56 protein-coding genes (1 of these 56 cut by a window edge) are annotated in these 54,778 nt (G+C 66.9%); 33 read left to right on the top strand and 23 right to left on the bottom strand.

Annotated elements, in window-relative coordinates:
- The 3 genes from ACXAJT_RS10270 to ACXAJT_RS10260 form a co-directional block, all read left to right on the top strand.
- Positions 1–551 carry the 3' portion of a TRAP transporter substrate-binding protein gene (locus ACXAJT_RS10270; RefSeq protein WP_475234990.1) on the top strand. 433 nt of this gene lie to the left of the window's left edge, so 551 of the gene's 984 nt are visible here — the last part of the coding sequence; its start codon lies beyond the left edge, outside the window; the stop codon is at positions 549–551.
- Between the two features lie 93 nt (positions 552–644).
- Positions 645–1,202 (top strand): TRAP transporter small permease subunit, encoded by a 558-nt coding sequence (locus ACXAJT_RS10265; RefSeq protein ID WP_475234988.1) that lies wholly within the window; start codon positions 645–647, stop codon positions 1,200–1,202.
- 49 nt (positions 1,203–1,251) lie between these two features.
- Positions 1,252–2,550 carry a TRAP transporter large permease gene (locus ACXAJT_RS10260; protein WP_475234985.1) on the top strand — a complete coding sequence of 433 codons (1,299 nt, stop codon included), beginning with the start codon at positions 1,252–1,254 and terminating at the stop codon, positions 2,548–2,550.
- A 308-nt stretch (positions 2,551–2,858) separates the two neighbouring features.
- Here ACXAJT_RS10260 and ACXAJT_RS10255 read toward each other — a convergent pair whose 3' ends face one another.
- The 8 genes from ACXAJT_RS10255 to pxpB are packed head-to-tail and all read right to left on the bottom strand — an operon-like array spanning position 2,859 to position 9,830.
- A complete protein-coding gene (locus tag ACXAJT_RS10255; RefSeq protein WP_475234984.1) occupies positions 2,859–3,272 on the bottom strand; it encodes a VOC family protein in 414 nt (137 codons plus the stop codon).
- A 25-nt stretch (positions 3,273–3,297) separates the two neighbouring features.
- The gene (locus ACXAJT_RS10250) at positions 3,298–4,476 is read right to left on the bottom strand and encodes a M24 family metallopeptidase (RefSeq protein WP_475234979.1); all 1,179 of its coding nucleotides are present in this window, start codon (positions 4,474–4,476) and stop codon (positions 3,298–3,300) included.
- A 7-nt stretch (positions 4,477–4,483) separates the two neighbouring features.
- The gene (locus ACXAJT_RS10245) at positions 4,484–5,119 is read right to left on the bottom strand and encodes a GntR family transcriptional regulator (RefSeq protein ID WP_475234977.1); all 636 of its coding nucleotides are present in this window, start codon (positions 5,117–5,119) and stop codon (positions 4,484–4,486) included.
- Entirely contained in the window at positions 5,116–6,390 is a 1,275-nt protein-coding gene (locus tag ACXAJT_RS10240) for a hydantoinase/carbamoylase family amidase (RefSeq protein ID WP_475234974.1), read from the bottom strand. Before ACXAJT_RS10240 ends, ACXAJT_RS10245 begins: the two co-directional genes overlap by 4 nt.
- Positions 6,387–7,349, bottom strand: a complete 963-nt coding sequence (locus ACXAJT_RS10235) for an NAD(P)-dependent oxidoreductase (protein WP_475234972.1) — start codon at positions 7,347–7,349, stop codon at positions 6,387–6,389. Before ACXAJT_RS10235 ends, ACXAJT_RS10240 begins: the two co-directional genes overlap by 4 nt.
- On the bottom strand, positions 7,346–8,011 hold the full coding sequence (locus ACXAJT_RS10230) for a GntR family transcriptional regulator (protein ID WP_475234971.1): 666 nt from the start codon (positions 8,009–8,011) through the stop codon (positions 7,346–7,348). The genes ACXAJT_RS10235 and ACXAJT_RS10230 overlap by 4 nt, the downstream gene beginning before the upstream one ends.
- Positions 8,008–9,075: a 5-oxoprolinase subunit C family protein gene (locus ACXAJT_RS10225; protein WP_475234970.1), complete on the bottom strand. Its 1,068-nt coding sequence runs from the start codon at positions 9,073–9,075 to the stop codon at positions 8,008–8,010. The genes ACXAJT_RS10230 and ACXAJT_RS10225 overlap by 4 nt, the downstream gene beginning before the upstream one ends.
- Positions 9,072–9,830 (bottom strand): 5-oxoprolinase subunit PxpB, encoded by a 759-nt coding sequence (gene pxpB / locus ACXAJT_RS10220; RefSeq protein ID WP_475234967.1) that lies wholly within the window; start codon positions 9,828–9,830, stop codon positions 9,072–9,074. The genes ACXAJT_RS10225 and pxpB overlap by 4 nt, the downstream gene beginning before the upstream one ends.
- A gap of 140 nt (positions 9,831–9,970) precedes the next feature.
- Between pxpB and ACXAJT_RS10215 the strand changes: the two genes are divergently transcribed.
- The 5 genes from ACXAJT_RS10215 (at position 9,971) to ACXAJT_RS10195 (ending at position 14,658) form a co-directional block, all read left to right on the top strand.
- The gene (locus ACXAJT_RS10215; RefSeq protein ID WP_475234966.1) at positions 9,971–10,750 is read left to right on the top strand and encodes a LamB/YcsF family protein; all 780 of its coding nucleotides are present in this window, start codon (positions 9,971–9,973) and stop codon (positions 10,748–10,750) included.
- A 3-nt stretch (positions 10,751–10,753) separates the two neighbouring features.
- Positions 10,754–11,620 carry a D-amino-acid transaminase gene (locus ACXAJT_RS10210; protein WP_475234965.1) on the top strand — a complete coding sequence of 289 codons (867 nt, stop codon included), beginning with the start codon at positions 10,754–10,756 and terminating at the stop codon, positions 11,618–11,620.
- Positions 11,621–11,704: 84 nt separating this feature from the next.
- Positions 11,705–12,919 carry a pyridoxal phosphate-dependent aminotransferase gene (locus ACXAJT_RS10205; RefSeq protein WP_475234963.1) on the top strand — a complete coding sequence of 405 codons (1,215 nt, stop codon included), beginning with the start codon at positions 11,705–11,707 and terminating at the stop codon, positions 12,917–12,919.
- Between the two features lie 63 nt (positions 12,920–12,982).
- Entirely contained in the window at positions 12,983–13,909 is a 927-nt protein-coding gene (locus tag ACXAJT_RS10200; RefSeq protein WP_475234962.1) for a dihydrodipicolinate synthase family protein, read from the top strand.
- Positions 13,909–14,658, top strand: a complete 750-nt coding sequence (locus ACXAJT_RS10195) for an SDR family oxidoreductase (protein ID WP_475234960.1) — start codon at positions 13,909–13,911, stop codon at positions 14,656–14,658. The genes ACXAJT_RS10200 and ACXAJT_RS10195 overlap by 1 nt, the downstream gene beginning before the upstream one ends.
- Before the next feature lie 130 nt (positions 14,659–14,788).
- Here ACXAJT_RS10195 and ACXAJT_RS10190 read toward each other — a convergent pair whose 3' ends face one another.
- Positions 14,789–15,337, bottom strand: a complete 549-nt coding sequence (locus ACXAJT_RS10190) for a redoxin family protein (RefSeq protein ID WP_475234959.1) — start codon at positions 15,335–15,337, stop codon at positions 14,789–14,791.
- 283 nt (positions 15,338–15,620) lie between these two features.
- Between ACXAJT_RS10190 and zigA the strand changes: the two genes are divergently transcribed.
- A complete protein-coding gene (zigA, locus tag ACXAJT_RS10185; protein WP_475234958.1) occupies positions 15,621–16,841 on the top strand; it encodes a zinc metallochaperone GTPase ZigA in 1,221 nt (406 codons plus the stop codon).
- Complete coding sequence (locus ACXAJT_RS10180; protein WP_475234955.1) at positions 16,841–17,464, top strand: DUF1826 domain-containing protein; 624 nt, start codon at positions 16,841–16,843, stop codon at positions 17,462–17,464. Before zigA ends, ACXAJT_RS10180 begins: the two co-directional genes overlap by 1 nt.
- Before the next feature lie 89 nt (positions 17,465–17,553).
- Here the strand turns inward: ACXAJT_RS10180 and ACXAJT_RS10175 are convergent, their stop codons facing one another.
- From ACXAJT_RS10175 to ACXAJT_RS10160, 4 genes are all read right to left on the bottom strand, one after another.
- On the bottom strand, positions 17,554–18,591 hold the full coding sequence (locus tag ACXAJT_RS10175; RefSeq protein WP_475234954.1) for a LacI family DNA-binding transcriptional regulator: 1,038 nt from the start codon (positions 18,589–18,591) through the stop codon (positions 17,554–17,556).
- A 40-nt stretch (positions 18,592–18,631) separates the two neighbouring features.
- Positions 18,632–20,128, bottom strand: a complete 1,497-nt coding sequence (locus ACXAJT_RS10170) for a tripartite tricarboxylate transporter permease (RefSeq protein ID WP_475234953.1) — start codon at positions 20,126–20,128, stop codon at positions 18,632–18,634.
- A gap of 10 nt (positions 20,129–20,138) precedes the next feature.
- Positions 20,139–20,558, bottom strand: coding sequence for a tripartite tricarboxylate transporter TctB family protein (locus ACXAJT_RS10165; RefSeq protein ID WP_475234952.1), 420 nt, complete (start codon positions 20,556–20,558; stop codon positions 20,139–20,141).
- A gap of 79 nt (positions 20,559–20,637) precedes the next feature.
- Positions 20,638–21,687 carry a hypothetical protein gene (locus tag ACXAJT_RS10160; RefSeq protein ID WP_475234951.1) on the bottom strand — a complete coding sequence of 350 codons (1,050 nt, stop codon included), beginning with the start codon at positions 21,685–21,687 and terminating at the stop codon, positions 20,638–20,640.
- 248 nt (positions 21,688–21,935) lie between these two features.
- On the opposite strand from ACXAJT_RS10160, the gene araD reads away from it, so the two are divergent.
- From araD to map, 5 genes are all read left to right on the top strand, one after another.
- The gene (araD, locus tag ACXAJT_RS10155; protein WP_475234950.1) at positions 21,936–23,678 is read left to right on the top strand and encodes an L-arabinonate dehydratase; all 1,743 of its coding nucleotides are present in this window, start codon (positions 21,936–21,938) and stop codon (positions 23,676–23,678) included.
- A gap of 27 nt (positions 23,679–23,705) precedes the next feature.
- A complete protein-coding gene (locus ACXAJT_RS10150; RefSeq protein WP_475234948.1) occupies positions 23,706–24,602 on the top strand; it encodes a dihydrodipicolinate synthase family protein in 897 nt (298 codons plus the stop codon).
- 70 nt (positions 24,603–24,672) lie between these two features.
- Entirely contained in the window at positions 24,673–26,202 is a 1,530-nt protein-coding gene (locus tag ACXAJT_RS10145; protein WP_475234946.1) for an aldehyde dehydrogenase (NADP(+)), read from the top strand.
- A 70-nt stretch (positions 26,203–26,272) separates the two neighbouring features.
- Positions 26,273–26,986, top strand: coding sequence for a ribonuclease activity regulator RraA (locus tag ACXAJT_RS10140; protein WP_475234944.1), 714 nt, complete (start codon positions 26,273–26,275; stop codon positions 26,984–26,986).
- 213 nt (positions 26,987–27,199) lie between these two features.
- Positions 27,200–27,949: a type I methionyl aminopeptidase gene (gene map, locus ACXAJT_RS10135; RefSeq protein ID WP_475234941.1), complete on the top strand. Its 750-nt coding sequence runs from the start codon at positions 27,200–27,202 to the stop codon at positions 27,947–27,949.
- Positions 27,950–28,035: 86 nt separating this feature from the next.
- Here the strand turns inward: map and ACXAJT_RS10130 are convergent, their stop codons facing one another.
- Genes ACXAJT_RS10130 through ACXAJT_RS10110 form a run of 5 tightly spaced genes read right to left on the bottom strand, consistent with a single transcriptional unit; the run spans position 28,036 to position 33,289 of the window.
- A complete protein-coding gene (locus ACXAJT_RS10130; RefSeq protein ID WP_475234939.1) occupies positions 28,036–28,824 on the bottom strand; it encodes an ABC transporter ATP-binding protein in 789 nt (262 codons plus the stop codon).
- A complete protein-coding gene (locus tag ACXAJT_RS10125) occupies positions 28,821–29,678 on the bottom strand; it encodes an ABC transporter ATP-binding protein (protein ID WP_475234937.1) in 858 nt (285 codons plus the stop codon). Before ACXAJT_RS10125 ends, ACXAJT_RS10130 begins: the two co-directional genes overlap by 4 nt.
- Positions 29,675–30,610: an ABC transporter permease gene (locus tag ACXAJT_RS10120; RefSeq protein ID WP_475234935.1), complete on the bottom strand. Its 936-nt coding sequence runs from the start codon at positions 30,608–30,610 to the stop codon at positions 29,675–29,677. The genes ACXAJT_RS10125 and ACXAJT_RS10120 overlap by 4 nt, the downstream gene beginning before the upstream one ends.
- Positions 30,607–31,668, bottom strand: a complete 1,062-nt coding sequence (locus ACXAJT_RS10115) for an ABC transporter permease (RefSeq protein ID WP_475234930.1) — start codon at positions 31,666–31,668, stop codon at positions 30,607–30,609. The genes ACXAJT_RS10120 and ACXAJT_RS10115 overlap by 4 nt, the downstream gene beginning before the upstream one ends.
- A gap of 4 nt (positions 31,669–31,672) precedes the next feature.
- Complete coding sequence (locus tag ACXAJT_RS10110; RefSeq protein WP_475234927.1) at positions 31,673–33,289, bottom strand: ABC transporter substrate-binding protein; 1,617 nt, start codon at positions 33,287–33,289, stop codon at positions 31,673–31,675.
- Between the two features lie 510 nt (positions 33,290–33,799).
- Here ACXAJT_RS10110 and ACXAJT_RS10105 point away from each other — a divergent pair.
- A complete protein-coding gene (locus tag ACXAJT_RS10105; protein WP_475234926.1) occupies positions 33,800–34,144 on the top strand; it encodes a RidA family protein in 345 nt (114 codons plus the stop codon).
- 43 nt (positions 34,145–34,187) lie between these two features.
- Here the strand turns inward: ACXAJT_RS10105 and ACXAJT_RS10100 are convergent, their stop codons facing one another.
- The 4 genes from ACXAJT_RS10100 to ACXAJT_RS10085 all read right to left on the bottom strand — a co-directional run bounded on the left by ACXAJT_RS10100 (position 34,188) and on the right by ACXAJT_RS10085 (position 36,894).
- Positions 34,188–34,985 carry an ABC transporter permease gene (locus ACXAJT_RS10100; RefSeq protein WP_475234924.1) on the bottom strand — a complete coding sequence of 266 codons (798 nt, stop codon included), beginning with the start codon at positions 34,983–34,985 and terminating at the stop codon, positions 34,188–34,190.
- On the bottom strand, positions 34,982–35,710 hold the full coding sequence (locus tag ACXAJT_RS10095) for an ABC transporter ATP-binding protein (RefSeq protein WP_475234922.1): 729 nt from the start codon (positions 35,708–35,710) through the stop codon (positions 34,982–34,984). The genes ACXAJT_RS10100 and ACXAJT_RS10095 overlap by 4 nt, the downstream gene beginning before the upstream one ends.
- A gap of 29 nt (positions 35,711–35,739) precedes the next feature.
- Entirely contained in the window at positions 35,740–36,555 is an 816-nt protein-coding gene (locus tag ACXAJT_RS10090; RefSeq protein ID WP_475234921.1) for an ABC transporter permease, read from the bottom strand.
- Positions 36,556–36,690: 135 nt separating this feature from the next.
- Positions 36,691–36,894 (bottom strand): hypothetical protein, encoded by a 204-nt coding sequence (locus ACXAJT_RS10085; protein ID WP_475234919.1) that lies wholly within the window; start codon positions 36,892–36,894, stop codon positions 36,691–36,693.
- Positions 36,895–37,082: 188 nt separating this feature from the next.
- Here ACXAJT_RS10085 and ACXAJT_RS10080 point away from each other — a divergent pair, with 188 nt between their 5' ends.
- The 17 genes from ACXAJT_RS10080 (at position 37,083) to ACXAJT_RS10000 (ending at position 53,677) form a co-directional block, all read left to right on the top strand.
- Positions 37,083–38,678, top strand: coding sequence for a sensor histidine kinase (locus ACXAJT_RS10080; RefSeq protein ID WP_475234917.1), 1,596 nt, complete (start codon positions 37,083–37,085; stop codon positions 38,676–38,678).
- Positions 38,679–38,683: 5 nt separating this feature from the next.
- A complete protein-coding gene (locus tag ACXAJT_RS10075) occupies positions 38,684–39,403 on the top strand; it encodes a response regulator transcription factor (RefSeq protein ID WP_475234915.1) in 720 nt (239 codons plus the stop codon).
- Positions 39,404–39,478: 75 nt separating this feature from the next.
- The gene (gene pqqA, locus ACXAJT_RS10070; RefSeq protein WP_066111709.1) at positions 39,479–39,571 is read left to right on the top strand and encodes a pyrroloquinoline quinone precursor peptide PqqA; all 93 of its coding nucleotides are present in this window, start codon (positions 39,479–39,481) and stop codon (positions 39,569–39,571) included.
- A 22-nt stretch (positions 39,572–39,593) separates the two neighbouring features.
- Positions 39,594–40,508: a pyrroloquinoline quinone biosynthesis protein PqqB gene (gene pqqB / locus ACXAJT_RS10065; RefSeq protein ID WP_475234913.1), complete on the top strand. Its 915-nt coding sequence runs from the start codon at positions 39,594–39,596 to the stop codon at positions 40,506–40,508.
- Entirely contained in the window at positions 40,505–41,269 is a 765-nt protein-coding gene (pqqC, locus tag ACXAJT_RS10060; RefSeq protein ID WP_475234912.1) for a pyrroloquinoline-quinone synthase PqqC, read from the top strand. The genes pqqB and pqqC overlap by 4 nt, the downstream gene beginning before the upstream one ends.
- Positions 41,269–41,544: a pyrroloquinoline quinone biosynthesis peptide chaperone PqqD gene (gene pqqD / locus ACXAJT_RS10055; RefSeq protein WP_475235346.1), complete on the top strand. Its 276-nt coding sequence runs from the start codon at positions 41,269–41,271 to the stop codon at positions 41,542–41,544. Before pqqC ends, pqqD begins: the two co-directional genes overlap by 1 nt.
- Before the next feature lie 72 nt (positions 41,545–41,616).
- On the top strand, positions 41,617–42,750 hold the full coding sequence (gene pqqE / locus ACXAJT_RS10050) for a pyrroloquinoline quinone biosynthesis protein PqqE (protein WP_475234910.1): 1,134 nt from the start codon (positions 41,617–41,619) through the stop codon (positions 42,748–42,750).
- 324 nt (positions 42,751–43,074) lie between these two features.
- A complete protein-coding gene (gene repA / locus ACXAJT_RS10045; protein WP_475234909.1) occupies positions 43,075–44,262 on the top strand; it encodes a plasmid partitioning protein RepA in 1,188 nt (395 codons plus the stop codon).
- The gene (repB, locus tag ACXAJT_RS10040; RefSeq protein ID WP_475234907.1) at positions 44,262–45,233 is read left to right on the top strand and encodes a plasmid partitioning protein RepB; all 972 of its coding nucleotides are present in this window, start codon (positions 44,262–44,264) and stop codon (positions 45,231–45,233) included. The genes repA and repB overlap by 1 nt, the downstream gene beginning before the upstream one ends.
- Before the next feature lie 182 nt (positions 45,234–45,415).
- The gene (gene repC, locus ACXAJT_RS10035; protein ID WP_475234905.1) at positions 45,416–46,552 is read left to right on the top strand and encodes a plasmid replication protein RepC; all 1,137 of its coding nucleotides are present in this window, start codon (positions 45,416–45,418) and stop codon (positions 46,550–46,552) included.
- Positions 46,553–46,741: 189 nt separating this feature from the next.
- Entirely contained in the window at positions 46,742–47,407 is a 666-nt protein-coding gene (locus tag ACXAJT_RS10030; RefSeq protein WP_475234904.1) for a DUF58 domain-containing protein, read from the top strand.
- Between the two features lie 149 nt (positions 47,408–47,556).
- Positions 47,557–48,183 (top strand): S-(hydroxymethyl)glutathione synthase, encoded by a 627-nt coding sequence (gene gfa, locus ACXAJT_RS10025; RefSeq protein WP_475234903.1) that lies wholly within the window; start codon positions 47,557–47,559, stop codon positions 48,181–48,183.
- A gap of 190 nt (positions 48,184–48,373) precedes the next feature.
- Positions 48,374–49,102: a LuxR C-terminal-related transcriptional regulator gene (locus ACXAJT_RS10020; protein ID WP_475234902.1), complete on the top strand. Its 729-nt coding sequence runs from the start codon at positions 48,374–48,376 to the stop codon at positions 49,100–49,102.
- A 13-nt stretch (positions 49,103–49,115) separates the two neighbouring features.
- Positions 49,116–50,273: an FIST N-terminal domain-containing protein gene (locus tag ACXAJT_RS10015; protein WP_475234897.1), complete on the top strand. Its 1,158-nt coding sequence runs from the start codon at positions 49,116–49,118 to the stop codon at positions 50,271–50,273.
- The gene (locus tag ACXAJT_RS10010; protein ID WP_475234896.1) at positions 50,270–52,492 is read left to right on the top strand and encodes a sensor histidine kinase; all 2,223 of its coding nucleotides are present in this window, start codon (positions 50,270–50,272) and stop codon (positions 52,490–52,492) included. The genes ACXAJT_RS10015 and ACXAJT_RS10010 overlap by 4 nt, the downstream gene beginning before the upstream one ends.
- Positions 52,493–52,643: 151 nt before the next feature.
- A complete protein-coding gene (locus ACXAJT_RS10005) occupies positions 52,644–53,315 on the top strand; it encodes a hypothetical protein (protein ID WP_475234895.1) in 672 nt (223 codons plus the stop codon).
- Positions 53,312–53,677 (top strand): hypothetical protein, encoded by a 366-nt coding sequence (locus ACXAJT_RS10000; RefSeq protein WP_475234892.1) that lies wholly within the window; start codon positions 53,312–53,314, stop codon positions 53,675–53,677. The genes ACXAJT_RS10005 and ACXAJT_RS10000 overlap by 4 nt, the downstream gene beginning before the upstream one ends.
- An 87-nt stretch (positions 53,678–53,764) precedes the next feature.
- On the opposite strand, the gene ACXAJT_RS09995 is transcribed toward ACXAJT_RS10000, so the two are convergent.
- Positions 53,765–54,574 (bottom strand): quinoprotein dehydrogenase-associated SoxYZ-like carrier, encoded by an 810-nt coding sequence (locus tag ACXAJT_RS09995; RefSeq protein ID WP_475234889.1) that lies wholly within the window; start codon positions 54,572–54,574, stop codon positions 53,765–53,767.
- Between the last annotated feature and the right edge of the window lie 204 nt (positions 54,575–54,778).

The raw sequence follows: 54,778 nt of genomic DNA, 5'->3' as shown, positions 1-54,778 counted from the left end.
GTCAGGCGGTCTATTCGCCCGAGCCGATCGAAACGCTCGAAGATCTCGAAGGTCTGACCATCCGCGTCGTCGACGCGAACGGCGACAGCTTCTTCAACGCGCTCGGCGCCGCACCGCTGCAGATGCCCTGGGGCGAAGTCGTTCCCTCGCTGGCCGCTGGCACCATCAAGGGCGTGACCACCTCGTCCTCGTCGGGCGTCGACGGCGCGTTCTGGGAGTTCATGGACAACATGAGCACCTTCAACTGGCAGGCTTCGTCGAACATCGTGACCGTCAACCTCGACGCATGGAACGCGCTCGACGCCGAGGACCAAGTCGCGATCGAAACCATCGCGGCGGAACTCGAAGGCGATTTCTGGCTGAACTCGGCCAATGAAGACGCCGCCAAGATCGCCACGCTCGAAGAAAACGGCATGACCGTCTCGGCCCCCTCGGCAGAGCTGCAGGCCGACCTGATCGACGCCGCACGCCCGCTTTGGGAAGAGTTCAAAGAGCGCGTACCGGAAGCCGCTCCGGTGATCGACAACTACCTCGCCGTTCGCGGAGAGTAATCTTTTCGGACCGGGCCCCGCCAGGCGCGCCAGCGCTTGGGGCCCGGTTTCGGTTTTGAACCACTCAAGAACGCCGCAAGGATGGTGACGCCCATGGACAACAGCCAGGACCAGAGCCCCGCTTCGACGCCCTCAGGACGGTTTGGCGCGATCATCGCACCGATTGACGCCCTGTCGCGCGCCGGCAATCTGGTCGCCGGACTCGCGCTTCTGGCGATCCTCGTGATGATCACCGCCGAGATCGTCTCTCGCAACCTCTTCAGCCGGTCGTTGGCGTTCTCTTGGGACTATTCAGCCTACGCGATGGGCACCGCCTTCATGATGGCCTCTGCCGACGCGCTGCGCCGCGGCGCGCATGTGCGCGTCACCGCAGTGCTGGACTCGGTCCCACGTCCGCTGTCGCGTCTGCTGGAATTCGTTGCCTGCCTCGCCGGCCTCGCCGCCTGCGGCACGCTGGCATGGGCGCTGATCGAAATGGCGTGGCTGTCGTTCCAGCGCGGCTCGACCTCCTCGACGATCATCCGCACGCCGCTGGTCTGGCCGCAGAGCCTTGTGGCCATCGGCGCCAGCATCCTGACGCTGCAATGCTTTGCGCAACTGCTGCGCCTGAGCCGCGGCGAACGCCTCGCCGAAGGCGCCGCGATCGAATGACCCCCAACACCGACGTCCCCGACACCGAATTCTTCCGAAAGGCGCCGCGATGACGCAAATTGCAACCTCCCTGGTGGGCATCATGGTCCTGCTGCTGGGCTCGGGCCTGTGGATCGGCCTCGGCCTCGTGGCGACCGGCGTGGCGATGATCGCGCTGTTCCGGCCGCAGATGCCCTTCGTCAAGCTGCTGTCGCAGCAATCGTGGAACGTGCTGTCCTCGCCGGAACTGCTGGCGCTGCCGCTGTTCATCCTGATGGCCGAGGTGCTGTTCCGCACCAATATCTCGGCCTCGCTGTTCACCGGCCTGACGCCGTGGCTGCGCCGCGTGCCGGGCCGTCTGACCCACATCAACGTGCTGGGCTGTACGCTCTTCGCCTCGGTCTGCGGCTCCTCGGCGGCGACCACCGTCACCGTGGGCCGGATCACCGCAGGTGAGCTGCTCAAGCGCGGCTACGACCGCAATCTGGTGATCGGCTCGCTGGCTGGCGCGGGCACGCTCGGCTTCCTGATCCCGCCTTCGACAATCATGATCATCTACGGCGTGATGGCCGAGGAATCGATCCTGCGCCTGTTCATGGCGGGTATCCTGCCCGGCGCACTGCTGGCGGTGGCCTACATGGGCTACATTGGCATCCGCGCCAAGCTCTCGCCCGAGGCGATCGGCGAAGCCCCGCCCTCTTCGAGCCTGATGCACAAACTGCGCGCGCTCTCCGATCTGGGCCCGCTGCTGCTGCTGATCCTCTTCGTCATCGGCTCGATGTACGGTGGCATTGCCTCGCCGACCGAAGCCGCCGCCGCCGGGGTCATCGGCGCCATGGTGATCGGTTTTGCGCAGCGCAAGCTGGACCTCAAGGGTCTGCTCGCCGCCTCCCGTCAGGCCGCCGAGAACAGCGCGATGATCGGCCTCATCATGGTCGGCGCGATGTTCCTGTCGACGGCCATCGGCTATCTTGGCCTGCCGCGCTACATTGCCGGCGTGATCAATGGCTGGGGCCTGTCGCCGCTGGCGCTGATCGCGGTGCTGCTGGTGTTCTACATCCTGCTCGGCATGGTGATGGAAGGCCTCGCGATCATCGTGATGACCCTGCCCATCACCCTGCCGCTGGTCGAGGCCGCGGGCTACGACAAGGTCTGGTTCGGCGTGTTCATCGTGATCGTGGTCGAGATGGCGCAAATCTCGCCGCCGGTGGGCTTCAACCTCACCGTGCTGCAGCGCCTCACCGGCGACAGCATCGGCAAGATCACCCGCGCGACCATGCCGTTCTTTTTGATCATGGCGGCCTTCGTCTTCCTGATCGCGCTCTTCCCGCAGATCGTCAGCATCGTGCCGGATCTCATGCGGGGCTAAGGCCTCGCCCACCACTCACGGGACATCCGCGCATGAAAAGCCCCCGGCCAGCTGGCCGGGGGCTTTGTCGTTTCGCAACCTTCGGGATGGGCCAAGACCCCGTCGTAGGGCCAGCGCCGCGCTTCGCCCCATCCCTGCGGCCCCGGTACGCCTGCGGCGCTGTGCCCGTCGCCTTTGCCTCCCTGCGCATGGCATGCCGCCCTGATGATCTCCGCCTCTGGGACGGCTGCGAGCGTGGTCACGCCCGCTCAACGCAAAAAGCCCCCGGCGTTGCGGCCGGGGGCTTTGCATTGGGGCAGGACCAGCGATCAGGCGGCGAAGAGGCCGTCGAAATCAGCGAAGCCCTTGATCTCGATCGGGTTGCCCGACGGATCGAAGAAGAACATCGTACGCTGCTCGCCCGGCTCGCCCTCGAAGCGGATGACCGGCGGGATGTCGAACGCGATGCCCTTCTCTTCGAGCCGGGCGGCCAGCGCCTTCCAGTCGTCGAGGCGCAGCACCGCGCCCATGTGCGGCATCATCACCATGTGCTCGCCGACCTTGCCGGTGCGGGTCACCGGGAACGGCTCGCCGAGGTGCATCGAAAGCTGGTGGCCGAAAAAGTCGAAATCGACCCAAGTGTCGGTCGACCGGCCTTCCTCGCAGCCGAGAACGTCGCCGTAGAAGGCGCGCGTCTCGTCGAGGTCTTTGACGTGAATCGCGAGGTGGAAGAGGGATTTCATAGTGCGTTCCATTGTCTTTTGAGGGTCAGCGAAGGGTGATCTGGCGCGGCAGCGACGACAGCGGCTCGGCGCCGGACTCGGTGACGATCACCGTTTCCGAGACACCGACCGTAAACTGGCCGTAGTCGCGCAGCGTGATGGGCAGGTGGAAGACCATGCCCGGCTCCAGCGGCGTCTCGACGCCGGTGAAGAGCGACAGGATCGCGCCCTCGCCCCAGTCCGGAGCAAAAGCCGCGCCCATCGAATAGCCCGCGCGCTTGCGGAAAGCGGCGGTGAACCCAGCGCCGTCGATGACCTGCTGCGCCGCTTCGTGCGGAGCGCTGCAAGGTACGCCGGGGCGCATCGCGTCCAGCGCCGCATCAAGGCCGCGCAGCGCGGTGTCCATCATGCGTTGTGCGGTGTCGGGCGGCGTGCCGATCCACACCGAGCGCATCAGCGCCGCGTGGTAACGGTCATGGCTGGCGGCCAGTTCGAGGAAGACGCCATCACCCTCTTGCAGCGTGCGCCGCCGCCATGTGGCGTGCGGAATGCCCGAGCGCGGACCGGAACTGACCAGCGGCTCCATCGCCATCGCCTCGGAGCCGGCACCGATGGCGGCGGCGGTCATCGCGGCGGCGACGGTGTTCTCGCTGGCCCCTGCGCGGCAGGCCTCGATCGCGGCGGCCATGCCCGCCTCGGCATAGCCCGCGGCCAGTCGCAGCGCCGCCAGTTCGCGCGGCGACTTCACCGCGCGCAGCGTTTCGGTCCAGCCCGAGCCATCAAGCAGCGCGACGCCCGAGAGCGCGGTCTCGATCCGGCCCATCATGTCGGGGCTGACGAACCAGCCAGAGCGCTCGACCGCCAGCCGCTCCACGCCCTGCGCGCGCACCAGTTCAGCCAGCGCCGCCGCCGGGTCCTGCCCGTCTTGCCACGTGTGGATATTGCTGAACCACGCATCGGCACGGGCACCGGTTTCCTCGAGTTGGCGCACCAGCAGCACAGGCTCGCCCTCGGCGGGCATGATCAGCGCCTGAAAGGCGAAATAGCCCGCGGTCTGGCGCCCGGCGGTCCAGAAGATGTTCTCGGGGCCGGTCAGCAGCAGCGCGTCGGCGCCCTCGGCGCGGATGCGCGCCTGCAGCGCCGCGGCGCGGGCACGGAATTCCTCGGCGGGGAAGACGGCGGCGCTGCCTGCAAAGGCGGTGGGGGTCTGAAGTATCTGGGTCATCGGGTCCTCAGGAAGCATTGAACGTGCCGAGGAAGCGGGCCCGGACGTGGTCGAAATGCCCGGCCATGAGGGCCGAGGCGCGTTTTGCGTCATGCGCGGCGATGGCGTCGATGATCTCGACATGCTCGCGCGCCTGATCGACGAAAGTGTCATAGGTGCGGGTCAGCGAGCAGCGCCGCGCGATGCCGCGCTGTTCCTCGAGGATTGCGGGCAGAAGGTCGAGCCGCGCCGCCCGCGCCACCGCGTGGTGAAAGGCACCGTCGGCCAGCCAGAACTCGTCAAAGCTGATCTCGGCGCCCTCGACGATGGCCTGCATCTGCGCGCGGATCGCCGTCAGTTCCGCGGTTACCCCAAAGCCGGCGGCCCGGCCCGCCGCAGCGCCTTCCAGCGTCTGCCGCAGTTGCACGATCTGCAGCAGCTGCTCGACGGTGACCGAGCGCACCAGCACCACGCCGTTGCTGAGCCGATCAACCATGCCTTCGCTTTCCAGCCGCGAGATCGCCGCGCGCAGCGGCGTGCGCGACACACCCAGCGTTTCGGTCAGCGCCCGTTCCGAGAGCACCGTCTCGGCCGGGATGCGGCCCGCCACGATGTCGTCGCGCAGCCGTCCATAGGCGGTTTCGGCCAGCGTTGCGCCGCTCATCCCACGCTCTCCTGCACGATGGCAAGGAACACCGCCGCGACGGCGCGGGAAAGATCGGCTTCGTCCATGGCTTCTTCGGGGCAATGGCTGCCGTTCCAATTGCGGATGAAGACCATCACGCTGTCCCAGCCAGCCGCACCGAAGGCCGCCGCATCGTGACCGCCGCCCGACAGCATGCGCCGCGGGCTGTCGCACTGCAGCGACGCGCCCTTGGCGACGAATTGCGCCATGCTCTCCGACAGCCGCGCCGGCGCGGAGCGGGTCTGCTCGCCCAGTTCAAAGCGGATGCCGGGGCGCGCGGCCTCGATGCGGGCGATCTCGTCCTGCAGCGCCGCGTCGGCCTGTTCCAGCGTCGCCACCTCGTCCGAGCGCAGATCGAGGCAGAAGCCCGCGTGGCCGGGCACCTTCGCCATCGCGTGCTGCGGCGAGGCGGCATCGAGTTTGCCGAAGGTGACGGTCAGATCGTGGCCCGCCTCGAGCAGCCGGGCCCAGACCGCATCCATCGCGAGGATCAGGTCGGCCATGGCCACCACCGCATCGGCGCGGCTGACGCGCGGCGCGCCACCCGAATGCGCCCAAGTGCCATGCACCTGCGCGTTGCGATAGCGCAGCCCGCCGCGCACCGCGTCGACGATGGCATAGGACTCGCCCGCCTCGTCCAGCACCGGCCCCTGCTCGATGTGGAACTCGAGGAAGCGCGCCGGAGCCGGGGGCGTGAGGCTGCGCACCGCCTCGGGATCGAAGCCTTCCATTTTCAGGTGCTCGGAGAGCGTCAGCCCGGTGTCAGAGCGCTTGGCGTCGAAATCCTCGGGGTTCAGCCGGGCCAGACCGGCGCGCGAGCCGGCATAGGAGACCGGGAACCAGACGCTTTCCTCGGCGCGGGTGACCGTCAGAACGATGTCGCTCGCGGGGGTGATCTCTTCGGCGCGCAGCGCCTTGATCACCGCCAGAGCGCCGATGACACCGGCCTGCCCGTCGTAGGCCCCGCCTTGGCTCACCGTGTCGAGATGCGAGCCGATGTAGAGCGGCGTCGCGCTGCGGTCACGGCCCGGCAGCGTGGCAAAGAGGTTGCCCGCCGCATCGCGGCGGATCTCGCAACCAAGGGCCTGCGCCTCTTCCTCGATCACCGCATGCGCGGCGCTTTCCAGCGGGCTGTAGGAGGGGCGGGTCCAGCCCGGGCCGTCCTCTGTGATCGCGTTCACGCGGCCGAGCACGCGCGAGATGGTTTCGGCGATGAGATCGCGCGGCGGGGAGGTCAGGGTCTTGGTCATGCGCTTGCCTCCGCAGTTGCCTGCGAGGGGACCGGTGTCAGCACCGTCTCGGGCACGCCGCCGGTCAGCGCAGTCACCACGTGGCCCGCCGACCCCAGCGCCACACGGCGCAGCGCCTCTTCGGTGGTGCCGCCAAGATGCGGCGTGAAGATCACGTTGGAAAACTCCGCCAGCGGGCCGGTGCCCGCGCCGTGGCTGTAGACGTCGAGCGCCGCGCCGCCGACGTGGCCGCTGGCCAGCGCCGCGGCCAGCGCCGCCTCGTCCACCAGTTCGGCGCGCGCCACGTTGACCAGCTGTGCGCCCGGCTTCATCGCCGCAAGACGCTCGGCATTGATCATGTGATGCGTCTCGGGGCGCAGCGGCGTGTGCAGGGTTACCAGATCGGCCTGCGCCAGCCCCTCTTCAAGACTGTCGACGCGCGTGAACTCGCCGATATCGCGGGCGCGCGGCGAATGCACCAGCACCTTCATGCCAAAGGCGGTGGCGGCCATCTGGCCAAAGCGGCTGCCGATGCTGCCCCAGCCGACGACGAGTACGGTCTTGCCGGTCAGTTCGCGAAAGCTGATCGACTCGCGAAAGCCCGGCTTGCCCGCGCGCTCCCAGCGATCGGCGCCGGTGACGCCGCGTGCCAGTGCCAGTGCCAGCCCGAGCGTCAGCTCGGCCACCGATTGCGCGTTTTCACCCGGCGTATTGGCAACCATCACGCCCCGCGCGATTGCCGCGTCCTTGTCGACAGCGTTGTGGCCGGTGCCGTGCACCACCACGGCGCGCAGCCGGTCGGCGGCCTCGAACGCTTCGCGCGGGAAGCCCGCGTCGCGGGTGATGGCGGCGTCGCAGCCCTGTACGGCGCTGGCGATGCTGGCGGCGTCGGTGCCGCTGCAGAATACCGGCTCGATGCCATTGCTGCGCAGAAGGGCGAGCCCGGCGTCATGCACGGGCTGAACGATAAGACATTTCATGTCCGAAGGACCTTTTCCGTAGTGTCGCTCTGCACCTTGCCGAGGTGCTCGAAGATGGCGTCGCGGGCGTGGTCGAGATGCGCGCCCATCAGGGTCGCGGCCTCATCCCGCTGTCCGATCCGCATCGCCGCCAGCATGGCGAGGTGTTCCTCGCAGCCGCGGATGAAACGCTCGGGCACGACGCGGTGGTCGAAGATGCAGGTGCGCATGTGCAGGTCCTGCACCACCTTGGCGGCGGCGGCATTGCCAGCGGCAATCGCAATCGTGGCGTGAAAGCTCTGATCCACGTGCCACTGCAGATCGCCCTGCCCCGGCCCCTGCCGCATAAGATCGCGCACCTCGGCTTCCAGCGCGTCGATCTGCGCATCGGTCAGCCGTCCGGTGGCGGCGCGCACCGCCGTCGGCTCCAGCGCGCGGCGCAGAAAGAAGATCTCGTCGATTTCTTCGGGGCTGATGCGGCGCACCCTCAGAAAGCGGCCCGATTGCTCGGCCAGCCCCTCGCTGCGGATGCGCGCGATGGCCTCGCGCACCGGCGTGCGCGACATGTCCAGCTCGGTGCACAGGCGCGATTCCTGCAGCGTGTCGCCGGGCTTCAGCTCACCCTCGAGAATGCGCCTGATCAGCTCCCGATACGCGGTCGCCGCAAGGTTCTTGCCGCTCATGCCGCAGTGTCCTCCGATAGTTCCAGATCCCGGCCCATCACGGCCTCGGGCTCGACAATACCGCCGGCAAGATTGCACGACAGCAGAAAGCCCGAACTGAGCATTGTCCCGGTGGCCGGCACCAGCGACGCCAGCACCTCGTGCAGCCGTGCCCGTTCGGCGAGCAGAATATCCTCGGCGGCGTCGCGGCTGACGATCTCGAAGCGCAGGTCTGCGCCGGTCGGCAGCTGTGCAAGGCGTGGCAGATCGGCCGAGATCACCGTGGCGATCTTGGGATAGCCGCCGGTGGTTTGCGAGTCGGCCATCAGCACCATCGGCTGACCCGAGGCGGGCACCTGAATCGCCCCCGACACGATGCCGTCCGAGACGATGTCATGGCCGCGCGCCGCGCTCAGCGCCGGGCCGTCCAGCACCATCGCCATGCGGTCGCGCTGTGGCGAGATGCGGAAGCGGGCGGTTTCCAGCTGCGCGATGACGTCGGGCGCGAAATAGTCGTCCTGCGGGCCAAGCACGATGCGGATCGGACGCTCGGGCGCGATCGGGCCGGGGCGCGGTGCGGGCTCGCGCGGGCGCAGGCAAAGGCCGCCCTCTTCGTCGTCTTCGCCCAGTGGCAGCAGGTCGCCCGCCTGCAGCGCGCGCCCTTCGACACCGCCGAGGGCGAAGCGCAGATGGGTGGCGCGGGCGCCCAGAACCTCGGGCACCGCGATGCCGCCAGACACTGCGATATAGCCCCAAGTGGCCCCCTTCAGCGCGCCGATCTTGATCACGTCGCCCGCCTCGACCGCATGGCTTTGCCCCGCGCCGAGCGCACGCTCGCCGATGCGGATGTCGCACTCGCCGCCGGTGACCGCGAGGCGCAGCGCGCGCCCCGCCCGGAAGCTGCCGCCGATGGCGGTGAACTCCAGCGCCGCGGCGTCGAGCGGGTTGCCGCACAGCGCGTTGGCCAGATCCATCGCCGGGCGATCCATCGCGCCGGCAGTGGGCACGCCGAAGCGCTTGCGCCCATGGCGGCCTTGGTCCTGCACCGAAAGCATCGGGCCAGTGCTGAGAATTTCCAATGTCATTGTGCGGCCTCCGGCGCTGGCGTCATCTCTCCGGCGGCAATCGCGGCCTCGATCTTTGCCCCTTCCGCGGCGCTGACCGGCACGAAGTTCAGGCGGTCGCCGGCGGCGAAGAGGAAGGGCTCGGCGCGGGACGGATCAAAGGCACGCCACGGCGTCCAGCCGACGAAGCGCCAGCCCGACGGACCGGTCACCGAGTTGATGCTGCCCTGCTGCCCGCCGATGCCGATGGCCCCCGCCGGGATCGACATGCGCGGTTTCGGCAGGCGCGGCGTGTGCAGCGCCTCGGGCAAGCCGCCAAGGTAGGCAAAGCCCGGCGCGAACCCGATCATATAGACGCGGTAATCGGCGGCGCTGTGCAACTGGATCAACTCGCCCGGCGTCAGTTCCTTTTCGCGCGCGAGGTCTTCAAGGTCGAGCCCGACCTCGCCGCCATAGACCACCGGCACATGCCAGCGGCGCGCGCTCTCGTCCGCCATTTTCAGCTGCGCCACCCGCTGGGTCAGCGCCGCCTCCAGCGCCGCACCGCGCAGCAGCGCGGGGTCATAGGTCACCAAGAGCGAGCGGTAGGTCGGCACGCATTCCAGCACGCCCTCGAGCGGAACATCGGTGAGGCTCTCGGCCAGCGCGATCACCCGGCGGTTGGTTTCGGGGTCAACGGACTCGCCAAATTGCACCGCGAGAGCAGAGTCGCCGACCGCCAGAAAGGCCGGGTCCGCCCCCGGATTGCCAGCGGGATCATGCGCTTGGATGCTCATTGAAAAACCTTTTCTGCCTTGCTTGCATTTTCAGTATACCAGCTGTATCCAGAATGCAATCAGGCAAACGAAAGACCTGCTCCGGTGTATCTTTTCCGCCGGACACCCAGACCCAACGATCAGATCCCAGGAGGGAGCGAATGACGGTCACCTTGGACCTCAACTGCGATATGGGCGAGAGCTTTGGCGCCTATACCATCGGCGACGATGCAACGATGCTCGAAACCGTGACAACCGCCAATGTCGCCTGCGGCTTTCACGCCGGCGACCCGGTGGTGATGCGCCGAACCCTCCAGCTTGCCAAGGCGGCCGGCGTGGCGGTGGGCGCGCATCCCTCGTTCATGGATCTCTTCGGCTTTGGCCGCCGGCGGATCTCGGGCGAGCGCCCCGAAGACGTCGAAGCGCAACTGATCTACCAGATCGCCGCGATGCAGGGCATGGCCGAGGCCGAGGGCCACCCGATGACCCATGTGAAGACCCATGGCGCGCTTGGCAACATGGCCGCGACCGACCCCGAACTGGCCGCCGTCTGCGCCCGCGCCGTCGCCGCAGTGGACCCGTCGCTGATCTACGTCTCGCTGCCCTATTCCGAGACCTATACCGCCGCCGAGAAAGCCGGCCTGCGCGTCGCCTGCGAGATCTACGCCGACCGCAGCTACACCGACGCCGGCGAACTGACCCCGCGCAGCCAGCCCGGCGCGGTGATCCAAGACATCGCCCAAAGCACCGAACAGGTGCTGGAAATGGTGCTGAACAAGCGCATCCCGACCACCGGCGGCAAGCGCCTGCCGGTCGACCCCGCGACGCTGTGCATCCACGGCGACACCGCCGGCGCGCCGCAGATCGCTGCCGCCCTGCGCAAGTCGCTCGAAGACAACGGCGTCACCATCGCCCCCTTTGCTGCCCCCGGAAGATCCTGATCCATGTCCAGAACTGTCTACCTCAACGGCCAGTGGCTGCCCGAAGAAGACGCCAAAGTGTCGATCTTCGACCGCGCGTTCCTCATGGGCGATGCCATCTACGAAGTGACCTGCGTGCTCGACGGCATGCTGCTCGACTATGCGGGCCACGCCGCGCGCCTGCGCCGCTCCGCCGCCGAACTGGGCCTCACGCTGCCGCTCGACGATGACGCGCTGCTGGCGGCGCACCACGAGATCGTCGCCCGCAATGACATGAAAAGCGGCATGATCTACCTGCAGCTCAGCCGCGGCGTCGCCGAGCGCGACTTTGCCTTCCCGCCCGAAGGCACCGAGCCGACGCTGGTGATGTTCACCCAGTCCAAGGACGTGCTGGTGAACCGCGCTGCCGAGACCGGCATCTCGGTCGCGCTGCTGCCGGACCTGCGCTGGGGCCGCCGCGACATCAAGACCGTGCAGCTGCTCTACCCGTCGATGGCGAAGATGGAAGCCAAGTCGCGCGGCGCCGATGACGCATGGCTTTACGAGGACGGGTGCGTCACCGAGGCCAGCGCCGCCACCGCGCATATCGTCAGCAAGGATGGCAAGCTGATCACCCGCGAGCTGTCGCATGCGCTGCTGCCCGGCGTGACCCGCGCCGCGGTGCTCGATCTGGCCGCGCGCCATGGCGTCGAGATCGAGGAACGCGCCTTCACCCCTGACGAGGCGCGCGACGCCCGCGAGGCGTTCATCACTTCGGCGACCAACTTCGTCGTACCGGTGGTGCGCATTGACGGCGAGGAGATCGGCGACGGCACCCCCGGCGCGCTGACCCGCGAGCTGCGCGAGCAGTATATCGCGTCGCGTCGCGCAACCGCGCTCGCCCCCGCCTGATCCCTCCCATTCAGCCCCGCGCCGTCCTCCCCGGCGCGGGGCTGTTTTTCAACGGCCCGCCGCGGCCACTTCAGGACCTCTACCATGACCCAGTACCTTGCCAGCCGCATGGCGGCCGTACGCCCCTCCCCGACCATCGAGCTTGCGCTGAAGCTGCAGCAGATGAAGGCCGAGGGCCATGACATCATCAGCCTCGGACAGGGCGAGCTCGACTTCGCCACACCCGACCACATCGCCGAGGCGGGCATCAAGGCGATCCGCGGCGGTCAGACCAAATACACCGCCAGCTCGGGCACGCCCGAGCTAAAGGCCGCCATCGCCACGAAGTTCGAGCGCGAGAACGGCCTGAGCTTCAAGCCGTCGCAGATCATCGCGGGCAATGGCGCCAAGCAGCTGGTGTTCAACGCGCTGATGGCGACGCTGGACGCGGGCGACGAGGTGATCATCCCCGCCCCCTACTGGGTCAGCTACCCCGACATGGTCAGCCTTGCCGGCGGCACCCCGGTGATCGCGCCCTGCACCGCCGAGAACGGCTGGAAGCTCACCCCCGAGACACTGGCAGGGGCGCTGACGCCGAAGACCAAATGGGTGATGCTGAACTCGCCGAACAACCCGACCGGCGCGCTCTACTCCGAGGCCGACATCGCCGCGCTCTGCAAGGTTCTGGCCGATCACCACACGCTGATCATGGCCGACGACATCTACGAGCTGGTGGTGCACGAAGGCAGCTTCGCCACGCCCGCCAAGGTCGCGCCCGAGCTTGCAGACCGCATCCTGACCGTCAACGGCGTGTCCAAGGGCTACGCGATGACCGGCTGGCGCCTCGGCTATGCCGCCGGGCCCGACTGGCTGGTGCGCGCGATGGATATCCTGCAGTCGCAGAGCACCTCGAACCCCTCGGCGATTTCGCAGGCCGCCACGGTCGCCGCGCTGACCGAACCGGCGGACTTCCTGCCCGAGCGCAACGCCCGACTGAAGGCGCGCCGCGACACGGTGATGGCCGCCATCGACAAGATGCCCGGCATCACCTGCGCGACCCCGCCCGCCAGCTTCTACGTCTTCCCGGACTGCACCGGCCTCTTCGGCGCGCGCACGCCCGAGGGCAAGGTGATCGAGACCGACATGGACGTGGCCGACTTCCTGCTCACCGCGGGCCGCATCGGCGTGGTCCCGGGCTCGGCCTTCGGCACCCCGGGCTACCTGCGTCTGGCGTATGCGCTCGACGACGCCCGCCTCGAGGAAGCCATGGCACGGGCGGTCGCCGCCCTCGAAACGCTCGAGATGCCGGTCACGGCCTAAGACCCCATGCCGCCGCGCCTTCGGGCGCGGCGGTTCCGCCCGTTCTTGCAAGAAGGATCCCCCATGACCCTGCTCACCTCGGACGCCAAGGGCGTCTACGTCATCTCCGTCACGCCCTTCACCGACAGCGGTGAGGTTGATTGGGACAGCCTCGACCGGGTTGTCGACTTCTACTTCGAGAACGGGGCAGACGGGCTCACCATCCTTGGCATGATGGGCGAGGCACCGAAGCTGACGCAGGCCGAGAGCCGCGCCGTCGCCGAGCGGGTGATCAAGCGCGCCGCCGGCAAGCCGATCGTGGTTGGCGTTTCGGCGCCGGGCCTTGCCGCCATCGGCGAACTGGGCAAGGCGGTGATGGACATGGGCGCCGCGGGCTGCATGGTGACCACCCCGGGCAGCCTGAAGACCGACCCGCAGATCCACGGCTATTTCGGGCAGGTCGCCCGCACGCTCGGGGATGACGTGCCGATCGTGCTGCAGGACTTCCCGCTGTCGACCGGCGTGAACATCTCGGACGAGGTGCTGGGCCGGATCATCGACGACGTGCCGCAGGTGGTGATGCTCAAGCACGAAGACTGGCCGGGACTCGCGAAGATCAGCAAGCTGCGCAAGGCCGAGGCCGAAGGCCGCCGCCGCATCTCGATCCTCTGCGGCAACGGCGGGGTCTTCCTGCCCGAAGAGATGGCCCGCGGTGCCGATGGCGCGATGACGGGTTTCGGCTTTCCCGAAATGCTGGCAGACGTTGTGCGGCTGGCCGGCAGCGGCGACATGGACCGTGCGCAGGATATCTTCGACGCCTACCTGCCGCTGGTGCGCTACGAGCAGCAGCCCGGCGCCGGGCTGGCGGTGCGCAAATACGTGCTGCAGAAACGCGGCGCCATCGCTTCGTCGGCGCTGCGCGCGCCGGGTGCGGGCCTGGCGCCCGAAGCCATTGCCGAGGTCGAGCGCCTGCTCGCCCGGCAGGACAAACGACTGAAGGAGCTGAACTGATGGATCTGGGACTGACCGGCAAGACCGCACTGGTGCTCGGCGCAAGCCGCGGCCTTGGCGCCGCGAGCGCGAAACTTCTGGCCAAGGAAGGCGCGCATGTGATCGCCGCATCGCGCAGCGGCGAAGCGCCCGCCGAGGGCATGGAAGGCGTCAAGCTAGACCTGTCCGATGCAGAGAGCGTCGCCGCGCTGATCGCGCGGCTTGCCTCGCAGCCGGTGGACATTCTGGTGAACAACTGCGGCGGCCCCGCCGCTGGCCCCGCCAAGGGTCAGAGCACCGCCGCATGGCAAGCCGCCTTCGAGGCGATGGCCGCGCCGATCTTTGCGATCACCGATGCCGCGCTGCCGGGGATGATCGAAAAGGGCTGGGGCCGCGTGGTCACCATCGGCTCGTCGGGCATCGTGCAGCCCATTCCCAACCTCGCGCTGTCGAACGGCGTGCGCGGCGCGGTGGCCGGCTGGTCGAAGACGCTGGCCGCCGAGGTCGCCGAAAGCGGCGTGACGGTGAACATGGTGCTGCCGGGCCGGATCGCCACAGACCGGCTGGCGCAGCTCGACGGCATCAAGGCCGAGAAATCCGGTGCCTCGCTGGACGCGGTGCAGGAAGCCAGCCGCAAGACCATCCCCGCGGGCCGCTACGGCAAGCCCGAGGAGTTTGCCGCCATGGTCACCTTCCTTTGCTCGGCCCAGGCCGCTTATATCACCGGCTCGATGATCCGCGTCGACGGCGGCATGATCCGCGGCATGTAAGCCGCGCCACCAAGCCGCGATGCGCGGCGCAGCAGGTCGGCACGCTGGCCGGAAAGCTGCGCCACCGCCGCAAACGAAAAAACGGGCCCGCAGGGGCCCGTTTTCTTTTGTCTCGCACTACGCGTGAGGCTTACGCCGCGGCCTCTGCCTTGGCCTGTGCCAGATACTCCAGCAGGTTTTCCGGGCTGGACACGCCATAGGGGTCTTCGCCGTGGTTGTCGCACAGGCCCGGCTCTTCGAACCATGCCTCGACAACACCGTCGTTGATGATCGCCGCATAGCGCCACGAGCGCATGCCGAAGCCGAGGTTGTCCTTATTCACCAGCATGCCGATGCGGCGGGTGAACTCGCCCGAGCCGTCGGGGATGACCGACACGTTCTCGAGGTTCTGCGACTTCGCCCACTGGTTCATCACGAAGCTGTCGTTCACCGACATGCAGTAGATCGCGTCGATGCCGTGCTCGCGGAAGGTCTCGGCGTTCTTTTCGAAGCCCGGCAGCTGATAGGTCGAGCAGGTGGGCGTGAAGGCGCCCGGCAGCGAAAACAGGATGACCCGCTTGCCCTTGAAGTAGTCGGCAGTGGTCATGTCCTGCCAGCGGAAGGGGTTCGGACCTTCGATGGAGTCGTCACGCACGCGGGTGCGGAAGGTCACGTTGGGAAGAGCGACACCGGCTTTCATGGCTATGGTCCTATCTGTTGCAAAGTCATTTGGAACATGCGGATAGGGACGAATGCCGCGGGCTGCAATCCCCGAAGCCACCCGCAGCGGCCAAATGTCTGGACATTTGGCATGACGCCCGGACATCAGCGCAGGGTGGGCGCAGCCGGGGTGTCTGAACACCGGGAAAGGCGCGGCGTCTTGGTCCGGGGTCGCACCCAGCGCTCGGAAATCGGGTTGCAGCGGCACGGTAATCTCCATAGTGTAATAGTATAACATTGCATGAAGCGAAGTGGAGCGCCCAATGTCAGCCAAGGACACACGCCTGCCCGTCACCGTCCTGTCGGGGTTTCTCGGGGCCGGAAAGACGACCCTGCTCAATGACGTGCTCAACAACCGCGAGGGCCGCCGCGTCGCGGTCATCGTCAACGACATGTCCGAAGTGAACATCGACGCCGATCTGGTGCGCGACGGCGGGGCCGACCTCAGCCACACCGAGGAAAAGCTGGTCGAGATGACCAACGGCTGCATCTGCTGCACCCTGCGCGACGACCTGCTGCTGGAGGTGCGGCGTCTCGCCGAAGAAGGGCGCTTTGACCACCTGCTGATCGAGAGCACCGGCATCGCCGAACCGCTGCCCGTGGCCGCCACCTTCGATTTCCGCGACGAACTCGGCGAGAGCCTGTCGGACATTGCCCGGCTCGACACGATGGTGACCGTGGTCGATACGGTGAACCTGCTGAACGACTATTCCAGCCACGACTTCATCCGCGACCGGGGCGAAAGCCTTGGTGACGAGGATGACCGCACATTGGTCGACCTGCTGGTCGACCAGATCGAGTTCGCCGATGTGGTGGTGCTCAACAAGGTCAGCGACGCGGGGCCCGAGCGGCTGGACGCGGCGCGCAAGATCGTCGCCGCGCTCAACCCCGATGCGCAGATCGTCGAGACCGATTTCGGCAAGGTCGCCTCTGATCGCATCATGGGCACCGGGCTCTTTGATTTCGACAAGGCGCATCTGCACCCGATGTGGGCCAAGGAGCTTTACGGCTTTGCCGACCATGTGCCCGAGACCGAGGAATACGGCGTCTCGTCCTTCGTCTACCGGGCGCGGCGACCGTTCCACCCGCAGAAGATCCACGACGTGCTCAACGGCGATCTGCCGGGGGTGATCCGCGCCAAGGGGCATTTCTGGATCGCCACCCGTCCCGACTGGCTGGCCGAATACTCGCTGGCCGGGGCGCTGAGCAGCGTCAAACCGATGGGCATGTGGTGGGCGACGGTGCCGCAGGAGCGCTGGCCCGATCACCCGCAGGCGGTGGCCTATCTCAAGCAGCACTGGCGCGAGCCCTTCGGCGACCGGCGGCAGGAACTGGTGTTCATCGGCGCGGGCATGGACAAGGCGGCCCTCACCGCCGCGCTGGATGCGGCACTGGTGGGCGACGAGACCAGCTTTGTGCCGCACCAATGGCAAGACCTGCCCGACCCCTTCCCCGGCTGGCGCCGCGCGCCGCAGGCGGCCTGATGCTGGACGCGCATAAAACCGGTGGCCCCGCCACTGACGTGCGTGAAGGCGGGTCGGTGGATGTCTTGCGCGAGGTCCACCGGCCCGGCTGCGCCGCAGCAATCTGGCAGCGCCGCCTGCCGCCGCTCTTCGAGCAATGGATCAAGGCTCTGCCGGACGAACGGTTGCCTGCGCTGCGTGCCGATGCGGCCCTTTGCGACGTGGCCGACCTGATCCTTGGCACCTGCCGCCGCGCCGGCAGTGGCTCTGCCGCAGGGCACGCCATGTTGGCCGAAGACGTCTCGCAGCTTGCTGCCGCGTTCGCGCGCATCACCGGGCAGAACCGGCTACAGATCCGTCTCGACGTGGTGCGCGGCAATGCCTGCAGCAAGTTCCATGTGGATTATGTGCCCGCCCGCCTGCTTTGCACCTATCGCGGCGCGGGCACCGAGTATGGCACAGCGGGGCCGCAGGGTGATCCGGAGGCGGTGCAGCAGATGCAGACCGGTTGGGCGGGGATCTTTCGCGGGCGACTCTGGCCTGACGTCGACCCCTGCGGGCTACGCCATCGCTCTCCGCCCATCGCGGGGCGCGGAGAAACACGGCTGCTGCTGGTGATCGACGCGGCACAAGGCGCGCTTTGAGATGAACATCCTACGCCGCCCGGACCGGCAAGACGCCGGGCGGCGCGATGGCAAAACTGCGGCTCTGCCCGCGGCATCCGCGAGGAAGATCAGGCAGAGCGCCGCCGCACCACCTCGAAGCCAAGATCGACGACCGAAGGTCCCCCCTTGTCGCCGTGCAGCCGCGCCAGCATGCTCTGCGCCGCCGCCCGCCCGAAGGCGGCCATGTCGACCCGGATGGTGGTGATCGGCGGCTCGACCGATTGCGCAAACTCCTGATCGCCGAAGCCGACGACGGCGATCTGTCCCGGCACGTCGTAACCCTGCGCCTGCGCCTCGACCAGCACGCCATGCGCCAGCAGGTCCGAGGAACACTGGATCAGCCCGCCTGTGAATCCCTGCTCGAGCAACATCCGCAGCGCGGCGCGGCCATTGGCCAGCGACGCCTGCGCGTCGAACAGGGCGCGCGGCACCTCGCCGGGCACGCGCTTTTGCCATTCGTGCACGAATGCTTCGCTGCGCCGACGGGCGCGCTCGTCACCGGCAGAGACCGTGCCAACCTGCCGATAGCCCGCCTCCCACGCGAACTCGGCCACCGCGCGGCCGGTCTCCACGTGATTGAAGCCGACGCAGAAATCGATCGGGCTGTCGGTGATGTCCCAGACCTCGACCACCGGTATCTCGGCCCCCAGCAGCATGCGCCGCGCCTGGACCGAATGGTGAATGCCGGTGAGGAACATCGCGTCGGGCCGTCGCGACAGGTGGGTCGAGATCAGCTTTTCCTCGTCCTCGGGGCCAAAGCCGGTCTCCGAAAGCAGGATCTGATAGCCCTCCTCGCGCATCTCTTCAGAGAAGGCCTTCACCATCGAGGAGTAGACGATATTGGTGATCGACGGCACAAGCGCCGAGATCAGCATCGATTTGCTGGTCGCCAGAGCGCCGGCCAGCGCATTGGGCACGAAGCCGGTTTGGGCAATGGCCTCCTTGATCTTGGCAAGGGTGGCGGGCGAGACCTTCGACGGGTCCGACAACGCCCGAGAGACGGTGACCTGACTGACCCCCGCCAGCCGGCCCACCGCCTCCATGGTCACACCGCGGCCCTGACCTTTCCGGCTGGCCCGCGGTTTCTTTTCTTGCTCCTCGCCCATCGCGCGCAACTTTCTGTCAGCGGCGGTCCGGGCGCAAGCCTCAGACCGCCTCGTCTGCAATCTCTTTCTTCTTTTTCGCCATCAGCGCGGCGCCTGCAACCGATCCGGCGATGAGGATCCACAGAACAATGGCGATCCAGCTCTTGGTGAAGAAGATCGTCACGTCACCGAAGCTCTCCAGGCTTTTGACGAAGTAGATCTCTGCCGACGGTCCAAGGATGAAGCCGATGATGAAAGGCGCCACCTCCAGCCGCAGTTTGGTGAAGAGCCAGCCCGCCACGCCGAAGATCAGCAGCGTCCAGACGTCGAACATGATGCCATAGTTGATCGTATAGGCCCCGATCACGCACATCATCAGGATGACCGGGAAGAGGATGTGCTTGGGGATCGTCACCACCAGCGCGAAGTAGCGGATGGCAAAGTACATCATGGCAAACATCGCGATATTGGCGATCAGCATGGCGATGATCATCGCGTCCCATGTGCCGGGGTTGTTGCCGATGAACAGCGGGCCGACCTGAATGCCCTGCAGGGTGAAGGCCCCGATCAGCAGCGCGGTGGTCGAATCCCCGGGAATGCCCAGCGACAGCAGCGGCACCAGCGCACCGCCGGTGAGACCGTTGTTGCCCGCCTCCGACGCCATGATGCCCGCCGGCTCGCCCTTGCCGAAGTTTTCGGGACGCTTCGAAAAGGTCTTGGCGTTGGTGTAGCTGATGATCGACGCCGCCGAACCGCCGACGCCGGGCAGGATGCCGACGAAGGTGCCGATCAGCGACGAGCGCACGAGGTTTACGCTCTGGCCTCTGAACACCCCGAAGGAAAAGCCCGACTTCTTGCCGACGTCGATATCCTTGGACGAATGGCCCTTGGGCACGCCGATCTCGGCTTGCTCGAGGATCGCCGCGAGACCGAAGAGACCGATCAGCACCGGCAGCAGCGAGAAGCCGCTTTCCAGCCAGTACTCGGTGCCCGGCGGCACGAGGCGCAGCTCGCCATTGCCCCCGCGCGAGATGTCGTAGGTGCCAATCAGGCTGATGAAGATGCCCAGCACGCCCGAGAAGATGCCCATCAGCATGTCCGAAGACAGCGCCGCCATGACGGTGAGCGCAAAGAAGATGATCAGGAACTTCTCGACGTAAGAGAACTTGATGGCGAAATCGGCCAGCGTCGGCGCAAACAGGTCCAGCACCAGCAACGACACGAGCCCGCCGACGAAGGAGGCGAAGATGCCGATGCGCAGTGCCTTTTCGCCCTCGCCCCGCTTGGCCATCGGATAGCCGTCGAAGGTGGTGGTGATGGAACTTGGCGTGCCGGGAATGCCCAGCAGAATGGCTGGCACGAGGCCACCCGAAATGCCGCCGACATAAAGGCCGAGCAGCAGCGCCAGACCGTTCTCAAGGCCCAGCGAATATGTCAGCGGCAGGCTCACGGCGACCGCCATGGTGGCGGTCATGCCGGGGATCGCGCCAAAGATGATGCCGATCAATGTGCCGCCGACGATCAGCGACACGAACAGAGGCGTGATGATCTCGAACATGGGCTGGTCCTCAGGGCAGTGTCAGGAAGAGGGGATAGGTGAACAGCCACCACACGAAAGTGGGGCCGACCAGCGCGACGATGAGCAGCGGCAGCACCTGCCGAAAGCCACGCTCGTGCATGAACAGCAACCCGGTGGCCAGCACGTAGGGGATCGAGCACAGCAAGAAGCCCATGCCGGTGTTGGGCCAGATGCCCCCCACCGGCACCATCAGCGAGAAATACAGCAGCGTCAGCGCCAGCGCGCCAAGAAAGCGCGGCTTGTCCATCGCCGACCACGTCTCGCGCCAGTAGCCGCCCGCCGCCGCGATGCGCTTGTGATCGCGGATCACGATGGCAAGGCCGAGCACGCCAAGGACGATCGCGATGATGGTGGGGAAAATCAGGTGCGACGTCTCGAAATCGATGGTCACACGGGTAAGGTCGCCCATTGGGTCCTCCCTATGGGTATAGCTTGAGTCAGTGGTCCGGCCGGGCACAGGCCCGGCCGGACCGAATGTCAGCTGGCTATCAGGACCCGGAAGAAATGTCTTCGATCACCGACTGATAGGTGTCGCGCTTCTCGTTAAGATGCGCGCGGGCGTCTTCGGTCGAGAGGTAGTTGGGAATGAAGAAGGCCGCCTTCTGGCGCTCCTGAATGTTGCCTTCCTCAAAGATCTCGGCCAGCGCACCGTCGATGGTCTCGATCACCTCCGGATCCATCTCCTTGTTGAACAGGAAGAAGAATTCCTTGTCGAAGGTGAAGTCTTGGCTGTCGCTCACCGGCACCGAGGTTTCGGGGCTGGCGAAGCTCAGCATGTCATCGCGGGTGGTGCCGCCCATGCCGGCCTCGGGCGCCTGCTCGAGCGTGCCGGGCCGCGCGGTGATCCACACGAAACGCATCGCCTTCTCGTCCGACGGGTCAAGCTGGGTGAACTGTTCGTTGGCCTGGATCGAGCCGTTGATCACATCGGCCAGATCATCCCACATCGCTTGGTTCTTGTCCGACTGCGAGCCGGTGTTCACCGCCACGATGTTCTCCTCCGACCCCGGTGCGCGCAGCTTGGCGGCGTTCTTCATCGCGGAAAAGCCAATCTCCGACACGCCGCCCGGCTGGATGGCGACCCGCACGCGGGTGCCGGCCTCGGCCGCCGCGAGGATGTCGTCCATCGACTGGTAGGGGCTGTCGGCGGGCACGAGGTAGGCGTTGCCCGGGTTGATCGCCACGGTCGGGCCGACCGCGTAGTTGGCGAAAGGATCGTCGTAGCCGGTCACGCCATAGAGATTGCCCAGATAGCTCTGGTCGTGGAAGATCATGATCGTGGTGCCGCGCGTGTCACGGCCAAGCGCCTTGAACGCTTCGGACGCGCCGACAGCGTCGACCTTGATGTTGATTCCCAGCTTTTCCGACAGCGCCTCGGCGACGATGGCCGAGTTCTGATAGGTGTCACCGCCGGTCGACTTCGAGCCGATCACCATGCGCATGTTGCGCGGCAGGTTCTGCGCCTCGGCGACAAGCGGGGCTGCAACCATGGCCGCGGCCGAAGCGGCGGCAAGAAGAGTTCTGCGGGTAAATTTCATCGTTTCCTCCCGATGGGCCGTCATGCGGCCGGCTTCTACTGACCGGGCGGTCTCCTGTCTCGCACCCGGGTGTCGTGGCCATGCACTATGTAAGCGCATACATAGCTCAAGACCACATCCGCGGCCCACCTGTCAAGGAATTCTGTTGGTGTTTATTTTCACACTTAAATCACCGTGATTTGCTTGACGTTCATTTATGTATGCGCATACATCATCAGCAAGTGACCGCGATGAGACGGAGGAGAATCATGTCGCAAAAGCACCGCAAGACCCCGGAGCAGCTGCGCAGCGCGCGTTGGTTTGCCCCTGACGATCTGCGCAGCTTCGGACACCGTTCGCGGATGATGCAGCTCGGCTATTCCGAGGAGGAATTCCGCGACAAGCCAATCATCGGCATCCTGAACACTTGGTCGGAACTGAACTCCTGCCACAGCCACTTCCCCGAGCGGATCAAGGACGTGAAGCGCGGCGTGCTGCAAGCGGGCGGCCTGCCGGTCGAACTGCCCGCCCTGTCGGTCGACGAAAGCTTCAACAAGCCGACCTCCATGCTCTACCGCAACATGCTGGCGATGGAGACCGAGGAGCAGATCCGCGCCCACCCGCTCGACGGCGTGGTGCTGATGGGCGGCTGCGACAAGACCACCCCGGGCCTTGTCATGGGGGCGATCTCGGCCGGCGTGCCGTTCATCTACATGCCCGCGGGCCCGATGCTGCGCGGCCACTTCGCGGGCAAGATCCTCGGGTCTGGCTCGGACGCGTGGAAATACTGGGACGAGCGCCGCGCCGGCAACATCACCGACGAAGAGTGGCTTGGCATTCAAGGCGGCATCGCGCGCTCGGCGGGCACCTGCATGACCATGGGCACCGCCTCGACGATGACCGCCATCACCGATGCCATGGGCCTCACCCTGCCCGGGGCCTCGTCGATCCCGGCGGTCGACTCGGGCCATCAGCGCATGGGCGCCGACTGCGGGCGCCGTGTGGTAGAAATGGTCTGGGAAGACCTGACGCCCGAACGGATCATCACCCCCGCCTCGGTACAGAACGCCGCCAAGGTCGCCATGGCCACCGGCTGCTCGACCAACGCCGTCGTCCACCTCATCGCCATGGCCCGCCGCGCCGGGGTCGACCTGACGCTTGACCATCTCGACGCGCTTGGCCGGGTCACCCCGCTGATCGCCAACGTCCGCCCCTCGGGCAAAGACTACCTGATGGAAGACTTCTTCTATGCGGGCGGCCTGCGCGCGCTGATGAAGCAGATGGAAGAGATGCTCGACACCTCCTGCGTCACCGTCACCGGGCGCACGCTGGGCGAAGAGATCGAGACCGCGCAGGTCTACAATGACGACGTGATCCGCCCGCTGTCGAACCCGGTTTACCACGAGGGCTCTCTGGCGCTGCTGCGCGGCAACCTCTGCCCCGACGGGGCGGTGATCAAGCCCGCTGCCTGCGACCCCAAGTACCACGTGCACGAAGGCCCGGCGCTGGTCTTCGACAGCTACCCCGAGATGAAAAAGGCGGTGGACGACGAAAATCTCGACGTCACCCCCGACACGGTGATGGTGCTGCGCAATGCAGGTCCGCTCGGCGGGCCGGGCTTTCCCGAGTGGGGCATGCTGCCGATCCCCAAGGCGCTGATCAACCAGGGCCACCGCGACATGCTGCGTATCTCGGACGCGCGGATGTCGGGCACCTCCTATGGCGCCTGCGTGCTTCACGTCGCCCCCGAAAGCTTTGTCGGCGGCCCGCTGGCGCTGCTGCAGACCGGCGACATCGTGCGCCTCGACCTGCCCAACCGCCGGCTCGACATGATGGTGGACGAGCAGGAGATCGCACGCCGCAAAGCCGCTTGGACACCGCCAGAGCCGCGGTTTGAGCGGGGCTGGGGCTATATGTTCTCGCGCCACGTGACGCAGGCCGACAAGGGCTGCGACTTCGACTACCTCGAACGCGAATTCGGCCGCGCCGCGGGCGAGCCCGACATTTTCTGAGCCCGAAAGTTTCTGAAGAGGACCGACATGCTCGATCTAGATACCGCCCTCGCCGGCATCTCCGGCATCCTTGTCACGCCTTATGACGAGGCTGGCGAAATTGCCCCCGGCAAGCTCACCCCGATCGTCGACCGCGCGCTTGGCGCCGGGCTGCACATGCCCGTGGTCAACGGCAACACCGGCGAGTTCTATGCGCTGACCACCGACGAGGCGATCACCATGGCCCGCGAGGTCTGTGCCATGGTGGACGGACGCGCGCCGGTGCTGGCGGGCATCGGCCGCGGCATCCGCGACGCCTGTGCCTTGGCCAAGGCCAGCGCCGAGGCCGGCGCCACCGCGCTGATGATCCATCAGCCGCCCGATCCCTTCGTGGCGCCGCGCGGCACGGTGGATTACGTCAAGGCCATCGCCGACGCCTCGGGCGGGCTGCCGATGATGCTGTACCTGCGCAACGACGCCATCGGCACCGGCGCGATCGCCGACCTTTGCGCCGTACCGGGGGTGAAGGGCGTGAAATGGGCCACGCCCAACCCGCAGAAGCTCGCCGCCGCCAAGGCCGCCTGCGATCCCTCGATCACCTGGGTCGGCGGTCTGGCCGAGGTCTGGGCACCGACCTTCTACGCGGTGGGCGCGCGCGGCTTCACCTCGGGGCTGATCAACATCTGGCCCGAGCGGTCGCTGGCGATCCACGCCGCGCTGGAGGCGTCGGACTACACCGAGGCGAACCGCCTGATTGGCGAGATGCAGGCCTTTGAGGACATCCGTGCCGAAGAACTCAACGGCACCAATGTCACCGGCGTGAAGGCCGCGCTGCAGGCCACCGGCTTTGACTGCGGCGCCACCCGGCCGCCGTCGGCGTGGCCACTGACCGACGCGCAGCAGAAAAAGATGCAGGCGTTCCTCGAGACCAACGGCCTCGTCTGAGTCACATCGGGGCGCCGCAACGGCGCCCCGCCCCCCGAATTTCCCTCTGCCCCCGAAAGGACATTTCCCCATGGACGGCACGACCCCGATCTTCACCCCGCACGGCAAACACCTCATCGCAGGCGCATGGATCGCCACCGAGGCGCAATTTGCCTCCGAGCCCGCCAGCGGCCCGGTGCACCAGTTCTCCGTCGGCACACCTGATCTGGTCGACCGGGCCTGCCAGGCCGCCGAAGACGCCTTCTGGGCCTACGGCTACGCCAGCCGCGAGACCCGCGCCAAATTCCTCGAAGCCATCGCCGATGAGATCGAGGCGCGCGGCGAGGCCATCACCGAGATCGGCAGTCAGGAAACCGGCCTGCCCGAAGCCCGCCTGCAGGGCGAACGCGGCCGCACCACCGGCCAGCTGCGTCTTTTCGCGGCGCACATCCGCAAAGGCGACTACCTCGACGTGCGCGTCGACGAAGCGCTGCCCGACCGCCAGCCGCTGCCGCGCCCCGAGCTGCGCATGGTGCAGCGCCCGATCGGGCCGGTCGCCGTGTTTGGTGCGTCGAACTTCCCGCTGGCCTTCTCCACCGCGGGCGGTGACACCGCCGCGGCGCTGGCCGCCGGCTGCCCGGTCGTGGTCAAGGGCCACTCCGCCCACCCCGGCACCGGCGAGATCGTCGCCGAGGCGATCGCCGCCGCCATTGAAAGCTGCGGCATGCCCAAGGGCGTCTTCTCGCTGATCCAGGGCGGCAACCGTCAGGTGGGTCAGGCGCTGGTGCAGCACCCGCTGATCAACGCCGTGGGCTTCACCGGCTCGCTCGGCGGCGGGCGTGCGCTGTTCGATCTGTGCGCCCAACGTGAGGTGCCGATCCCCTTCTTTGGTGAGCTGGGTTCGGTGAACCCGATGTTCGTGCTGCCCGAGGCCACCAAGGCGCGCGGCGCCGAGATCGGCACCGGCTGGGCCGGATCGCTGACCATGGGCGCGGGCCAGTTCTGCACCAACCCCGGCATCGCCGTGGTCGGCACCGGCGCCGACGGAGACGCTTTCGTCGAGGCCGCCCGCGCCGCGCTGGAGAAAGCCGCGCCGCAGACCATGCTCACCGAGGGCATCGCCAGCGCCTATCGCGCCGGCAAGGACCGTTTCGACGGCCGCAACGCGGTGCGCCCGCTGCTGACCACCGAAAGCGGCCCGCGCGAGGCGGCCCCGAACCTCTACGAGACCGATGCCGAAAGCTACCTGCAGGATCACGCGCTTGGCGAAGAGGTCTTCGGGCCGCTCGGCCTCGTGGTGCGGGTCTCGGGGCTCGACGAGATGGTGACGCTCGCCAAGGGCTTCGAAGGCCAGCTGACCGCGACGCTACACATGGATGACGCCGATGCCGACGCCGCGCGAAAGCTGCTGCCGGTGCTCGAGCGCAAGGCCGGGCGGGTGCTGGCCAACGGCTTCCCCACCGGCGTCGAGGTCTGTGACGCGATGGTGCACGGCGGCCCCTACCCCGCCTCGACCAACTTTGGCGCCACCTCGGTCGGCACGTTGTCGATCCGCCGCTTCCTGCGGCCGGTGAGCTACCAGAACATTCCCGGTGCCGTGCTGCCCGAGGACCTCGCCTGACGCGACCCTTCGCCCGGTCCGCCCCTTGCACCCGCGGACCGGGCACCCGATTGACTTGGAGGAGACCCCGATGAACCCCGAAACCCGTGACATCCTGATGGAGGTGTCTGTCGCCACGCTGGCCACCGCGCTTTTCAAGCGGGGCTTGCGCCATCAGGTCATTCAGGGCGTGCACCCGGTCGGCTGGAAGGGCAAGAACATGGTCGGCCCCGCCTTCACCCTGCGCTACATGCCCGCCCGCGAGGACCGCAACCCGCTGACCGAGTTCCGCAACCCCGAGCACCCGCAGCGCGTCGCGATCGAAACCTGCCCCGAGGGCCATGTGCTGGTGATGGACAGCCGCAAGCAGGCCGATGCTGCCTCGTCGGGCGATATCCTGATCACCCGGCTGATGATGCGCGGCGGTGCCGGCGTGGTCACCGACGGTGGCTTTCGGGACGCGGCGGTGATCGCCGAGTTGGACATCCCGGCCTATCACACCCGCCCGTCGAGTCCGACCAACCTGACCAACAACGAAGCCATCGCGATCAACGAGCCGATCGGCTGCGGCGACGCGCCGGTGTTCCCCGGCGACATCATCGTGGGCGACGCAGACTGCGTGATCGTGATCCCGGCGCATATGGCCGATGAGGTCGCCGCCGAAGCCAAGGAGATGACCGCCTACGAGGATTTCGTGGTCGAGCAGGTCAAGTCGGGCGAGCCGATCATTGGCCTCTACCCGCGGGTCAACGAAGAGAAATACGGTCCTCTCTTCGAGGCGTGGCGCGCCAAGAACGGCCGCTGAGCTTCCCCCTCCTCCCCCGGCGCGGACCTCCCCCGCGCCGGACAACCGGGGCCGGTCTTTGCCAGCGTGCAGGGGCCGGCCCCGCCAGCATGTCCCGTCCGGCGAGCGCACCGGTCATTGTCCCCCCCCCCGACATTGACCCCAGACATTGCCCCTGACATTCCCCAGCGTCAGCGATAAGGTGGCCGCTCACGCATAACGGGAGCGCTTCGCATGACGATCACTCAAGAAGGCGAACTCGATGGGCTGAAAGACATCGGCCGGATCGTCGCCAACACGCTGCGCGCCATGGCCAAGGCGATGGAGCCGGGCATGACCACGCGCGAGCTTGACGAGATCGGCCGCGCCTATCTGGAACGCCATGGCGCTGAATCCGCACCACAGTCGGCCTATGATTTCCCCGGCGCCACCTGCATCAGCGTGAACGAAGAGATCGCCCATGGCATCCCCGGCGAGCGCATCATCGCACCCGGCGATCTGGTGAACATCGACGTCTCGGCCTCGAAGGATGGCTTTTTCGCCGACACCGGTGCCACCTACCGCGTCACGCCGGTGCGCCCCTCGCTCGACAAGCTGTGCCGCGATGGCAAGCGGGCCATGAAAATCGGCATCGGTCAGGTGGCAGAAGGTCGGCCTCTGGCCGGGATCGGCAACGCCATCGGCAAATTCGCCAACGATCGGGGCTACACATTGATCCGCAACCTTGCCAGCCACGGCGTTGGCCGCTCGCTGCACGAATACCCCGAGGAAATCGCCACTTGGCCGACGCGCAGCGACCGTCGGCGGATCGATAAGGGGCTGGTGCTGACGGTCGAGCCTTTCCTGTCGATGGGCGGGCTCTGGGCCAGCGACGGCGACGACGGCTGGACGCTTTATGCCGAGCCGAGCGCCCCGGTCGTGCAATATGAGCACACGGTCGTCGCCACCGAGCGCGGCGCGATCATCCTCACCCAGCCGGGCTGACGCGGCTTTGGGCGCGCATCCGCCCACAGAAAAAGCGCCGGCCTGCATTCGTAGGCCGGCGCTTTCATTGTCGGGCGCGCCTGTGATCAGCTCGCCTCGGCCATCCCTTCATGCCCCGACGAGCGCAGCGCGCTGTCGAGCAGGTGGCGGGTATAGGGGTGCTCGGCCTGCAGGTTGCGCATCGCCTCCACCTGCAGCGTCTCGACGATCTCGCCCTTCTGCATCACTGCCACCCTGTCGCACATGTGTCCGATAACGCCGAGATCGTGGCTGACCATCAGATAGGTCAAACCGAACTCGCCGCGCAGGTCCGACAGCAGGTTGAGGATCTCGGCCTGCACCGACACGTCGAGCGCCGATGTCGGCTCGTCGAGCAGCAGCACCTTGGGTTCAGGCGCCAGCGCCCGCGCGATGGCCACGCGCTGCCGCTGCCCGCCCGACAGCTGGTGCGGGTAGCGGAAGCGGAAGCCGCCGCCCAATCCCACCTGTTCCAGCAGCCGGTCAATGCGCGCATCCACCCCGTCCTTGATGCCGTGCAGGGCCAAGGTCTCGCTCAGCACCCTGTCGATGGTCTGGCGTGGATGCAGCGAGGCGTAGGGGTCCTGAAACACCATCTGCACGGTGCGGTAGAACGATTTCGATCGCTTCGCCCCCGAAAGGGCCTCGCCGCTGACGTGCATGGCGCCGTGCCAGTCGGTGACCAGCCCAACCAGCGCGCGCAACACCGTCGACTTGCCCGAGCCGGACTCGCCGACGAGCCCGTAACTCTCGCCCTGCGCCACGCTCAGGTCGATGCCGTGCACCACGCGGTTGCGCTCGTGCCCCTCGCCAAAGAAGACCTCGAGCCCTTCGATCTGGATTTCCGGCTGGCTCATAGCATTGCACTCACAGACGGGGCCACGCGCCAGTCCGGGTCGCGCTCCAGCGCTTCCAGCCGCGGACGCGGGCGTTCAAGATCGGGGACCGAGTTCAGCAGTCCCAGCGTGTAGGGGTGTTTCGCCTCATGCAGCTTGCCCGCCTCGCAGACCTCGACGATCCGCCCGGCGTACATCACCGCCACCCGGTCGCAGAAGCCCGCGACGAGGTTGAGATCGTGGCTGATGAAGATCAGGCCCATGCCGCGCTCGCGCACCAGCTTGTCCATGATCTCCAGCACCTGAAGCTGCACCGACACGTCGAGCGCCGAGGTCGGCTCGTCGGCGATCAGGATCTCGGGGTTGGGGATCAGCATCATGGCGATCATGATGCGCTGGCCCATACCCCCCGAAACCTCGTGCGGGTAAAGCTTCATCACCCGCTCGGGCTCGCGGATCGCCACGGCGTCGAGCATCTCCAGCGCACGCTTGTAGGCCTCGGCCTTGCCCACCTTCTCATGGGTGCGCAGCGCCTCGATGATCTGGTCGCCGACGCTCATCACCGGGTTCAGCGAGTACTTCGGGTCCTGCATGATCATCGAGATATGCTTGCCGCGGATCGCCCGCATCCGTTTCGGCGAAGCATCCAGCAGGCTCTCACCCTGCATATCCATGCGGTCCGCCGTGACCTCGCCCGGCTTGCGGATCAGGCCAAGGATCGCCCGGCCGGTCATCGACTTGCCAGAGCCGGACTCGCCGACGATCCCCAGACGCTCTTTGCCCAGCGAGAGCGAGATTCCCCGCACCGCCTCGAAGGTGCCGGAGCGCGTGGGAAAGCGCACCGACAGGTTTTCGATATCCAGAAGATTGCTCATTTGCCGCCCTCCTTCGGGTCGAGCACGTCGCGCAGACCGTCGCCGATCAGGTTGAAGGCGAGCGAGATGGCGAAGATGGCAAGACCGGGGATGGTGGCCACCCACCAGTAGTCGAGGATGTACTTCCGCCCTTCCGAGATCATCGCGCCCCATTCCGGGCTCGGCGGCTGCGCCCCGAGGCCGAGGAAGCCGAGGCCCGCGGCGGTGAGGATGATCCCCGCCATGTCCAGCGTCACCCGGATCACGAGGCTTGAGATGCACAGCGGCCAGACGTGGCGCGTGATGATGCGCAGCGGCCCGGCGCCCTGCAGGCGGATGGCGTGGATGTAGTCGGCACCGCGAATGGTCAGCGTCTCGGCCCGGGCGATCCGGGCGTAGGGCGGCCATGCGGTCAGCGAGATCGCCAGCACCGCGTTCTCGATCCCCGCCCCCAGCGCCGCGACGAAGGCCAGCGCAAGGATAAGCCGCGGGAAGGCGAGGAAGATGTCGGTGATGCGCATCAGCACGGTGTCGATCCAGCCACCGAAATAGCCCGCGCAGGTGCCGATGATCAGGCCCAAGAGCGGCGCCACCAGCGCCACCAGCAGCACGATGTAGATCGAGATCCGCGCGCCGTAGAGCAGCCGCGAGTAGATGTCGCGGCCAAGGCTGTCGGTGCCGAAGATATGCCCCTCCCAGCCCGGCGGTTTGAGGCGCGCGCCGAGGTCCTGAACGAAGGGATCGTTGGTGGCCAGAAGCGGCGCGAAGATCGCCGCCAGCACAAGGATGGCCAGCACGATCAGGCCAAGCGACGTCAGCTTGTTCGAGGTCAGCTTCAGCCAGCCCTGATACCACGCGGCGGCGCGCGCCTGCCCACGGGACTGCGGCGTATCGCTCAGCAGCCAGGCCTTCAGGCCCGGCTTGGCGTCGATGTTTGTGTTCTGCGAGGTCATTTGGCCCTCGGATCGAAGAAGCGGTAAAGAAGGTCCGAGAAGATGTTGAGGCAGACGAAGATCGTGCCGATCACGACGGTGCCTCCAAGGACCGAGGCCATGTCATTGGCCAGCAGCGAGGTGGTGATGTAGCTGCCAATGCCGGGCCATGCGAAGATGATCTCGGTCAGCACCGAGCCTTCAAGCAGGTTGGCATAGGCCAGCGCGATCACCGTGATCAGCTGGATGGCGATATTGCGGAAGGCATGACGCCAGACCACGTGCCATTCGCTCAGCCCCTTCACCCGCGCGGTGATGACATATTCGGAATTGAGTTGTTCGAGCATGAAGCTGCGGGTCATCCGGCTGATGTAGGCAAGGCTGAAATAGCCCAGCAGACAGGCCGGCAGGATGATGTGAGACAGCGCGTTCTTGAACACGTCCCAGTCGCCCGCGATGATCGAGTCGACCAGCAAGAGCCCCGTGCGCGTCGGCACCAGCCCCTCGTAGAACACCCCAAGCCGCCCGGGCCCGGCCACCCATCCAAGGATGCCGTAGAAGATCAAGAGCCCCATCAGGCCGAGCCAGAAGATCGGCATCGAATAGCCCACGAGGCCGACGAGCCGGGCGATCTGGTCGATCCAACTGCCGCGGTAGACCGCCGCCAGAACCCCCAGCGGCACGCCAAGAACCACCCCGAGGATGGTACCGATGGTCGCCAGTTCAAGCGTCGCGGGGAACACGCGGGCAATGTCCTCGGCCACCGGCTTGCCGGTGCGGATCGAGGTGCCGAAATCGCCCTGCAAGACGTCGCCCACATAGATGGCGAACTGCGAGATCAGCGGCTTGTCCAGCCCCAGTTCCTGATAGACCTGATCATACTGCGCTTGGCTCGCGCGCTCGCCGATCACCGCGAGCACCGGGTCGATCGGCATCACGCGGCCGATCATGAAGGTGACGAACAGCAGCCCCAGCAGGGTGATCGCCACGGTGAAGGCAAGGCTGACGGTTTTCTTCAGCCATTTCGGCGGAAAGGAGGACGCCGCGCGCCCTCCTCCGTTTGTCGTTGTCTCAGCCACGGGATTACTTCGTCACAACCCAGTAGGAGACCGCGGTGGTCGCGCCACCGGCCACGAAGTGCTCGACGCCCGACTGCATGGCGTTCTGCTCGATCTGCTGGAACATGATGCCGAAGGGGCTGACCTCCATGTGCTCGCGCTGCAGCTCTTGGTACATCTCGGCGCGCTTGGCGCTGTCCTGCTCGACGACGGCGGCGAGGGTCTCTTCGCTCATCTCCGGCAGTTCCCACGCGTTGCGCCATGCCAGCAGGCCGGTCGCGCCCGCCTCATCCGAGTTGTCGGGGTTGTAGGCGAAGGTGCCGGCGTTGGTGTTGGGGTCGGGATAGTCCGGGCCCCATGCGCCAAGGTAGATGTCATGCTCGCGCGCGCGGTAGGTGTCGAGCGTCTGCGCGCCGGTGCCCACGATCATCTCGACGTTGATGCCGATCTGGCCCCAGGTGTTCTGCAGCGACTGACCGATGTCGATCCGCTCCTGCGCGTCGCGCACGTTGATGGTGATGTCGAAGCCATCGCCATAGCCCGCCTCGTCGAGCAGCGACTTGGCCTTCTCGACGTCGAAGCTGTAGGGCGTGTCGCTGATCGCACCCATGAAGGTCTGCGGCAGGAACGACTGGTGGGTGATGTACTGACCCTTCAGGAAGCTGTCCTGCATGCCGGTGTAATCGGTGGCGTACTTCATCGCCTCGATCACCTGCGGATCGGACAGGATCTCGTGCTTCTGGTTGGCCGCCCAATACATCAGACGCCCGCGCAGTTCGTCGACAACCTTGACGCTGTCGACGCCTTCAAGACCGGCCACATCCTCGGGCGAGAGGTTGCGCGCGATATCCACGTCGCCGCGTTCCAGCTGCAGACGCTGGGTGGCGCTTTCCTGAATGTGCTGCACGATCACGCGCTTCATCTCGGGCGCTTCACCGGCGTACTCGGGGTTCAGGTCCAGCGTGTAGCTTTCATCCGGCTTCCACGAAGCCAGCTTGTACGGGCCCGAGCCGGCGGTGTTGTCGCGCAGCCATGCGTTGCCCATGTCGCCGTCGACCTCGTTGGCCATCACGGTTTCCATGTCGACGATGCCGCCGATGGTCGCCGCAAGGCAGTTGAGCACGAACGAGACGGCGTAGGCCTTGTCGAGCTTCAGCACGAGGGTCTTTTCGTCAGGCGCGACGATGGTTTCCTCAGCGTTTTCGGGAGTGAAGCCGAACTGGGTGAGGATGAACGACGGCGTCTTGTTCAGGATCACCGCGCGGCGCAGCGAGAACTCGGCGTCCTTCGCGGTCACCGGGTTGCCCGAGGCGAACACGTGCCCGTCGGCCATGGTGAAGGTGATCTCGGTGCCGTCCTCTGACACTTCCCAGCTTTCCGCCAGCGCCGGCTGGAAGCCCGCGTCGAGGTTCATCGGGTCGAAATCGACCAGCGACTCATAGACGTTGCGGCTGATGTCGCTGCCGGTGAACTCGAAGCTCTCGGCCGGGTCCATCGTCTTGATGTCGTCGATGCGCTGCGCGATCACCAGCATGTTCGGCGGCGTCTCGGCCTGCGCGGTCAGCGCCGTGCTGCTGAGCAGCGCCGCCGTCAGCAGTGCCGCGCCGATGCGCATGGTCCGCGCCGGGGTATGTCGGGTCATGGTCGTCTCCCTGATGTTTTTTGGTCTGTGCTGCGCTCCCGCGCCGCTGCGGCCAATCTCGACATCTCCGGGATGGAGCACATAGCCGTCGCGACGTCATACGGGGCGCTGGCCGGAGGTTCGGCGAGAAATTGGGCCGTGTCGATGGTTTTTTGATCAAATGTTAAAATCCAGTAGTGGTACCGTCGCGTCACAATTCTTGCTCTGATTGATTGTTCGCACAACCGCTATCGCACTGTGGCACCTCGTGCATGTGTATCAGCGCACTGAGTCGCTCTGTTGGAGCCGACGGCGACCCGACGTCACCGTCCTGCCCGTGGCCGCGGCTCTGCGGTCTTGGCACCCATCGCCCCGGATCGCCTGCGGTTCGCCCCGCCCCTGCACGCCCAACCAGAGCCGCGCGCTCTTGCCGCCGCCACCTGCCGCAGTCTAACTGGCCGCGGGCGCATCTCGCGCCCGCGCATTTCCCGCCCCCGCACAGCCTCCGGGGCGCACACGAAAGGACATCCCATGAGCATCACCCGCATTCAGCCCGGCCCCCGCATGAGCCAGGCCGTGGTCCACAACGGCATCGTGCATCTGGCCGGTCAGGTCGGCCATGGCGCCGATGTCACCGCGCAGAGCCGTGACGCGCTGGCCTCGGTCGAGAAGCTGCTGGCCGAGGTCGGCTCGGACAAGTCCCGCATCCTGTCGACAACGATCTGGCTGGCCGACATGGCCGATTTCGCCGCGATGAACGCCGTGTGGGACGCCTGGGTCGACCCCGAAAACCCGCCCGCCCGCGCCTGCGGCGAGGCCAAGCTGGCCACGCCCGACTATCTGGTGGAATTCCTCGTGGTGGCGGCGGTCGACTGATCCGCGCCATCCAAACGCGCCCGGCGCGCCGCCCCGCGGCGCGTCATCCGCGCTTGCGGCGGCGGGTCATGCCGTGCGCCGGATCGTAGCCCAGCAGCGCCAGTCCGAAGAATACCGCGAAGGCCAGCGCCACCCACAGCAGCGCCCAGCCGTTGATCTGCCGGTAGAGCGCGAAGCGGATCAGTTCGACCGCATGGGTGAACGGGTTCACCGCGCAGATGTCGCGCAGCAGGGTCGAGCTTTCGGCCATTTTCCACAGCGGGTAGAGCGCGGTCGACAGAAAGAACATCGGGAAGATGACAAAGTTCATCACCCCGGCGAAATTCTCCAACTGCTTGATGGTCGACGAGATCAGCAGCCCCAGCGCCCCTAGCATCAGCCCCGACAGCACCAGCGCCGGCAACGCCAGCACATAGCCCCAGCCGGGCAGCGTGATGCCAAAACCCGCGGCGATGGCGAGGAAGACATAGACCTGCAGGATCGACACCGCGACCCCGGCCAGCAGCTTTGACAGCAGCAGCCACCAGCGCGGCAGCGGCGAGGTCAGCAGCAGCCGCATCGAGCCCATTTCCTGATCGTAGACAAGGCTCAGCGAGCTTTGCATGCCGTTGAACAGCTGGATCATCCCGCACAGCCCCGGCACGATATAGACCTCATAGGTGATGTAGGTCTCGTAGGGCGGGATGATCGACAGGCCAAGCGCGGCGCGGAAGCCCGCGGCAAAGACCACCAGCCAGACCAGCGGGCGCACCAGCGCGGCCAGAAACCGCGAGCGCTGGTGCACGAAGCGCAGCGCCTCGCGCCGGATGATCGCCAGCATCGCGACGAGCCAGAGCGTCATGCGCGCGCCTCGCGCACGGGCGCGCCCGTCATCTCGATGAACACATCTGCCAGCGGGCGGCCCGCGCGCAGCGCCGCGGCGCGCGCATGCGTCAGCACCCGGCCGCGATGCAGCACCACCACGTCGTCGCCGTCGTCGATCTCATCCACCAGATGCGTGGCCCAAAGCACGGTTAGCCCGCCTTGCGCCAGCGCATGCACATGCGCGGTGATCGCGCGGCGGCTTTCGAAATCGAGCCCCACCGTCGGCTCATCCAGCAGCAGCACCTGCGGGCGATGAACGAGCGCGCGGGCGATCTCCATCCGCCGCCGGTGCCCGCCGTTTAGGTTGCGCACCTTCTCCCCCGCCCGCTCCTGCATGCCCAGCTGCGCCAGCGCCGTCTCGGCCCGCGCCGCCGCCTCGCGCCCGGCGATGCCGTGCAGCGCCGCAAAATAGCGCATATTGCTGGCCACGCTCATGTCCAGATCCAGCGTCGGCTGCTGGAACACCACGCCGATCTTCGACAGCGCCGCCCGCGGCTGGCGCGCAATGTCATGCCCGGCGACGCGAATATGCCCCTCGCGGCTGACGAAAAGCCGGGTGAGCAGCGCAAACAGCGTCGACTTGCCCGCGCCATTGGGCCCCAGAAGCGCGGTAAAGCCGGGCCGCAGCGCAAAGCTCACCCCGTCCAGCGCGCGCTTCGGCCCGTAGCTGTAGCCGAGGTCAGTGATCTCCAGCGCAGTCATAGAGGTCCTTCCGTCATCGCCGCGGCACGCTATCCGCGCCAGCGGCGCGCGCGCCGTTCCCACGGTTGCAGCACCAGCCATTCCACCGCCAGCATCACCGCGATGAAGGAAAACGCGTAGACCAGCACCATGGCCACGTCGAAGAGTTGGAAATAGAGGTGTATCTGAAAGCCCACCCCATCCGAGCGGCCAAGGAACTCGACCACCAGCACGATCTTCCAGATCACCGCAATGCCAGAGCGCGCGGCAGCGGTGATGAATGGGGTGAGCTGCGGCAGCACCACGTGGCGGAGCCGCGCCAGCCGCGGCATCCGATAGACCCGTCCCATCGCCTCCAGCCCCGGATCGAGCGCCCGCGCGCCTTCGCGGATCACCGTGGTCACATTGGGGATCTTGTTGAGCGTCACCGCCACGATCGCCGCCGTCTCGGTGAGACCGATCCACAGGTAGCACAGCACGATCAGCACCAGCGCCGGCAGGTTGAGGAACACCACCAGCCAAGGGTCGAGCCAGCGATCAATCCGCGGATACCGCCCCATCACCAGCCCCAACGCGATGCCGAAGGCCATCGCCAGCGCAAAGGCCCAAAGCACCCGGATCAGCGTTCGCCCAAGGTGATAGGGCAACTCGCCCGATCGCAGCGCCTCGGCAAAGGACGGCAGCAGCGCCCATGGTTGCGGCAACACCTGCGGATCGGCGGTCAGCGCGGCGGCCAAGATCCAAAGACCCAGCAGCCCGGCCAGCGACGCAAGCGCCGTTCCCGAGCGCCGCGCGGGCGCCGGGTGAGCCTCGGCGCCGCTATGGCAGACGCCGGTGAAACGCGCTGCGGTGTCGTTGCCCTGCACGTGATCCTCCCTCGTCGGCAGAGGGTCTGCACGGGCATCGGCCGCGTCAATTGCTCCTTTAGGAGCGGTTCGGCCAGAAAGAAAGGACTGCTAAAAAAAGATCAACGAATGGATACGAAAGGCCGCCACCGCGCCTCAGGCTTCAAGATCGCCCTCGCCGACATACCGGCAGCGCCAGCCGTGGACGGTGAAGGCAGGGTGTTCTTCGGCCCATCTTGCAAGTTCGGGCTGCGCGCCCATCATGCAGGCCATGGGGGTGACATCGGTGTAAATGAGGCTGCGCTCCGAGCATTGATCGGGCGCAGTCTGCAAACATGCCACAAAGAGAAGCTCAATCATGGGTGCCTCGCTTGGTTGAACGTGATGCCCCGCCATTATCGCGCGCTCCCCTTAATATTCAGGGGGGCCGATTTGTGTCAGCCTCGCAACCGCGCAGCGCTGCACAGGAAACGCACAGACCTGCCGCCAAATTAGGCGACTTCTGGGCGATCCCGGCGAAAATCCGGCGCATTTTTGGGCAAGGGCGCATGTCGCTCAAGGCCCGCCTTGGGCTGGGCGCAGCGATTTTGGGCCTCGTCACGCTGTTCACCGCGCTGATCGTCGTCTCCGGACTGGCCCGGGTGTCCGACCGTCTCGAAGAGGCGCTGGCCGCCGAACAGCGACTCGAGGACTACGCCGCGCTCTCGACGCAGGTTTCCACCTATATCCTCGTCGCCGCCGAGATGACCCAAACCGGGCAGCCCGCCGAGGTGCGCGCCGCGCGCACCCGCCAAATCGTCGAGACGCTGCAGGGCACATTCGCACGGCTGCGCGACAGGCTGGATGTGGAGGTGAGCGGCGTGCGCGGCCTCGACGCGCAAAGCCGCCGCGCCACGCTGTCTCTGGCCATCGCCCGGATGGAGGCGCAGTTGCGCGCCGCCCAAGCCGGGTTCCTCACCGGTGGCCCCTCCAGCGGCCAGTTGCGCGCGCATATCGATGCCTTCGCCTCGGCGGTGGAGCCGTTGCTGGCCGAGGCGGTGAACGAGGAACGCCGCCTGCGCCGGGAAATTCTGACCGGCATCGACCTCCTGCGCCACCGGCTGACGCTGTCTGCGGCGCTTATGGCGGCCATCGCGCTGCTGCTCTCGGCGGGCTTCTACCTGCGCCTGCTGCGCCCGCAGTTTCAGCGGCTCGATGCCCTGCAGGGTGCCGCCCGGCGCATCGGGCAAGAGGATTTCTCCGTCACCCTGCCCGGCACCCGGCAGGACGAGATCGGGCAGCTCTACACCGAGACCAACCGCATGGCGCAGGCCCTCGCCGCACGCGCCGCCACCGTGGCGCAGGACCGCGCGCAGCTCGAAGACACCATCGCCGAGCGCACCGAGGCGCTGCGCGCCGCCAACAGCCGGCTCGAACGCACAGATGAAGACCGCCGCCGCTTCTTTGCCGACATCAGCCACGAGCTGCGCACCCCGCTGACGGTGATCTTGATGGAGGCGCAACTGGGCCGTCAGGGCGCACCGCAGCCACAGCAGGCCTTCGCCACCATCGAAAACCGCGCCACACGGCTCGGTCGTCGCATCGACGATCTGCTGCGCGTCGCCCGCTCGGAAACCGGGCAACTGGCGCTCGATCCCGAGCCGGTGGCGCTTGCGCAAGTGGCCGATGAGGCAATCGCCGAAACCGCTGCCGAGCTTGCCAACGCCGGGATGACCCTGACCCGCGCCCCCGAGCCATCCGTACCATCTGGGCCGCTGACCGTGCTGGCGGACCGCAACTGGCTGCGGCAGGTGGTCTCCGGGCTGATCCGCAACGCCATCCGGCACGCCCGCGACGGCGGCGCGCTGCGCATCGAGATGCGCGCGCCGCCGGGCCGCGCCGAGATCGCCATCGCCGACAACGGGCCCGGCATCCCCGCCGCCGCGCAGGCGCGGGTCTTCGACCGGTTCGGGCAATCCGGCACGCAGGCCGCGCAGGGCTTTGGCCTCGGCCTGCCGCTTGCCCGGTGGGTGGTCGAACAGCAGGGCGGCGCGCTCGAGGTGCAAAGCCCCCTGCCCCGCACCGCCGCGCTTGGCGCGGCGCCGGGCACCGAACTTACCATCCGCCTGCCATTGGCAGACCCTGACGCGACCACCGCAGGATGACAGCCATGCCCCAGCCCGCCCGTCTCCTCGTCGTCGATGACGACCCCGAGATCTGCTCTGCGCTGGCGCGCGGTCTGGCGCTGCACGGCTACGCGGTCGAAACCCGCAACCGCGCCGCCACCGCCCTGCCCGAACTGACCGGCCCGGCCAGCCAGCGTTTCGACGCGGCGGTGATCGACGTCATGCTCGGCGCCGACAGCGGCCTCGCGCTGGTCCGCGCCGCGCGCGAGGCGGGCGCGCAGTTGCCCGTCGTCATGCTCTCGGCGCTCTGCGAGGTCGAGCACCGGGCTGCCGGGCTCGAGGCCGGGGCGGATGACTACGTGGTCAAACCCTTCTCCTTCGACGAGCTGGTCGCGCGGCTGCAGGTGCAGCAGCGCCGCGTCGCCGCGACCCGCCCCGCCCCGGCGCGGCTCGACGCCACCGACCGCCGCATCACCGCCGGCAGCCGCGACGCGCAACTGACAGAGCGCGAGTTCGCGCTGCTCTCGCTGCTCGCCGCCCATGCCGGCACACCGCTCACCCGAGGCGAGATCTTCGACCGGCTCTGGGCCGGCGAGAGCCGCTCGGAAAACGTGGTCGACGTCTATATCGGTTATCTGCGCAAGAAACTGCGCCCAGCCACCGACTTCGGCTTCGAGATCGCCACGCAGCGCCAGCGCGGCTTTTGCCTCACCGGCGTGGCACCGCTGCGCAGTGGCACCGACCTTGGTCTAGGCGGCTCTTAGATTATAAGACTCGCCCGCCGCCGGTCCGGCTTGCCACAGTGATCCCATCGCAACCCGCGAATGGAGGAGATTGAGATGGCCTGGACGAAGCCGGTGATCCGCGAAATCGAATGCGGCATGGAAATCAACATGTACGGACCCGATCACGACGACGGCGTGTTGTTCTGATCGGCCGCGCGCGGAGAACGTGATGCAAGGGATCCGCGCGCACATCCTTGGCGCTGCTGCCGGGGGCGGCCTGCCGCAATGGAATTGCGGCTGCGAAAACTGCCGGATGGCCCGTGCAGGCGACATCCCCGCCCAGACCCAAAGTTCGCTGGCCGTCTCGGCGAACGGAACGGACTGGGCGATCCTCAACGCCTCGCCGGACATCCGCGCACAGCTGGCCGCCACCCCGGCGCTGCACCCCACCGGTCTGCGCGATCTGCCGCTGCGTTCGGTGCTACTGACCAATGGCGACATCGACCATGTGGCTGGCCTGCTGACCCTGCGCGAGATGCAGCCCTTCACGCTCTACGCCACGCCCGGCATCCATGAGGTGATCGCCGCGAACCCGGTGTTCTCGGCGCTCAACCCGAAAGTGGTGACCCGCGCCACGCTGGCGCTGGAACAGCGCGCCGAAATCGCCCCCGGTCTTCACGCCACGCTCTTTGCCGTGCCGGGCAAGGTGCCGCTCTACATGGAGGGCGGCGCGATGGCGGGCGGCGAGCTGCAGACCGACCTGATGGGCGAGCAGACCGTCGGCGTCGAACTGACCTCCGGCGAAACCCGCGCCTATTACATCCCCGGCTGCGCCCGGCTCGACGCGCCGCTGCGCGCGCGCCTCAGCGGCGCCGCTCTGGTGCTCTTTGACGGCACGCTCTGGCGCGACGACGAGATGGTCGCCGCCGGGCTCGGGGCCAAGACCGGCCGCCGCATGGGCCATATGTCGATGAGTGGCGCGGCGGGCTCGATCGCCGCCTTCGAGGGGCTCGATGTCACCGCCAAGGTCTTTGTGCATATGAACAACACCAACCCGGTGCTGCGCCCCGGCGCGCCCGAACGGGCCGAGGCCGAAGCGGCGGGCTGGATCATCGGACAAGATGGAACGGAGCTGACCGCATGACACACGCCGCCCCCCTTTCCCGCGCCGAGTTCGAAGCCCGGCTGCGCCACATCGGCGCGACGCGGTACCACGATCTGCACCCGTTCCACGCCCGGCTGCACGGCGGCGGCTGCAGCCCCGACGAGGTCCGGGCCTGGGTAATCAACCGCTACTACTACCAGCAAGCGATCCCGATGAAAGACGCCGCCTTCATGTCGCGCGTCACCGATCCGGATCTGCGCCGCGCCTGGCGCGCGCGGATCGAAGATCACGACGGCACTGACACCAACGAGGGCGGCATCCGCCGCTGGCTGCGGCTGGCCGATGCGGTGGGGCTCGACCGCGACTATGTCGCCTCCTGCGCGGGCGTGCTGCCTGCCACCCGTTTTGCCGTCGACGCCTATGTGCGCTTCGTGCGCGACAAGAGCCTGCTCGAAGCGGTCGCCGCCTCGCTCACCGAACTGTTCGCGCCGAAAATCCACGCCACACGTATCGAGGGGCTCCTGCAGAATTACGCCTTCGCCGATGACGCGGCGCTGAGCTATTTCCGCAACCGGCTGACAGAAGCCCCGAAAGACGTCGCCTTCGGCCTCGCCTGGGTGCTGGGCAACGCCGACACCGCCGAAAAGCAGGAACAGGCGGCGCAGGCGCTGATCTTCAAGACCGATGTACTGTGGTCCCAGCTCGACGCGCTCTGGGGCGCCTATGTCGCCCCCGCCCGCATCCCGCCCGGCGCCTGGCGCCCCGGCGAGGGGCTGGCGCCCGGCGCGGCGGCGGCGTGATGGAGCCTTGCGCCGTTCCCGCCCTGCCCCGCGGCGTACGGCTGCACCACGACCGGGTGCGCGGCGGCTGGGTGCTGCTCGCCCCCGAGCGCGCGGTCACCCTCGACCCGATCGCCCACGCGATCCTGTCGGAAATCGATGGCATCCGCAGCTTCGCCGAGATCACCGCCACCCTCGCCGCGCGCTACGCCGCCCCGCCCGAACAAATCGCCACCGATGCCGCGGGCTTCCTCCAAGCCCTGCACGCCCGCCGCTTCCTCGACCTCTCCCCATGAGCCGCTTCTTCTCTTTCCAAATACGCACGGCCCGGCGCCGACCACGGGCCTTCCGCAGATCAAAGGCCCGCCATGACCCAAGACGCCCCGCCGAAAACCACGCCCGCCGCCCCCATCGCCATGCTGGCCGAGCTCACCCACCGCTGCCCGCTGTCGTGCCCCTATTGTTCGAACCCGGTCGAACTGACGCGACAGGACAGCGAGCTGGACACCGCCACATGGGCGCGGGTGTTCCGCGAGGCGGCGGATCTCGGCGTGCTGCAACTCCATCTTTCGGGCGGCGAGCCCGCCACCCGCCGCGATCTCGAGGAGCTGGTGCGCGCCGCGCGGGAGGCAGGGCTCTACACCAACCTCATCACCTCGGGCATTGGCCTGACCGAGCGGCGGCTGCGCGCGCTCGACGCGGTCGGGCTCGATCACATCCAGCTCAGCCTGCAGGGCGCCACCCCCGAGATGGCCGACGAGATCGGCGGCTATCGCGGCGGCTTTGCCCGCAAGCTGCAGGTCGCCGGGTGGATCGGGCAGATCGGCGTTCCGCTGACGCTCAACGCGGTGCTGCACCGGCGCAACCTGCACCAATTGCCGCGCGCGCTGGAGATGGCGCTGGAGATGGGCGCGCGGCGCATCGAGGTGGCGACGGTGCAGTTCCACGGCTGGGCCCTGAAGAACCGCGACGCGCTGATGCCGACCCGCGCGCAGGCCGAAGCGGCGACGCGCATCGTCGCCGAGGCGCGCAACCGTCTCAAAGGGCGGCTGGTGATCGACTATGTGCCCGCCGACTACCATTCGCAGTATCCCAAGCGGTGCATGGGCGGCTGGGGCTCCACCGGGCTCAACGTCGCGCCCGATGGTCAGGTGCTGCCCTGCCACGCGGCACAGAGCATCCCGCATCTGACCTTCGACACTGTGCGGGACCGTCCGCTGGCCGAGATCTGGACCGGCAGCGCGGCCTTCAACGCCTATCGCGGGACAGATTGGATGCAGGAGCCATGCCGCTCGTGCGCGCGCAAAACGGTCGATTTCGGGGGCTGCCGGTGTCAGGCGATGGCGCTTGCGGGCGATCCGGCGGCCACGGATCCGGTCTGCGTCAAATCTCCGCATCATGTCGACCTTCAGGCCCGCGCCGAAGCCCATGCCAGCGCCGCCGCGGCGCCGATGATCCACCGCAGTGCCCCCGGCAAGCCGCTCCCCGAACCCGCCGAGTGAGTCTGGCTGCGCGGAATCATCCCCGATTAGAGCCTGTTAGGCTCCGAGTCGCCCGCCCTCACGATTCGACACGCTGCGTCGTCTTTGCGCCGATCCCTGCGGTTCGCCTTGAAATTGCGCAACACCGCCCCTACGCCCACATGAATTCGCCTTTTACTTTAATTTCAAACTGTTAACGAGCCTCTTGCGCGCATTGCCTGAAGCTCCGCAAGATATCGCAGACACCCCCCTGCCCCGGAGCCGCAGGAATCTGTGGACAACTACGCCCTCTCTTGCGTAAAGAAACGGTAATAAAAGCGCTGGCGGAAAACAGCGTTACCGAAAATGAGGGCAGCAGTGGCGGAACCGATTCACATCAACGCCCGCGTGCGGGAGAACGCCGAAGCGATCAGCGCGGCGCTCGAAGACCATATGCTCAAGGTCTTCGCCCCCGATGCGCGAAAGGAATTGCGCCGTTTCTCCGCCGGAGAAGCGGCCGAACTGCTTGGCATCTCTCCGAGCTTTCTGCGCAAGCTGCATTTCGAAGGCCGCGTGCCCGAGGTGCATACCACGCCGGGCGGAAGAAGACACTATTCCGGGGATGATCTGCTCGAGATCCGCAAGATTCTCGACAGCACCGCCAAGACCAAGGGCACATATCTGCGCGGGCGCCGCGAGGGCGACAAGGTGCAGGTGCTGTCCTTCCTGAACTTCAAGGGCGGCTCGGGCAAGACCACCAGCTCGATCCACACCGCGCAGCGGCTGGCGCTGAAGGGCTATCGCGTGCTGGCGGTCGATATCGACCCGCAGGCCTCGCTGACGACCCTGTTCGGCTACCGCCCCGAGTATGATTTCCTGCATTCCGGCACGATCTATGACGCGATCCGCTACGACGACCCTGTGCCGCTCTCGCAGATCGTGCAGAAAACCTATTTCACCGGCATCGATCTGGCGCCGGCGGGGCTGATCCTGCAGGAGTTTGAGCATGAGACGCCGCAGGCGCTGATGAACAACATGCAGCCGCCGTTCTTTGCCCGGATGGCCGCCGCGCTGCAGGAGGTCGAAGCCGATTACGACGTGATCATCTTCGACTGCCCGCCGCAGCTTGGCTATCTGACGATGTCGGCGCTTTGCGCCTCGACCGGGGTGCTGATCACCATCGTGCCCAACATGCTGGATATCGCCTCGATGGCGCAATTCCTGCAGATGAGTGCCGATCTGCTCGACGTCGTGTCGAACGCCGGGGCAAGCATGGAGTTCGATTTCCTGCGCTTCCTGATCAACCGCTACGAGCCCAACGACGGCCCGCAGCAGCAGGTGGTGGCCTTCCTGCGACAGCTGTTCGGCGAAGAGGTCATGGTCTCGGCGATGCTGAAATCGACCGCGATTTCAGACGCCGGCCTGACCACGCAGACGCTCTACGAGGTCGACCGCTCGCAGTTCCACCGCAACACCTACGACCGGGCGGTGGATTCACTCAATCAGGTCAACGATGAGGTCGAGTCTCTCATTCAGAAAGCATGGGGACGCTGATGGCACGCAAGGGCATTTTGGAACCACGGATCTCGACACTGGGCGGCGGCACAGAGCGAAAACCGACGGCGGCTGAATCGCGGATGATGCCGCGCGGTGCGGTCGGCGCGCTGCAAAGCTCGCTGTCGAAGCTGCAGGAAAACGCGGTTCAGGAGATCGACGCCGAGCTTATCGATGACGCCGGTTTCGAAGACCGCCTCGGGCTCGATCCCGAGGCGCAGGGCCAGTTGAAAGAGAGCCTGCAGACCTACGGTCAGCAGGTTCCGGTGCTTTTGCGCCCGCATCCCACGCAGAACGGCCGCTTCGAGATCGTTTACGGTCGCCGCCGCCTTGGCGCCCTGCGCGAGCTGGGCATGAAGGTCAAGGCGATGGTCCGCCAGCTTGACGACCACGCGCTGGTCATGGCGCAGGGGCAGGAAAACACCTCTCGGCAAGACCTTAGCTTCATCGAAAAGGCCAGTTTCGCGGCGCAGCTGCAGGACTCGGGCTATGAACGGCAGACAATCGCGGCGGCGCTGTCGATCGATCTGCCGATGGTCAGCCGTATGCTGAAGGTGGGCACGGCGTTCTCGCTGCCCTTCCTGCGCCGCATCGGTTCGGCCCCCGGCATCGGGCGCGACCGCTGGATGGCGCTGGCGAAAATTCTACAGGACGAGGCGGCAAGCGCCCGCGCCGAAGAGGCGATGCGCGAGCCCGGCTTCGACGGGCTCGATTCCGACGCCCGTTTCGATGCGGTCTATGGTGCCACGCAGCGCAAGACCACCGTCGCCAAGCCCCCTGCCCCGCGTCCGCGCAGCCTGCGCGCCACCGATGGCACGGCGCTGGCCGAAATTCGCAGCACCGCGCGGGGCCTGACCCTGACGGTGCCGTCAAAAACAGCTGATGGTTTCGATCGCTGGCTCGACGCCCGCGCCGAAGAAATCATCCAAGACCTTCACGACCGCTGGCAAAGCACCCGGTCGGAAGACTGAGAGCAGTAGAAAAACAACGGAGGCACGAGAGGACAGGCGACAGAAAAAAGAAAAGCCCCCCAGGACGGATCCCGGAAGGCCCTTCTCGAAAGTAGCAATTTGAGTTAGCCGCCAGAGCCGTTCCCTGTCAACTCCGCATCACGGTGTGGGGCAGGAATTTTGTTGTCTTTCGTGAAAAATATATGCTGGAGACGTCCCGACAGCCTGTCGGGCGGCCAATCTCGGCTTGCCTGACGGCGCAGGCCGGCACCCATGACAAGTGGGCGCTGCTGCGCGACCTTACACTTGCGTCCGAAGACTTCGGTCTCGGACACCGCCCGCTTTCGGTGCTGAAGGCGCTTCTGACCTTCTGGCCCGACCGCGAGCTGCCCTGCGAGGGCGCGATCGTCTTTCCCTCAAACCGGGTGCTGTCCGAGCGGCTTTCCGGGATGCCCGAAAGCACCCTGCGCCGGCATCTGGCAAAGCTTGTCGAAAGCGGTATTGTCAGCCGTCACGACAGCCCCAACGGCAAGCGCTATGCCCGGCGCTGCGGCGCGCAGATCGGCATCGCCTTTGGCTTCGATCTTTCCCCCCTCGCCCGCCACGCCGACACCATCAGCCGCGCGGTGGCAGATGCCGAAGCGCGCCGCGAACGCGTCGCGGTCCTGCGCGCCCGGCTTGGCCTGTTGCGCCAGCGTCTGTGCGACCTTGGGCCGGATGGCGACACACCGCTGCTGGAAGAGGCCCGTCTGCTGCTGCGCCGCAAGGTCTCGGAGGACACGCTGGCCGGGATGATCGCCCGTCTCGACGCGGCGCAACCGGTCGACACGCCCTGCCCCGAGGCTCTGGAAGCCAGTCCCACGACACCGCAAATGAGCGGCAGCAACAGCCAAAATGAGCGGCACATACAAGAAACAGATAGATCCTTTTCTGACTCTGTAAGCGCCCAGCCTTCACAGGTGGCGCCAGCGGATCAGGATCGCATTGCTGAGAAAGACGAGATCAGCCTTCCGCAGATCACCGACACCTGCCGCGAGTACCAAGCCTTCTTCCCTGAAAAGCCGCGCAGCTGGCACGAGTTGATCGCGATGACCCAGAGGCTTGCGCCGATGATGGGGATCGACCCGCCAGTGTTGCACGAAGCGCAGCGCATCATGGGCGCGGAACGCGCTGCGGCGGTGCTGCTGTGTCTGCTCGACCGGCACGCGGAGATCCGCAAGCCCGGAGCCTACCTCAGACGGCTGACACAAATCGCCCGAAACGGGGTCTTTTCGGTCTCCAGCATGCTCGGCGCGCTGTCGCGGAAGGGTTCAGCGGAAAATTGTCAGCTGACAATTTGAAAATCGGCGTGTTTTCAGTTGGTTGCAAAATGCGGCCCTGACACGTCCGGCTGACAACGCTGACCTGCGACCTTGGGCTGTGTTTCAGCCCCCTGTCAGCAGGCCTAGACTGCTGTCCACCACCCACGACACGACACAAGCGCAGAGACCCCTGATGCATCCGGCCACCCCCCGTCCGAGGATTTTGCGATGACAGCTTCCCTGCACATCCCCGGCGCAAGCCTGCAGGCCACCGAACTCGCTGCGCTGCGCCGCACCGCGCAGGACGCATTTGGACCTTGGCACCCCGGCACTCTACCCGGCGCCGTATTGGTGGCGGATTTCCGGCCTTCGATGCTACGCGGCCAACTGCGGGCCTTCCGGTCTGTGGCCGCTGCCGAAGCGCTGGCGCTGATCGGATGGCGGGTTTGCCTCGATGGCGGCTGGGTCGCGCTGCTGGCCCTTGGCGCCGGTGCGCCGGTGCTGATCTCCCCCGCCTATGGCGCCGAGGGCATGGCGCGGGTGATCGACGGGCTGGTGCAGGCGCATGACCTCGCCGAAGGGCTGGCGCTGGCCGGGCAGTTCGAAGACCCGCCGCTGACGCAGGCACTTTGCGCGCTCGACGGCTTTGCCTCTCCCGGTGCCGCGCTGGTCATCGCCTCGGGGTTCGAGATACCCGGCAAGGGCCTTTCGGCGCGGATCGAGGCGCTGTCGCGGGCACATCTTCTGCGGCTGCTGCATGTGACCGACGGTGCCGATCCCGAGTGTCCGCCAGCGCGCGGCCTGCTGGCGCTGGACGCCAATCTGCCGCCCGAGCACACGGCGGCCTACCTGTCGCGCGCCCTGCAGTCGGTGCCCGGAGGCCGCTGTATCTGAGCCGGACGGCTGACAATCCGGTCCGTTCAGGCCGTGCCGTTTCAATCCCGAAGCCGATACCAATGGTGCAATTGCCAGCCCGCTGTCGCGGTCGCACCCTTGATACAGGCGCGTCAGACCGCTGCGCCCGCTTGGGAGGAGCAAAAAGAATGGGAATTCTCGACAAGATATTCGGTGGTGACGAGGACGCGGCAGAGCCGCGCTATACGCATGTGAAAATTCACCCGCAGGTCGACAATGGCATCTCGCCTGCGAACCCGGGGTTCGCGGGCGGCACGCTCAAGTGTCGCTGCGCCAGTGATCCGGTGGTGGTGAAGGTCGGCGCGCAGACCGCCCACAACCATGTCTGCGGCTGCACCAAATGCTGGAAACCCGATGGCGCGGTGTTCAGTCAGATCGCCGTTGTCAGCCGTGATCAGGTCGCGGTGACCGAGAACGAGGACAAGCTGCAGGTGGTCGATCCCTCGGCGGCGATCCAGCGCCACGCGTGCAGCGGCTGTGGCGTGCACATGTATGGGCGGATCGAGGACACCGGTCATCCGTTCCACGGGCTGGACTTCGTGCATACCGAGCTTTCCTCCGATGGCGGTTGGGCCCCGGCCGAGTTCGCCGCCTTCGTCTCGTCGATCATCGAGTCGGGGGTCGATCCGGCGCGGATGGATGACATCCGCGGACGGCTGCGCGAACTGGGGCTGGAGCCCTATGACTGCCTGTCGCCACCGCTGATGGATGCGATCGCCACCCATGTGGCCAAGCAGAATGGGGCGCTGGCATAACGCCGTTTGCAACGCTGATCCGGCTGGCACCGCCGCGGCAGACCGCGGGGGTGCCGCGCGTGTTCTATCAGGTGCCATTTTCCGGGGTGCGGCTTTCCGCCCGTCGCGGCGGGCCGCGCTGACGCCGGGGAATTACACCATTGCGCGAAAGAAATTTCATGCGCTAACGTCAAAGCGGGAGGAGAGTTCAATGAAAGACATGCAAGATGCGGCTGCATCGGGCACGATCGGTTCTGTCCTGATCGTCGATGATCACCCGCTGTACAGCGACGCGCTGGCTACGGCGCTTCGGATGGCGTTTCCCGATTGTCAGCCGTCACAGGCGCCAACGCTGGGCGCCGCGCTTGATCTGCTGGCGCAGGGGGTCGCGCCCGATCTGGTGATGTTCGATCTCAAGCTGCCGGATGTGTGCGGCATCTCGGGCTTTCAGAAACTGCGCGAGGCGCTGCCGGAAACCCCGGTGCTGGTCATCTCGTCGCTGACCTCGGCGCAGGTGGTGCAGGCGCTGATGGAGGAGGGCGCGGCGGGCTTTCTTCCCAAGGACGCGCCGACGGCGGTGCTGCGACAGGCGCTGCGCGAGATCGCGTCGGGCCGGACCTATGTGCATTCGGGCTACGCCGGGCGCGCGGTGATCGACCCCGCCGAAGAGACGCCGTTCGAAGCGATGCATCCAAAGCTGGCCGAACTGACGCCGCAGCAGAAACGCATCATGAAGCTGATCTGCGCGGGCAAGCCGAACAAGCAGATCGCCTATGAGCTTGATCTGGCCGAGGCCACGGTGAAGGCGCATATCACCGCGCTGTTGCGGCGGCTCGGGGTGCAGAACCGGACGCAGGCGGCGGTGCTGGTGGAAAGCTCGCAGCCGGCCACGGCGATCGGCGCGGCGGATGCCGACGCGCAGGCCTTCCTGAGCCGCTGAGCCGCCGACCGGAATGGCGCCCGACGGCCAGCTGCCCCGCTTCATCCGCATCGCCGTTTCGCACAAGTCCGAGGCCGCCGCCGCCGTGACCGAGGCGCTGGCGGCGCTCGATCTCAGCGAGACCTGCTTCATCCTTGCGTTTCTGCCCGATGGGCTGGCGCCGGACGCGGTGGCCGCTGCGCTTGATGCGGGCTCGGGCGGGGTGCCGGTGTTCGGCTGCACCACCGCCGGGACGATCACCACCGAAGGCTACGAGACCGGCGCGCTGCTGTTGCTGGCGTTCCCGCGCGAGCACTTCCGCTGCGCCTCGATGCTGATCTCGCCGCTGAAACCGCTGGAGATGAAATCCATCGCCGCCGAGGTGCGCAATCACGCCGCCCGGTTCCGCCGCACCGCCGGGTGGAACCGGCTGGCACTGATTTTTGCTGACGGGCTGGCCAAGCAAGAGGAGATGCTGGTCGCCACGCTGGAGGCGGCGCTTGGCGAGGTGCCGGTGTTTGGCGGCTCGGCGGGGGACAATCTGGCCTTCGAAGAGACCTTCGTACTGCATGAGGGGCGGTTCCACAGCAATTCCGCGATTCTCCTTATGGTTGAAACCGACCTCGAGTTCCAAGGCCTCGGCTTTGACCATTTCCTGCCCACCGACCGGCAGGTGGTGGTCACCCACGCGCTGCCCGAAGAGCGGCTGGTGTTCGAAATCAACGGCGCCCCGGCGGCGCTGGAATACGCGCGCATCGTCGGTTGTCCGGTCGAGCGGCTGTCGCCGCAGGTGTTTGCCGAGAACCCGATGCTGGTGCGGCAGAACATGAACTACCATGTGCGCGCGATCCACAGCGTTCCGGGCAGTCACGCGCTGTCTTTTCTGGGGGCGATCGACGACGGTCTTATCCTGACGCTGGGGCGCGGCAAGGAGATCATCGAGACGCTGGAGGCCGAGCTTGATACGCGCGGGCCTGAAGGCGGGCCGCCGGATTTCGTGCTCGGGTTTGATTGCGTGCTGCGCAAGCTGGAGATCGAGCAGAAACAATTGGCCCCGGCGGTCAGCGAGATTTTCCGCCGCCGCCGGGTGCTGGGCTTCAACACCTACGGCGAGCAGCACTGCGGCGTGCATGTGAACCAGACCTTCGTTGGCGTGGCGTTTTTCGATCCCGGGAGGCGTGAGCTGGCATGATCGACCCCGAAGAGCCGATGGAGACGCAGCTTGCCCGGCAGGGCCGGATCATCGACGCGCTGATGCGCCGTGCCAACCGTCAGCACGAGGTCGGCAGCAGCGCCTATGGGGCGTTCCAGTCAGCCATCGCGCTGCAGGCGCAGGTCTGGGCCAAGACCCGCGATCTGGAGCGCACCACCGACGAACTGCGCCACGCCCGCGACGACACCCAGCGCATGCGCAAGAACCTCGCCGATGCGCTTTCGGCGATGGACGGCGGGGTGGCGCTGTTCACCGGCGGACGGCTGGAGGTATGCAACGACATCTTCCAGACGCTGCTGCCCGATATCTCTGAACGTCTGCAGCCCGGGCTGCGCATCGATGCCTGTCTGGGGGCCATGGCCGAGAGCCGCCATCTGGTGACGGTGGAGGTCAGCTTCGACACCGCGCTGGCGCAGGCCCGGCGGGGCAGGGGGGCCGCGGTGGTCACTCTGGTGATCGAACTGACCGGTGATCGCTGGTATCAGGTCAACCTGCAGCGCACCAGCGACGAGAACCTCGTGCTGCTGCTCACCGAGATGACGCCGATCGTGCGGCGCAATCGCTCGGAAAAGGAAAGCCTGATCGACCGCCACGCCGACTACCTGCAGGCGGTGTTCGAGAATATGACCTCGGGGGTGTGCACCTTCTCGCCGCAGGGCGAGGTGATGATGTACAACCAGCAGTTCCGCCAGCTTCTGGGGCTGCCCTACACGATCTTGCAAAAGGGCACCGAGCTTGGCCGCCTGCTGGATTTCGTCGCGCAGCACGGGCTGATCTCGGAGGCCGCCGAGCATGACATCGCCCATTGGCTCGACCGGCTGGAACGGCAGGGCCGGCTGCGGCGGCGGCTGCGGCATGCCTCGGGGCGGATGCTGGATTTGCACGCGCACCGGCTGCCTGATGGCGGCGTGCTGCTGGAGCTGAAGGACGTGACGCTGGAAACCCGCGCCACGGTGATGCTGGAGAACCGGGTGATCGAACGCACCGCCGAGCTGACCCGCGCCAACGCGCAGCTGCGCGAGCAGTTCGAACAGAAGGCGCGGGTGGAAGAGGAATTGCGGCTGGCCAAGGAGCGCGCCGAGGCGGCGGTCTCGTCGAAGACCCGTTTCCTTGCCGCCGCCAGCCACGATCTGCTGCAGCCGATCAACGCCGCCAAGCTGCTGATCGCCACGCTGCTCGACTCCGCCTCGGGCACCCGCTTTGCGCCCACCGTCGAACGGCTCGAGGGGTCGTTCAATTCGATCGAGCAGCTGCTGCACTCGCTGCTCGACATCTCGCGGCTGGAAAGCGCCGACCGTTCGCTCACCCCGTCCGAACTGTGTCTGGGCACCTTGATGCGCAGCGTCTGGGAGGATCAGACCCCGGTGGCACAGCGCCGCGGCGTGCGGCTCGACGTTGTGCCCAGCATGGTTTTCGTGCGCTCCGATCCGGTCTACCTGCTGCGCTCGATCCAGAACCTCGTGGTCAACGCGCTGCAATACACGCCCGACGGCGGGCGCGTGCTGGTCGGGTGCCGTCGTCGCGGATCGCGTGTCGAACTGCAGGTCTGGGACACCGGCATCGGCATCAACCGCAAGGATCAGAAGCGCATCTTCGAAGAGTTCGCCCGCGCCGACAATGTGCCCTTGGGATCGGGCGTGGGCTTGGGTCTGTCGATCGTCGACCGCACCTGTCGGCAATTGGGGCATCACGTGCGGGTGCGCTCGAAGCCCGGCGTCGGGTCGGTGTTCAGCATCGAGATGGAGGTGGTCGAAGGGCGGCAGGCGGCGCCGGAGGACTCGCGCGGCAGCGACAGCGTGGCACCGCAGGAGATGGATCACATCGTGCTGCTGATCGAGAACGACCCCGATGTGCTCTACGCCTTCAGCCAGAAACTCGAACAATGGGGCGCCAGCGTTCTGGCGGCGCGCGGCATCGACGAGGCGTTGCAGCACGTGCGCGACATGGGCATGCCGCCTGACATCATCCTCGCCGATTACCAACTCGACGGCGACGAGACCGGCGATCACGCCATCGCGGCGATCCGCCGGGCCTGCGGCGTGCAGGTGCCGGCGATCATGATCACCGCCAACCGTGGCAACAGCCTTCTTAAGAAAGGCGCGGCGCAGGGGTTCTCGATCCTGACCAAGCCGGTGCAGCTGGCGCGGCTGCGCGCGCTGATCGAATGGAAGACCCGCTGGCAGGCGCCGGAGGGGTAGGGGGCTGGCCGCAGCAAGGCGCCCCGTGCGGCCAATGCGCCCTGTGCGCCGCCCGACTGCGTCGGCGCGGGCACCGACAAAAGTCGGCAATGACAGGCGGGGCAGGGGGGGTAGGCTGCGCAATAGCAGACCATGCGGGAGGAGATGCGCCATGCACAGGAAACTGGCCCTGATCGCCGTGCTGGGGGCGCTCGCGCTGCCCGCCGGGGCAGCCACCACCGAGGCCGAGCAGACCTACGAGCTGCTGTTCAAGCAAGGCACGCTCGACGATGTCAGCGCCGACGCCGAACTGCAGTACACCCGCGCGGTCAGCAACCGTGCCGCGCCCGAGACGGCGGCGCGCGACAGCGGCGAGATTGCGCTGTCGTTCGATGAAAGCGGGCAGGCGCCGATCGCGCATCTGCAGTTTCGGCAGGACGGCAAGCATCGCAACCTCGGCACGTTTCCGGCCAGCGTCGGCAACCCGATGATCATGTATTTCTACGAGACGGTGATCCGCGACATGGCCGAAACCGCCGGCGGCTCGCCCTACTACATTCGCAACCGGGTCAAGGAGGCGCTGGTGGAGCCGGCGCAGATCGAAACCGGCGCGGCGCAGGTCGGCGGTGAGACCGTCGAGACCCGCACCGTCACTCTGCGCCCCTTCGAAGGCGACCCAAACGCCGCCCGCATGCAGGGCTTTGGCGATCTGGAACTGCGGGTGACCATGTCGGAGGCGGTGCCCGGCTGGTACCTGAGCTTCGTGGCCGAGGCCCCGGACGCCGAAGGCGCGGCGGGCGGCTACCTGTCCGAACTGCGCTTTGCCGGGACGGTGGCAGAATGATCGGCCGCGTCGCCCGCGCGCTGGCGCTCTGCACTGTGGTCTGCGCGCCCGGTGTCGCAGCGGCGCAAAGCATGGCCGAGCGGCTCAATGACTACCCCACCGAGGCGCGCGCCGATTACGTCTTTGGCTGTATGGCCAGCAATGGCCAGAGCCGGCAGGTGCTGCGGCAATGCGCCTGTTCGATCGACGAGATTGCCGCGATCCTGCCCTACGAGCGCTACGTCGAGGCCGAGACGGTGCTGTCGATGCGCCTCACCGGCGGCGAGCGCATGGCGGTGTTCAACAGCGCCGTCGCCGCCAACACCATCGTCGCCGACCTGCGCCGTGCACAGGCCGAGGCCGAGGTGGTCTGCTTCTTCTGAGCCGGCTGTTTCATGCTGCGCGACACGGCTCGAAGCGCCCCCCGCTGCCGCCCCTCCGGCGGCGGGGGCTGGGCGCGCGGCATCGCCTCAGCCACCGGCCTTCGGCAGCACCTTCTCGAATGTGTTGCCTTCGGTGTCCTGCGCCTTCACCGTCAGCGCTGCGGCGCCATTGTCGGCATAGGTGAAGCGAAACGCCGGGTTTTCCGAGATCGAAATGCCACCCTGCATGGAGAACAGCCGCTCTTCGCCTTGCCAGACCTCCAGCCAGTCGATGAAATGCGCCGGGATGAACAGCTGGGTGATCTGGTCGCGCTGCAGCCCCGAGTAATTGGGATGGCGGATCTGGATCTGCGCCTCGCGCCGGGCTGTCGACTGCACCTGCTCCGCCGCCCCGAACAGCCGCAGCTTCATCTGCCCCATCCCCGCCAGCGCCGCCTCCGGGTCCTTGGTGGCCGGGGCAGAGCAGCCGCCCGAGGCCTTCACAAAGCGCCCGTCCATGTGCAGGCCGTCCTCCGTCTCGGCGATCACCCGGACGTTGGAATATTGGTTCACCCGCAGCCGCAGTTCGAAATCCAGCGGTGCCATCGCAGGGCCGAAGGCGAAGGTGCCGGCAACCGGCGCGGGGTTTTCGTCGACCACCACGGTGGCCCCGGTGATCGTCGCGGCGGGATCGGTCTGCACGATATGCACGGGCACGGTGGCGGCATCTTCGGCGCGGTAGGGGGCCGCGACGGTGAACAGGCCTTCCGCTGGGTAAAGCTCTGCGCCGCCGATAATGTCGCCGCGCAGGTCCTGCCACGTGGCGCTCTGCTGCATCGGGTTCGGCACATCCGCCGCCATCGCCGCGCTGGTGATGAGCGCCGCCAGCAGCGGGGTCACAAGCGTCTTGGGCACCATGCTCTTCTCCCTGTTGCGATGCGGCGAGTGTGCCCCGGGCGGGCCGCCGGGGGGAACCGAGCGCATGGTCGGTATGGATCGCACGGCGCGGTGGCGCGAGGTTTGCGGCAGGAGATCCTGTCGATGGATTCCGCCGGAACGCGGTCGACGATGTCCACCTCGCCGGTTTCCAGCAGCGCCATGCGCGAGCCGTCCTCGGGCACC

It is taken from the genome of Salipiger sp. ABF4_146 (genome assembly GCF_056161345.1).
This window is presented reverse-complemented; position numbering and strand designations above follow the sequence as displayed.

Excerpts from the sequence above, each read along its gene's own strand:
- ACXAJT_RS10145 (WP_475234946.1), top strand. The coding sequence starts at position 24,673 with ATGGACGGCACGACCCCGATCTTCACCCCGCACGGCAAACACCTCATC.
- ACXAJT_RS10085 (WP_475234919.1), bottom strand. The coding sequence starts at position 36,894 with ATGATTGAGCTTCTCTTTGTGGCATGTTTGCAGACTGCGCCCGATCAA.
- ACXAJT_RS10180 (WP_475234955.1), top strand. The coding sequence starts at position 16,841 with ATGCTGGACGCGCATAAAACCGGTGGCCCCGCCACTGACGTGCGTGAA.
- ACXAJT_RS10150 (WP_475234948.1), top strand. The coding sequence starts at position 23,706 with ATGCTCGATCTAGATACCGCCCTCGCCGGCATCTCCGGCATCCTTGTC.
- ACXAJT_RS10210 (WP_475234965.1), top strand. The coding sequence starts at position 10,754 with ATGTCCAGAACTGTCTACCTCAACGGCCAGTGGCTGCCCGAAGAAGAC.
- ACXAJT_RS10195 (WP_475234960.1), top strand. The coding sequence starts at position 13,909 with ATGGATCTGGGACTGACCGGCAAGACCGCACTGGTGCTCGGCGCAAGC.
- ACXAJT_RS10230 (WP_475234971.1), bottom strand. The coding sequence starts at position 8,011 with ATGAGCGGCAAGAACCTTGCGGCGACCGCGTATCGGGAGCTGATCAGG.
- ACXAJT_RS10260 (WP_475234985.1), top strand. The coding sequence starts at position 1,252 with ATGACGCAAATTGCAACCTCCCTGGTGGGCATCATGGTCCTGCTGCTG.
- ACXAJT_RS10265 (WP_475234988.1), top strand. The coding sequence starts at position 645 with ATGGACAACAGCCAGGACCAGAGCCCCGCTTCGACGCCCTCAGGACGG.
- ACXAJT_RS10110 (WP_475234927.1), bottom strand. The coding sequence starts at position 33,289 with ATGACCCGACATACCCCGGCGCGGACCATGCGCATCGGCGCGGCACTG.
- ACXAJT_RS10190 (WP_475234959.1), bottom strand. The coding sequence starts at position 15,337 with ATGAAAGCCGGTGTCGCTCTTCCCAACGTGACCTTCCGCACCCGCGTG.
- ACXAJT_RS10140 (WP_475234944.1), top strand. The coding sequence starts at position 26,273 with ATGAACCCCGAAACCCGTGACATCCTGATGGAGGTGTCTGTCGCCACG.
- ACXAJT_RS10020 (WP_475234902.1), top strand. The coding sequence starts at position 48,374 with ATGAAAGACATGCAAGATGCGGCTGCATCGGGCACGATCGGTTCTGTC.
- pqqA (WP_066111709.1), top strand. The coding sequence starts at position 39,479 with ATGGCCTGGACGAAGCCGGTGATCCGCGAAATCGAATGCGGCATGGAA.
- zigA (WP_475234958.1), top strand. The coding sequence starts at position 15,621 with ATGTCAGCCAAGGACACACGCCTGCCCGTCACCGTCCTGTCGGGGTTT.
- repC (WP_475234905.1), top strand. The coding sequence starts at position 45,416 with ATGCTGGAGACGTCCCGACAGCCTGTCGGGCGGCCAATCTCGGCTTGC.
- ACXAJT_RS10205 (WP_475234963.1), top strand. The coding sequence starts at position 11,705 with ATGACCCAGTACCTTGCCAGCCGCATGGCGGCCGTACGCCCCTCCCCG.
- ACXAJT_RS10015 (WP_475234897.1), top strand. The coding sequence starts at position 49,116 with ATGGCGCCCGACGGCCAGCTGCCCCGCTTCATCCGCATCGCCGTTTCG.
- ACXAJT_RS10255 (WP_475234984.1), bottom strand. The coding sequence starts at position 3,272 with ATGAAATCCCTCTTCCACCTCGCGATTCACGTCAAAGACCTCGACGAG.
- pqqE (WP_475234910.1), top strand. The coding sequence starts at position 41,617 with ATGACCCAAGACGCCCCGCCGAAAACCACGCCCGCCGCCCCCATCGCC.
- pqqC (WP_475234912.1), top strand. The coding sequence starts at position 40,505 with ATGACACACGCCGCCCCCCTTTCCCGCGCCGAGTTCGAAGCCCGGCTG.
- repB (WP_475234907.1), top strand. The coding sequence starts at position 44,262 with ATGGCACGCAAGGGCATTTTGGAACCACGGATCTCGACACTGGGCGGC.
- ACXAJT_RS10130 (WP_475234939.1), bottom strand. The coding sequence starts at position 28,824 with ATGAGCCAGCCGGAAATCCAGATCGAAGGGCTCGAGGTCTTCTTTGGC.
- ACXAJT_RS10125 (WP_475234937.1), bottom strand. The coding sequence starts at position 29,678 with ATGAGCAATCTTCTGGATATCGAAAACCTGTCGGTGCGCTTTCCCACG.
- ACXAJT_RS10005 (WP_475234895.1), top strand. The coding sequence starts at position 52,644 with ATGCACAGGAAACTGGCCCTGATCGCCGTGCTGGGGGCGCTCGCGCTG.
- pqqB (WP_475234913.1), top strand. The coding sequence starts at position 39,594 with ATGCAAGGGATCCGCGCGCACATCCTTGGCGCTGCTGCCGGGGGCGGC.
- ACXAJT_RS10075 (WP_475234915.1), top strand. The coding sequence starts at position 38,684 with ATGCCCCAGCCCGCCCGTCTCCTCGTCGTCGATGACGACCCCGAGATC.
- ACXAJT_RS10235 (WP_475234972.1), bottom strand. The coding sequence starts at position 7,349 with ATGAAATGTCTTATCGTTCAGCCCGTGCATGACGCCGGGCTCGCCCTT.
- ACXAJT_RS10010 (WP_475234896.1), top strand. The coding sequence starts at position 50,270 with ATGATCGACCCCGAAGAGCCGATGGAGACGCAGCTTGCCCGGCAGGGC.
- ACXAJT_RS10200 (WP_475234962.1), top strand. The coding sequence starts at position 12,983 with ATGACCCTGCTCACCTCGGACGCCAAGGGCGTCTACGTCATCTCCGTC.
- pxpB (WP_475234967.1), bottom strand. The coding sequence starts at position 9,830 with ATGAGCATCCAAGCGCATGATCCCGCTGGCAATCCGGGGGCGGACCCG.
- ACXAJT_RS10215 (WP_475234966.1), top strand. The coding sequence starts at position 9,971 with ATGACGGTCACCTTGGACCTCAACTGCGATATGGGCGAGAGCTTTGGC.
- ACXAJT_RS10100 (WP_475234924.1), bottom strand. The coding sequence starts at position 34,985 with ATGACGCTCTGGCTCGTCGCGATGCTGGCGATCATCCGGCGCGAGGCG.
- gfa (WP_475234903.1), top strand. The coding sequence starts at position 47,557 with ATGGGAATTCTCGACAAGATATTCGGTGGTGACGAGGACGCGGCAGAG.
- ACXAJT_RS10245 (WP_475234977.1), bottom strand. The coding sequence starts at position 5,119 with ATGAGCGGCGCAACGCTGGCCGAAACCGCCTATGGACGGCTGCGCGAC.
- ACXAJT_RS10175 (WP_475234954.1), bottom strand. The coding sequence starts at position 18,591 with ATGGGCGAGGAGCAAGAAAAGAAACCGCGGGCCAGCCGGAAAGGTCAG.
- ACXAJT_RS09995 (WP_475234889.1), bottom strand. The coding sequence starts at position 54,574 with ATGGTGCCCAAGACGCTTGTGACCCCGCTGCTGGCGGCGCTCATCACC.
- ACXAJT_RS10105 (WP_475234926.1), top strand. The coding sequence starts at position 33,800 with ATGAGCATCACCCGCATTCAGCCCGGCCCCCGCATGAGCCAGGCCGTG.
- map (WP_475234941.1), top strand. The coding sequence starts at position 27,200 with ATGACGATCACTCAAGAAGGCGAACTCGATGGGCTGAAAGACATCGGC.
- araD (WP_475234950.1), top strand. The coding sequence starts at position 21,936 with ATGTCGCAAAAGCACCGCAAGACCCCGGAGCAGCTGCGCAGCGCGCGT.
- ACXAJT_RS10250 (WP_475234979.1), bottom strand. The coding sequence starts at position 4,476 with ATGACCCAGATACTTCAGACCCCCACCGCCTTTGCAGGCAGCGCCGCC.
- ACXAJT_RS10030 (WP_475234904.1), top strand. The coding sequence starts at position 46,742 with ATGACAGCTTCCCTGCACATCCCCGGCGCAAGCCTGCAGGCCACCGAA.
- ACXAJT_RS10160 (WP_475234951.1), bottom strand. The coding sequence starts at position 21,687 with ATGAAATTTACCCGCAGAACTCTTCTTGCCGCCGCTTCGGCCGCGGCC.
- repA (WP_475234909.1), top strand. The coding sequence starts at position 43,075 with ATGAGGGCAGCAGTGGCGGAACCGATTCACATCAACGCCCGCGTGCGG.
- ACXAJT_RS10240 (WP_475234974.1), bottom strand. The coding sequence starts at position 6,390 with ATGACCAAGACCCTGACCTCCCCGCCGCGCGATCTCATCGCCGAAACC.
- ACXAJT_RS10170 (WP_475234953.1), bottom strand. The coding sequence starts at position 20,128 with ATGTTCGAGATCATCACGCCTCTGTTCGTGTCGCTGATCGTCGGCGGC.
- ACXAJT_RS10000 (WP_475234892.1), top strand. The coding sequence starts at position 53,312 with ATGATCGGCCGCGTCGCCCGCGCGCTGGCGCTCTGCACTGTGGTCTGC.
- ACXAJT_RS10165 (WP_475234952.1), bottom strand. The coding sequence starts at position 20,558 with ATGGGCGACCTTACCCGTGTGACCATCGATTTCGAGACGTCGCACCTG.
- ACXAJT_RS10095 (WP_475234922.1), bottom strand. The coding sequence starts at position 35,710 with ATGACTGCGCTGGAGATCACTGACCTCGGCTACAGCTACGGGCCGAAG.
- ACXAJT_RS10225 (WP_475234970.1), bottom strand. The coding sequence starts at position 9,075 with ATGACATTGGAAATTCTCAGCACTGGCCCGATGCTTTCGGTGCAGGAC.
- ACXAJT_RS10120 (WP_475234935.1), bottom strand. The coding sequence starts at position 30,610 with ATGACCTCGCAGAACACAAACATCGACGCCAAGCCGGGCCTGAAGGCC.
- ACXAJT_RS10080 (WP_475234917.1), top strand. The coding sequence starts at position 37,083 with ATGTCGCTCAAGGCCCGCCTTGGGCTGGGCGCAGCGATTTTGGGCCTC.
- pqqD (WP_475235346.1), top strand. The coding sequence starts at position 41,269 with ATGGAGCCTTGCGCCGTTCCCGCCCTGCCCCGCGGCGTACGGCTGCAC.